51 protein-coding genes, 1 tRNA gene and 3 pseudogenes (1 of these 55 running past the window's edge) are annotated in these 56,051 nt (G+C 73.4%); 17 read left to right on the top strand and 38 right to left on the bottom strand.

All coding sequences use genetic code 11. The features are described 5' to 3' along the window. Positions 1-871: 871 nt before the first annotated feature. Positions 872-955, bottom strand: a tRNA-Tyr gene (locus AB0C17_RS17995). A 147-nt stretch (positions 956-1,102) separates the two neighbouring features. Between AB0C17_RS17995 and AB0C17_RS18000 the strand changes: the two genes are divergently transcribed. Further along, a complete protein-coding gene (locus AB0C17_RS18000) occupies positions 1,103-1,597 on the top strand; it encodes a YajQ family cyclic di-GMP-binding protein (RefSeq protein ID WP_013473720.1) in 495 nt (164 codons plus the stop codon). 398 nt (positions 1,598-1,995) lie between these two features. On the opposite strand, the gene AB0C17_RS18005 is transcribed toward AB0C17_RS18000, so the two are convergent. The 8 genes from AB0C17_RS18005 to AB0C17_RS18040 form a co-directional block, all read right to left on the bottom strand. Next, the gene (locus AB0C17_RS18005; protein WP_357383506.1) at positions 1,996-3,255 is read right to left on the bottom strand and encodes an MFS transporter; all 1,260 of its coding nucleotides are present in this window, start codon (positions 3,253-3,255) and stop codon (positions 1,996-1,998) included. A gap of 138 nt (positions 3,256-3,393) precedes the next feature. Further along, positions 3,394-4,272, bottom strand: coding sequence for a zinc metalloprotease HtpX (gene htpX, locus AB0C17_RS18010; RefSeq protein WP_357383503.1), 879 nt, complete (start codon positions 4,270-4,272; stop codon positions 3,394-3,396). A gap of 149 nt (positions 4,273-4,421) precedes the next feature. Further along, positions 4,422-5,888: a proton-conducting transporter membrane subunit gene (locus tag AB0C17_RS18015; RefSeq protein WP_357383501.1), complete on the bottom strand. Its 1,467-nt coding sequence runs from the start codon at positions 5,886-5,888 to the stop codon at positions 4,422-4,424. Beyond that, entirely contained in the window at positions 5,885-7,390 is a 1,506-nt protein-coding gene (locus AB0C17_RS18020) for an NADH-quinone oxidoreductase subunit M (protein ID WP_357474154.1), read from the bottom strand. Before AB0C17_RS18020 ends, AB0C17_RS18015 begins: the two co-directional genes overlap by 4 nt. Continuing rightward, positions 7,387-9,312, bottom strand: a complete 1,926-nt coding sequence (locus AB0C17_RS18025; RefSeq protein WP_357383497.1) for an NADH-quinone oxidoreductase subunit L — start codon at positions 9,310-9,312, stop codon at positions 7,387-7,389. Before AB0C17_RS18025 ends, AB0C17_RS18020 begins: the two co-directional genes overlap by 4 nt. Further along, positions 9,309-9,689 (bottom strand): NADH-quinone oxidoreductase subunit NuoK, encoded by a 381-nt coding sequence (gene nuoK, locus AB0C17_RS18030; RefSeq protein ID WP_357383495.1) that lies wholly within the window; start codon positions 9,687-9,689, stop codon positions 9,309-9,311. The genes AB0C17_RS18025 and nuoK overlap by 4 nt, the downstream gene beginning before the upstream one ends. Then, the gene (locus tag AB0C17_RS18035; protein ID WP_357383493.1) at positions 9,686-10,210 is read right to left on the bottom strand and encodes an NADH-quinone oxidoreductase subunit J; all 525 of its coding nucleotides are present in this window, start codon (positions 10,208-10,210) and stop codon (positions 9,686-9,688) included. Before AB0C17_RS18035 ends, nuoK begins: the two co-directional genes overlap by 4 nt. Beyond that, positions 10,207-10,797, bottom strand: coding sequence for an NADH-quinone oxidoreductase subunit I (locus tag AB0C17_RS18040; protein ID WP_357474150.1), 591 nt, complete (start codon positions 10,795-10,797; stop codon positions 10,207-10,209). The genes AB0C17_RS18035 and AB0C17_RS18040 overlap by 4 nt, the downstream gene beginning before the upstream one ends. Before the next feature lie 218 nt (positions 10,798-11,015). Here AB0C17_RS18040 and AB0C17_RS18045 point away from each other — a divergent pair. Next, positions 11,016-11,183 (top strand): annotated as a pseudogene (locus AB0C17_RS18045) (Uma2 family endonuclease); the annotation flags it as partial. 270 nt (positions 11,184-11,453) lie between these two features. Here the strand turns inward: AB0C17_RS18045 and AB0C17_RS18050 are convergent. Then, on the bottom strand, positions 11,454-11,876 hold the full coding sequence (locus tag AB0C17_RS18050) for an ester cyclase (RefSeq protein WP_357383489.1): 423 nt from the start codon (positions 11,874-11,876) through the stop codon (positions 11,454-11,456). 94 nt (positions 11,877-11,970) lie between these two features. On the opposite strand from AB0C17_RS18050, the gene AB0C17_RS18055 reads away from it, so the two are divergent. Then, a complete protein-coding gene (locus AB0C17_RS18055) occupies positions 11,971-13,014 on the top strand; it encodes a glutathione S-transferase C-terminal domain-containing protein (RefSeq protein WP_357383487.1) in 1,044 nt (347 codons plus the stop codon). A 149-nt stretch (positions 13,015-13,163) separates the two neighbouring features. On the opposite strand, the gene nuoH is transcribed toward AB0C17_RS18055, so the two are convergent. Beyond that, positions 13,164-14,126: an NADH-quinone oxidoreductase subunit NuoH gene (gene nuoH / locus AB0C17_RS18060; RefSeq protein ID WP_013288672.1), complete on the bottom strand. Its 963-nt coding sequence runs from the start codon at positions 14,124-14,126 to the stop codon at positions 13,164-13,166. 314 nt (positions 14,127-14,440) lie between these two features. After that, positions 14,441-15,007: pseudogene (locus tag AB0C17_RS18065) on the bottom strand (NADH-quinone oxidoreductase subunit C); the annotation flags it as partial. 101 nt (positions 15,008-15,108) lie between these two features. Between AB0C17_RS18065 and AB0C17_RS18070 the strand changes: the two are divergent. Further along, positions 15,109-16,155 (top strand): glucose 1-dehydrogenase, encoded by a 1,047-nt coding sequence (locus AB0C17_RS18070; RefSeq protein ID WP_357383485.1) that lies wholly within the window; start codon positions 15,109-15,111, stop codon positions 16,153-16,155. Between the two features lie 31 nt (positions 16,156-16,186). Here the strand turns inward: AB0C17_RS18070 and AB0C17_RS18075 are convergent, their stop codons facing one another. Next, positions 16,187-17,503 carry a DUF2252 domain-containing protein gene (locus AB0C17_RS18075; RefSeq protein WP_357383483.1) on the bottom strand — a complete coding sequence of 439 codons (1,317 nt, stop codon included), beginning with the start codon at positions 17,501-17,503 and terminating at the stop codon, positions 16,187-16,189. 35 nt (positions 17,504-17,538) lie between these two features. Next, complete coding sequence (locus AB0C17_RS18080; RefSeq protein ID WP_357383481.1) at positions 17,539-18,099, bottom strand: NADH-quinone oxidoreductase subunit B family protein; 561 nt, start codon at positions 18,097-18,099, stop codon at positions 17,539-17,541. Positions 18,100-18,234: 135 nt separating this feature from the next. Here AB0C17_RS18080 and AB0C17_RS18085 point away from each other — a divergent pair, with 135 nt between their 5' ends. The 3 genes from AB0C17_RS18085 to AB0C17_RS18095 all read left to right on the top strand — a co-directional run bounded on the left by AB0C17_RS18085 (position 18,235) and on the right by AB0C17_RS18095 (position 21,014). Next, on the top strand, positions 18,235-18,792 hold the full coding sequence (locus AB0C17_RS18085; RefSeq protein ID WP_357383479.1) for a SigE family RNA polymerase sigma factor: 558 nt from the start codon (positions 18,235-18,237) through the stop codon (positions 18,790-18,792). Next, on the top strand, positions 18,785-19,972 hold the full coding sequence (locus AB0C17_RS18090) for a hypothetical protein (protein WP_357474146.1): 1,188 nt from the start codon (positions 18,785-18,787) through the stop codon (positions 19,970-19,972). The genes AB0C17_RS18085 and AB0C17_RS18090 overlap by 8 nt, the downstream gene beginning before the upstream one ends. 100 nt (positions 19,973-20,072) lie before the next feature. Then, positions 20,073-21,014 (top strand): hypothetical protein, encoded by a 942-nt coding sequence (locus tag AB0C17_RS18095; RefSeq protein ID WP_357383475.1) that lies wholly within the window; start codon positions 20,073-20,075, stop codon positions 21,012-21,014. 48 nt (positions 21,015-21,062) lie between these two features. On the opposite strand, the gene AB0C17_RS18100 is transcribed toward AB0C17_RS18095, so the two are convergent. The 3 genes from AB0C17_RS18100 to AB0C17_RS18110 are packed head-to-tail and all read right to left on the bottom strand — an operon-like array spanning position 21,063 to position 24,288. Next, entirely contained in the window at positions 21,063-22,541 is a 1,479-nt protein-coding gene (locus AB0C17_RS18100) for an aminotransferase class V-fold PLP-dependent enzyme (protein WP_357383473.1), read from the bottom strand. Positions 22,542-22,573: 32 nt separating this feature from the next. Then, entirely contained in the window at positions 22,574-23,941 is a 1,368-nt protein-coding gene (locus tag AB0C17_RS18105) for an MFS transporter (protein ID WP_357383471.1), read from the bottom strand. A 32-nt stretch (positions 23,942-23,973) separates the two neighbouring features. Beyond that, the gene (locus AB0C17_RS18110; protein WP_260039899.1) at positions 23,974-24,288 is read right to left on the bottom strand and encodes an MGMT family protein; all 315 of its coding nucleotides are present in this window, start codon (positions 24,286-24,288) and stop codon (positions 23,974-23,976) included. 13 nt (positions 24,289-24,301) lie between these two features. Here AB0C17_RS18110 and proB point away from each other — a divergent pair, with 13 nt between their 5' ends. Together proB and AB0C17_RS18120 are read left to right on the top strand one after the other, a co-directional pair. After that, on the top strand, positions 24,302-25,459 hold the full coding sequence (gene proB / locus AB0C17_RS18115) for a glutamate 5-kinase (protein ID WP_357383468.1): 1,158 nt from the start codon (positions 24,302-24,304) through the stop codon (positions 25,457-25,459). Between the two features lie 74 nt (positions 25,460-25,533). Further along, positions 25,534-26,775 (top strand): glutamate-5-semialdehyde dehydrogenase, encoded by a 1,242-nt coding sequence (locus AB0C17_RS18120; RefSeq protein WP_357479486.1) that lies wholly within the window; start codon positions 25,534-25,536, stop codon positions 26,773-26,775. Between the two features lie 445 nt (positions 26,776-27,220). Here AB0C17_RS18120 and AB0C17_RS18125 read toward each other — a convergent pair. The 6 genes and pseudogenes from AB0C17_RS18125 to AB0C17_RS18150 all read right to left on the bottom strand — a co-directional run. Further along, positions 27,221-28,051 (bottom strand): annotated as a pseudogene (locus AB0C17_RS18125) (hypothetical protein); the annotation flags it as partial. Positions 28,052-28,207: 156 nt separating this feature from the next. Further along, positions 28,208-29,455 (bottom strand): adenylyltransferase/sulfurtransferase MoeZ, encoded by a 1,248-nt coding sequence (moeZ, locus tag AB0C17_RS18130; RefSeq protein WP_357470009.1) that lies wholly within the window; start codon positions 29,453-29,455, stop codon positions 28,208-28,210. 41 nt (positions 29,456-29,496) lie between these two features. Continuing rightward, positions 29,497-30,321: a DUF3152 domain-containing protein gene (locus AB0C17_RS18135; protein ID WP_357479489.1), complete on the bottom strand. Its 825-nt coding sequence runs from the start codon at positions 30,319-30,321 to the stop codon at positions 29,497-29,499. A 78-nt stretch (positions 30,322-30,399) separates the two neighbouring features. Then, the gene (locus tag AB0C17_RS18140) at positions 30,400-31,236 is read right to left on the bottom strand and encodes a DUF3152 domain-containing protein (protein WP_357383460.1); all 837 of its coding nucleotides are present in this window, start codon (positions 31,234-31,236) and stop codon (positions 30,400-30,402) included. A gap of 5 nt (positions 31,237-31,241) precedes the next feature. Further along, positions 31,242-32,240, bottom strand: coding sequence for an alpha/beta hydrolase (locus AB0C17_RS18145; RefSeq protein ID WP_357479491.1), 999 nt, complete (start codon positions 32,238-32,240; stop codon positions 31,242-31,244). A 62-nt stretch (positions 32,241-32,302) separates the two neighbouring features. Continuing rightward, positions 32,303-35,182, bottom strand: a complete 2,880-nt coding sequence (locus AB0C17_RS18150; protein ID WP_357479493.1) for a hypothetical protein — start codon at positions 35,180-35,182, stop codon at positions 32,303-32,305. A 149-nt stretch (positions 35,183-35,331) separates the two neighbouring features. Between AB0C17_RS18150 and AB0C17_RS18155 the strand changes: the two genes are divergently transcribed. Together AB0C17_RS18155 and AB0C17_RS18160 are read left to right on the top strand one after the other, a co-directional pair. After that, on the top strand, positions 35,332-35,970 hold the full coding sequence (locus AB0C17_RS18155) for a TetR/AcrR family transcriptional regulator (protein WP_357383454.1): 639 nt from the start codon (positions 35,332-35,334) through the stop codon (positions 35,968-35,970). A gap of 65 nt (positions 35,971-36,035) precedes the next feature. Then, positions 36,036-36,263 carry a DUF3107 domain-containing protein gene (locus AB0C17_RS18160; protein WP_013288692.1) on the top strand — a complete coding sequence of 76 codons (228 nt, stop codon included), beginning with the start codon at positions 36,036-36,038 and terminating at the stop codon, positions 36,261-36,263. A gap of 45 nt (positions 36,264-36,308) precedes the next feature. Here AB0C17_RS18160 and AB0C17_RS18165 read toward each other — a convergent pair whose 3' ends face one another. Continuing rightward, positions 36,309-36,455, bottom strand: a complete 147-nt coding sequence (locus AB0C17_RS18165; RefSeq protein ID WP_357383452.1) for a hypothetical protein — start codon at positions 36,453-36,455, stop codon at positions 36,309-36,311. Between the two features lie 351 nt (positions 36,456-36,806). On the opposite strand from AB0C17_RS18165, the gene AB0C17_RS18170 reads away from it, so the two are divergent. Beyond that, the gene (locus AB0C17_RS18170) at positions 36,807-38,477 is read left to right on the top strand and encodes a DEAD/DEAH box helicase (protein WP_357479496.1); all 1,671 of its coding nucleotides are present in this window, start codon (positions 36,807-36,809) and stop codon (positions 38,475-38,477) included. Between the two features lie 173 nt (positions 38,478-38,650). Then, the gene (locus tag AB0C17_RS18175; protein ID WP_357383448.1) at positions 38,651-39,799 is read left to right on the top strand and encodes an SAM-dependent methyltransferase; all 1,149 of its coding nucleotides are present in this window, start codon (positions 38,651-38,653) and stop codon (positions 39,797-39,799) included. 8 nt (positions 39,800-39,807) lie between these two features. On the opposite strand, the gene AB0C17_RS18180 is transcribed toward AB0C17_RS18175, so the two are convergent. After that, complete coding sequence (locus AB0C17_RS18180; RefSeq protein ID WP_357383446.1) at positions 39,808-40,239, bottom strand: hypothetical protein; 432 nt, start codon at positions 40,237-40,239, stop codon at positions 39,808-39,810. Between the two features lie 192 nt (positions 40,240-40,431). Here AB0C17_RS18180 and AB0C17_RS18185 point away from each other — a divergent pair, with 192 nt between their 5' ends. Beyond that, complete coding sequence (locus AB0C17_RS18185; protein WP_026268433.1) at positions 40,432-40,851, top strand: helix-turn-helix transcriptional regulator; 420 nt, start codon at positions 40,432-40,434, stop codon at positions 40,849-40,851. A gap of 24 nt (positions 40,852-40,875) precedes the next feature. Here AB0C17_RS18185 and AB0C17_RS18190 read toward each other — a convergent pair whose 3' ends face one another. The 4 genes from AB0C17_RS18190 to AB0C17_RS18205 form a co-directional block, all read right to left on the bottom strand. Next, entirely contained in the window at positions 40,876-41,898 is a 1,023-nt protein-coding gene (locus AB0C17_RS18190) for a hypothetical protein (protein ID WP_357383443.1), read from the bottom strand. Then, positions 41,891-42,121: a heavy-metal-associated domain-containing protein gene (locus AB0C17_RS18195; RefSeq protein WP_302905479.1), complete on the bottom strand. Its 231-nt coding sequence runs from the start codon at positions 42,119-42,121 to the stop codon at positions 41,891-41,893. The genes AB0C17_RS18190 and AB0C17_RS18195 overlap by 8 nt, the downstream gene beginning before the upstream one ends. A 146-nt stretch (positions 42,122-42,267) precedes the next feature. Continuing rightward, positions 42,268-44,385: a DEAD/DEAH box helicase gene (locus tag AB0C17_RS18200; protein ID WP_357383441.1), complete on the bottom strand. Its 2,118-nt coding sequence runs from the start codon at positions 44,383-44,385 to the stop codon at positions 42,268-42,270. Then, positions 44,382-46,205 carry a BTAD domain-containing putative transcriptional regulator gene (locus AB0C17_RS18205; protein ID WP_357469998.1) on the bottom strand — a complete coding sequence of 608 codons (1,824 nt, stop codon included), beginning with the start codon at positions 46,203-46,205 and terminating at the stop codon, positions 44,382-44,384. The genes AB0C17_RS18200 and AB0C17_RS18205 overlap by 4 nt, the downstream gene beginning before the upstream one ends. A gap of 165 nt (positions 46,206-46,370) precedes the next feature. Between AB0C17_RS18205 and AB0C17_RS18210 the strand changes: the two genes are divergently transcribed. After that, complete coding sequence (locus AB0C17_RS18210) at positions 46,371-47,171, top strand: hypothetical protein (RefSeq protein ID WP_357383437.1); 801 nt, start codon at positions 46,371-46,373, stop codon at positions 47,169-47,171. Between the two features lie 221 nt (positions 47,172-47,392). Here AB0C17_RS18210 and AB0C17_RS18215 read toward each other — a convergent pair whose 3' ends face one another. The 7 genes from AB0C17_RS18215 to AB0C17_RS18245 all read right to left on the bottom strand — a co-directional run bounded on the left by AB0C17_RS18215 (position 47,393) and on the right by AB0C17_RS18245 (position 52,829). After that, a complete protein-coding gene (locus AB0C17_RS18215) occupies positions 47,393-48,502 on the bottom strand; it encodes a branched-chain amino acid ABC transporter permease (protein WP_357383435.1) in 1,110 nt (369 codons plus the stop codon). After that, entirely contained in the window at positions 48,499-49,389 is an 891-nt protein-coding gene (locus tag AB0C17_RS18220) for a branched-chain amino acid ABC transporter permease (RefSeq protein WP_357383433.1), read from the bottom strand. Before AB0C17_RS18220 ends, AB0C17_RS18215 begins: the two co-directional genes overlap by 4 nt. Continuing rightward, positions 49,386-50,120, bottom strand: a complete 735-nt coding sequence (locus tag AB0C17_RS18225) for an ABC transporter ATP-binding protein (protein ID WP_357479501.1) — start codon at positions 50,118-50,120, stop codon at positions 49,386-49,388. The genes AB0C17_RS18220 and AB0C17_RS18225 overlap by 4 nt, the downstream gene beginning before the upstream one ends. Then, positions 50,120-50,863, bottom strand: coding sequence for an ABC transporter ATP-binding protein (locus AB0C17_RS18230; RefSeq protein ID WP_357479504.1), 744 nt, complete (start codon positions 50,861-50,863; stop codon positions 50,120-50,122). The genes AB0C17_RS18225 and AB0C17_RS18230 overlap by 1 nt, the downstream gene beginning before the upstream one ends. A 3-nt stretch (positions 50,864-50,866) precedes the next feature. Then, positions 50,867-52,069, bottom strand: a complete 1,203-nt coding sequence (locus tag AB0C17_RS18235; protein WP_357383427.1) for a substrate-binding domain-containing protein — start codon at positions 52,067-52,069, stop codon at positions 50,867-50,869. Positions 52,070-52,284: 215 nt separating this feature from the next. Beyond that, positions 52,285-52,530, bottom strand: a complete 246-nt coding sequence (locus AB0C17_RS18240) for a hypothetical protein (RefSeq protein ID WP_047894639.1) — start codon at positions 52,528-52,530, stop codon at positions 52,285-52,287. Further along, entirely contained in the window at positions 52,527-52,829 is a 303-nt protein-coding gene (locus tag AB0C17_RS18245) for a DivIVA domain-containing protein (RefSeq protein ID WP_357479507.1), read from the bottom strand. The genes AB0C17_RS18240 and AB0C17_RS18245 overlap by 4 nt, the downstream gene beginning before the upstream one ends. A 283-nt stretch (positions 52,830-53,112) precedes the next feature. Between AB0C17_RS18245 and AB0C17_RS18250 the strand changes: the two genes are divergently transcribed. Together AB0C17_RS18250 and tcmP are read left to right on the top strand one after the other, a co-directional pair. Next, on the top strand, positions 53,113-53,343 hold the full coding sequence (locus AB0C17_RS18250; protein WP_357383424.1) for a winged helix-turn-helix domain-containing protein: 231 nt from the start codon (positions 53,113-53,115) through the stop codon (positions 53,341-53,343). A 224-nt stretch (positions 53,344-53,567) separates the two neighbouring features. Then, complete coding sequence (tcmP, locus tag AB0C17_RS18255; protein WP_357383422.1) at positions 53,568-54,743, top strand: three-Cys-motif partner protein TcmP; 1,176 nt, start codon at positions 53,568-53,570, stop codon at positions 54,741-54,743. Between the two features lie 24 nt (positions 54,744-54,767). On the opposite strand, the gene AB0C17_RS18260 is transcribed toward tcmP, so the two are convergent. Continuing rightward, positions 54,768-55,523: a phage Gp37/Gp68 family protein gene (locus tag AB0C17_RS18260; protein ID WP_357383420.1), complete on the bottom strand. Its 756-nt coding sequence runs from the start codon at positions 55,521-55,523 to the stop codon at positions 54,768-54,770. A gap of 238 nt (positions 55,524-55,761) precedes the next feature. Then, positions 55,762-56,051, bottom strand: partial view of a glycerophosphodiester phosphodiesterase gene (locus AB0C17_RS18265; protein ID WP_357479510.1) — the 3' end only. The gene runs 847 nt beyond the window's last position; 290 of the gene's 1,137 nt are visible here — the last part of the coding sequence; its start codon lies off the right edge, out of view; the stop codon is at positions 55,762-55,764.

The raw sequence follows: 56,051 nt of genomic DNA on the forward strand, positions 1-56,051 counted from the left end.
ACACCCGCGAAACCGAACCAGCCGAACCACCTATCGCCATCCCGGCACCAGCCGGCAGCCGGTAACCACTGCTCCATCGAAGCGGGGGGAACTCATCGAGAGGCGCGTCGAGCACCTGACTCATGGGCCTACGTGCCCAAGGTAGACATCCATTGGGTCCTCGTCCGGCCCAGGCTCGGCTGATAGCTGCACAACGGCCATGGCGATCACACCACCCGATGGGTCTACTGGGCCTTCGAGGGACGAACATATGCCGAAGAGCGCTGGCATCGCTGTAATCTAGCTGACGCTTCGTTGTGTGCCTAGTAGCCGACTGTTATCGGCCATCTGACTGTTTCAGGGGTTTCAGGGGCAGCCAACTGCCGAGTTCGCCTGTATTGGATCAAGGCGCCGCGCTCCGCGCAGCGCGGGCGGTGAGCCGGCCGGCGGCAAGCCGCCCCGGCTGCCTTCGGCGCCGGGGCGGAGAGCCACCGACTGCCGCCGGACCGCCGCCCCAAGTCTGTTGATGCGGCCAGCGGCACGATCACGGCCAGGCAGTACGGAAGCCGAACCGGTCGGCCTCGTCGACGATCAGGGCTTCCGGCTGCCGCGCCAGTCCAACCCCGGGACTGACTTGCCACCGGTCCCTCTCCCACAGCCAGCGACACCTCACCGCGAACCCCTCAGCCGCTCACCACACGCACGAACTCCGCCAGGCCAGGCCCAGCCACCAACCCAGCGTTCGCAGCCTCAGAACAGCCCTCAGCAAGATCGACCTGCCCACCATCTGCCCACAACCAGTCGTAGACGGCTGGACTCAGCCGGACGCCCCCAGACGAACGAGAACGGCCCCCGATCAGCATCTCTGCTGTTCAGGGGCCGCATCTGCACCTGGTGGCGGGTAGAGGATTCGAACCTCTGAAGCTTTCGCGACGGATTTACAGTCCGCTCCCATTGGCCGCTCGGGCAACCCGCCAGGGCACACCACCGCGTCGCAACGCGGCAGCGGAAGCAAGGATAGCGGTTGCCCCCGGCACCACCGCAACCGGGTACCGTCAGGAGGTCCCACGCTGGTCAGTGCGGGACGGACCAGGACAGACCGCCGGACAGCAGGAGCATGAGCATGGCAGCGAACCCGTCGTTCGACATCGTGAGCAAGGTCGACCGGCAGGAGGTCGACAACGCCGTCCGCCAGTCGGAGAAGGAGCTCTCGACGCGGTTCGACTTCCGCGGCACCGGCGCCGAGATCTCCTGGTCGGGTGAGGAGGCGATCAGCCTCCAGGCGGAGACCGAGGAACGGGTCCGGGCCGCGCTGGACGTCTTCAAGGAGAAGCTGGTCAAGCGGAACATCTCCCTGAAGTCGCTCGACGCGGGCGAGCCCCGGCAGTCGGGCAAGATCTTCAAGATCGACGCCAAGGTGGTGCAGGGCATCGACTCGGACAAGGCCAAGGCGATCAGCAAGAAGATCCGCGACGAGGGCCCGAAGGGCGTGCAGGCGCAGATCCAGGGCGACCAGCTCCGCGTCACCGGCAAGAAGAAGGACGACCTCCAGGCCGTCATCGCGCTGCTCAAGGGCGAGGACTTCGGGCTGGCGCTCCAGTTCACCAACTACCGGTAAGCACGACCACCGCCGGTCGATCGAGTGGTGGCAGGTGACCGCATCGGTTCCCTGCCACACGTACGGTCCGGACCGGTGCGGGATGTGAGGGCCGGGAGCGGCAGTCGTCGCTTCCGGCCCTTTCTGCCTTCAGGCGACTTCCTTGGGGTACGGGCCGGGTGTGCGGTCGGGTGGGAGCCATGGCTCTCGCAATGTTCCTCCCCTATCGACCGGTGCTCCGCCAACCGGTACTTCGCCGGCTTCTGCCGGGGCTCGCGGCCTCCGCTCTCGGTGACGTGGCTGGCAGTACCGCTGGGCACGATGCTCGGCGGCCAGGCGGGCCCGCACGACCAGCCCGTCCGGGCGGGCGCGCCGGGTGATCGGGTACGGCCCCGGAGCGCTCTGCGACGGGTGAGCGGTCAGGCGACGAGCGTCTGCTCGGCGCGTACCGCTGTGGCCTCGGCCCGGGCGATCGGGCCGCCGGGCAGCGCGGCGACCGCGGCCCCGACGGCGACCGCCACCCCGGCGAAGACGAACGCCCAGGAGACGCCGCCGGCGTGGTCGATGATGAGACCCGCGATCGAGCCGCCGGCGGCGCTCGCCGCGATCGACATGGTGACCACCCAGGTGTACGCCTCGTTCAGCATGCCCGCCGGGGTGATCCGCCCGACGAGCGTGTTCTCCAGGGTGAGCGCGGGGGCGATGGCCGCGCCGCCGAGCACCAGCGCGACGCCGAGCGCGGCCGGGCCGGGCATCACCGCGAAGACGGCGAAGCTGGCCGCGACGGTGCCGAGCAGCCAGGCGAACTGGCGGGTCATGTTGGCGGCGGGCTTGCGTACGCCGAACCAGAAACCACCGATGGCGCTGCCGACGCCCCAGACGGCGAGCAGCACGCCGGCCAGGCTCTCCGGGTCGTCGGCGCCGGAGTTCCCGGCGAAGGCCGGGACGATGACGCCGGAGGCGCCGAACGCGATGCCGAGGCTGGCCACGCAGAGCAGCAGCGCGGGGAAGCCGCCGAGGCGCAGCGGGCCGAGGCCCCGGGCGTGGTGCTCGCGCGGGTGCGGGCGCCAGCCGCGCATGACCCGGCCGAGCGCGACGGCGCCGGTGCCGACCAGGGTGACCACGGCGGCGCCGACGAGCGCGGCGGAGGCGTCGGCGAACAGCACGAAGCCCGCCACCAGCAGCGGGCCGATCACGAAGACGACCTCGAAGAGGGTGGTCTCGGCGGCGAGCGCGGTGTTGCGCAGCTGCGCCCGGCCGGTGGCGGGTGCGGTGAGGTCGTTCCAGGCGCCCCGGATCGCGGCGGTGAGCGGCGGGTACGTGGCTCCGGCGAGGCCCGCTGCCAGGTAGATCAGCGCGAGGTTGCCGCTGTCGGAGCGGGTGGCGGTGAGCAGCCAGATCAGCGCGAACGGGTGGGCCAGCGCGGTGGCCAGCAGGACGGGGGTGGGTCCGACCCGGTCGGCGATCCGGCCGGCGACCGGGCTGAGCGCGGCGCCGGAGAGCGCGTAGATGCCCCCGGCGACGGCGGCCAGGGAGTACCGGCCGGTGACCTGCTCGACGACGAGCAGCAGCGCCAGCGGGGTCATGCCGATCCCGAGCCGCCCGATGATGCCGAGGACCAGCAGCATCGGAGCGCCGGGGATCCGCCAGACGCCCTGGTACTGGCGCAGTGCGGCCACTGTCAGACCTCCAGGAGGGTAATGAGTGGGAGACGTTTCGACCCTAACGGCGCGGCATGACCGGGGGAAACGCATTGTGCCCGGACACACCACCGCGCCCGCGTCGGGGACGCGGGCGCGGTGTGGGCGTACGGCGGGTCAGCGCTGGAACTGCACCGGCCCGGAGTTGCGGGCCATCTGCTCCAGGCGGGCCACCCGCTGCTCCATCGGCGGGTGGGTGGCGAACATCGCGGCGATGCCGCCGCCCCGCTTGAACGGGTTGTCGATCATCAGGTGGGCGGTGCTGGCGAGCTGGCCCTGCGGCGCCAGCGGACGCGCCTGCGTACCCATGTGGATCTTGCGGAGGGCGCTGGCCAGTGCGAGCGGGTCGCGGCTCAGCTCGGCGCCGGACTTGTCGGCCTGGAACTCGCGGCTCCGGCTGATCGCGAGCTGGATCACCGTGGCGGCGATCGGGCCGAGGATCAGCGTGAGGAGCAGCACTGCCGGGTTCGGGCCGTCCTCGTCGTCGGACGAGCCCAGCGGGATGAACCAGGCGAGGTTCGCCAGCATGGTGATGATGCCGGCCAGGCCGGCCGCCACGCTGGAGATCAGGATGTCCCGGTTGTAGACGTGCGACAGCTCGTGGCCGATCACGCCACGCAGCTCCCGGTAGTCCAGGACCTCCACGATGCCCTGCGTGACGCAGACCGCCGCGTTCTCCGGGTTACGGCCCGTGGCGAACGCGTTGGGCTGCGAGGTCGGGCTCACGTAGAGCCGGGGCATCGGCTTGCCGGCGAGCGTGGAGAGCTCCCGCACCATCTGGTACAGCTCGGGGAACTGTGCCTCGCTGACCGGTTGCGCCTTCATCGAGCGCAGTGCGAGCTTGTCGGAGTAGAAGTAGGTGACGCCGTTCATCAGCAACGAGACGACGACGGCGATGACGAGACCGCCGCTACCGCCGAACCAGTAGCCGATCGCGAGGATCAGCGAGGTCAACAGGCCGAGCAGCGCTGCGGTCTTGAGACGGTTGTGATGCACGATCTCTCCTTCGGTGCACGGGCCCTTGCGGGAGGCCCGCTGACCGGTTCAACACACCGGTACCCGTCAACCATCCGGCTCATGGCTGAAAGTTGGCTGGATGTTGCTGTGCGCAGGCTGAGGCGGTCGCCCATCCGGGCAGGAACCGGTCAGCGCGCCGCGACGTCCAGCACCAGCTGCGGTGCGAAACCGATCACCACCGCCGCCACGGTGGCCACGCCGAGCGCCAGCGCCACGGTCCGGGCGGGCCGGACCGCCGCCGCGTCGGTAGGCGTCGCGTAGAGCGAGGCGGTGACCCGCAGGTAGTAGGCCAGGCCGATCACCGCGTTCAGCGCCACCACGAGCGCCAGCCATCCCGCGTGCCCGGCCAGCAGCGCGCGTACCACTGTCACCTTGGCGAACAGCCCGGCCAGGCCCGGCGGCAGCCCGGCCAGCCCGATCAGCGCCAGCGCGAACGCGCCGCCCACCCACGGATGCCGCCGCGCCGCGCCACGCAGGTCGGCCAGCGTGCCGCCGTCGCCGTCCGCCGGGCGCAACGCCACCACAGCGGCGAACGCGGCCAGCTCCAGCAGCACGAAGAAGATCGCGTACGCGACGGCTGCCGCGTACGCGCCCGCCGGCGCGTCGCCGGTGCGGCCCGCGGCCAGCGCCAACGCGCCCAGCGGGGCGAGGATGTACCCCGCCTGGGCCACCGACGACCAGGCGAGCAACCGCACGGTACGCCTCTGACGCAGCGCCACCAGGTTGCCGACTGTCATGGTCAGCACCGCCAGCGCCGCCAGCACCGGGCCGGTCATGTCGCCGGGCAGGGCCCGCTGCACCACAGCCAGCAGCGCCACCACGCCACCGAGCTTCGAGGCGGTCGACAGGTACGCGGCCACCGGCAGCGGCGCGCCGTCGTACGTGGCCGGGGCCCAGGCGTGGAACGGCACGGCGGCGACCTTGAACGCCAGCCCGGCCACCACGAGCGCCGCCGCGACGCCGGTCAGCGGCAGACCGGTCAGGTCGTCGCGGGCGGCCAGTGTGGCGCCGAGCCGGTCCAGGTGCAGCGTGCCGGCGACCGCGTAGAGCAGTGCCGCGCCGAGCAGCGTCACAGTGGTGGCGACCACGCTCACCACGAAGAACGTCACCGCCGCCTCGGCACCGGCGAGGCTGCCCCGGCGCAGGCCGACGAGCACGTACAGCGGCAGCGTCAGCGTCTCCAGCGCCACGATCAGCGTGATCAAATCACCCGCCGCGCCGAGCACCACGCCCCCGGTCATCGCGCAGGCGAGCAGGAAGCAGTACTCGCCGACCGGGGTACGCCCGGCGCGCAGCAGCGGGCCGGACAGCGCCAGCACGCCGAGCGTGAGCAGGGCGATCACCGCCCCGACCAGCGCGGCCCGGCCACCCCACACCCAGGAGCAGTCCGCGCCCACGCAGAACGTGCGCCGCTCACCGGCCGCCCCGACCAGTGCCGCGCCGGCCGCGGTGCCGGCCGCGCCGAGCGCCGCCACCGCCACCGTGACGGCGGGCCGGGCCACCAGCAGGTCGAACAGGAGCACCAGCACGGCCGTGCCGGCGGCCAGGTACGCAGGCAGCATCGCCAGGTTGTCGACAGGCTGCACCAGGCTCATGGGACGACCCCCAGCAGCGCCTCCACCGGGCCGGAGGCGTACGACAGGACCAGCGCCGGGGCCAGGCCGACCGCGAGCGCGAGCAGCACCAGCGGCGCCCAGGCGGTCAGTTCCGCTCCGGCCAACCCGGGTGCGAGCCCCGCCACCGCCGGACTGGGCCGCCCGTGGGTGACCCGGCGCAGCAGCCGCAGGAAGTACGCGGCGGTGAGCGCCCCGCCCAGCGCGGCCAGCACTGCAAGCGTCAGCCAGAGCGGGCCGCCCCGCCGCACGGCGGCCACCACGGCGAACGCCTCACCCCAGAACCCGGCCAGGCCGGGCAGCCCCAGCGAGGCGACGGCCGCGAAGCCGAGCAGCCCGGCCAGCCGGGGCGCGGTCTCCCGCAGCCCGGACAGGTCGGCCAGCGAGCCGGTGTGCGCGCGGTCCTTGACCGCACCGGCCAGGAAGAACAGCAGGGCGGTGATGACGCCGTGGGCGATGTTGCCGATCAGCGCGGCCTGGAGCCCGGTGGCGGTGAGCGTGGCGACCCCGAGCAGCACGAAGCCCATGTGCCCGACGCTCGAATAGGCGATGAGCCGCTTCAGGTCGTCCTGCGCGAGGCAGACCAGGCCACCGATCAGGATCGCGGCGACGGCGAGGACGCCGAGCACCGGCGCGGCCCAGCGGGCGCCCTCCGGGGCCACTCCCACGGCGACCCGGATCAGCCCGTACGTGCCCATCTTGAGCAGCACCCCGGCGAGGATCACGCTGCCGACGGTGGGCGCCTGGGTGTGCGCGTCGGGCAGCCACGAGTGCAGCGGCCAGAGCGGGCTCTTCACCGCGAACGCCAGCGCCAGCAGCGTGAACGCCGCGAGCTGGGTGCCCCGGGACAGCCCGCCGCCGCCGGTCAGCGTGACCAGGTCGGCGGTGCCCGCGGCGGCCACCACCACGTAGACGCCGACCAGCAGCAGCACCGAGCCGAACAGCGTGTAGAGGGCGAACTTGCGGGCCGCCCGACGCCGGTCCGCGCCGCCCCAGCCGGCGATCACCGCGTACATCGGCAGCAGGACGACCTCGAAGAACAGGAAGAACAGCACCAGGTCGAGCGCGAGGAACGTGCCGAGGATGCCGACCTCGACCACCAGCAGCAACGCCACCAGCGCCCGCCCGCTGCCGCTGCCGGTCGGCACCCGCCACAGCGTGTACGCGCAGCACAGCAGCGTGAGCAGCGCGGTCAGCACCACGAGCGGCCAGGAGATGCCGTCCACGCCGAGGTGGAAGCGCAGGTCGAGCCCGGGCACCCACGGCAGGTCGACCTGATGCCACGGCTGCACCGCCGGGCGGGGCCCGTACCCGAACCAGCCGTGCTCGCCGCCGACCAGCGGCAACGTCGCCAGTAGCGTCAACGCGGCCGCGGCGGTGCCGACCACCCGGCCGGCCCGGTCGCCCGGCACGACCGCTGTGGCCAGCGCGCCGAGCGCCGGGACCGCGACCACGGCGACCAGCAGGACCTGCCCGAACGTCATGACGTGACTCCGATCAGGGCGGCCGCCAGGCCGATCAGCAGGGCGCCCGCGAGCACCCCGGCCGCCGCGCGCGGCAGCGCCGCCCGGTGCAGCGCGGCCAGGCCGCCGCCTGCCTCGGCCGCCGCCCGGCCGCTGCCCTCGACCAGCCCGTCCACGCCCAGTTCGTCACCGGTACGCACGGCCCGCGCGAGCGCGCCCGCCGGGCGTACGACGAGAGTGTGCTGGACGTCGTCGAGCCGGAACGCCCGGGCGAACACCGGCCGCAGCGGACCCAGGAAGCGGGCCGGGTCGGCGGCCGGGTCGCGGCGCCAGCCCGCCCAGGCGACGCCCGCACCGGCGAGCAGCAGCAGGAACGGCAGGATCAGGTTCGGCGCGAGGTGGACCAGCTCGACCGCCTCGCCGGTGTCGTCGCCCGGCACCCGCAGCCGGTCGGCGAACCACGGCGCGAACGCGGCCAGGCCCAGCAGCGCGGCCGGGACCGTGAGCAGCAGCACCGGCCAGCGCAGCAGCGCGGGCGGGTCGTGCGGGCGCAGCAGCGGCGTGCGGGTCGCACCGAGGAACGTGCGCAGCAGCAGGCGGCTCGCGTACCAGGCGGTCACCGCGACGCCGACCAGCCCGGCCAGCCAGACCAGCCAGCCCACCCAGGCCGCCGTCGGCCCCACGCCGTCGAGCGCGGCCGCCTCGGCGGCTGCCAGCACGCCGTCCTTGCTCCAGAAACCCGAGAGCGGGGGTACGCCGGCGAGTGCGCCCAGGCCGACCACCATGCACCAGAACGTCACGGGCATGGCGGTACGCAGGCCGCCCATGCGGGACATCAGCGTGGTGCCGACGGCGTGGATCACCGCACCGGCGGCGAGGAACAGCAGCGCCTTGAACGCGGCGTGGGTGAGCAGGTGGAACAGCGCGGCAGCGGGTGCGCCGACCGCCAGCGCGCCGGTCATGTAGCCGATCTGCGAGACCGTCGACCAGGCGAGCACCCGCTTGATGTCGTCCTGCGCGGTGGCGGCGAACGCGCCGAGCAGCATGGTGATCGCGGCCATCACACCCAGCACGGCGAGCGCGGCCGGTGCGCGCTCGAACAGCGGGAACAGGCGGGCCACCGCGTACACCCCGGCGGCGACCATTGTGGCGGCGTGGATCAGCGCGGACACCGGCGTCGGACCGGCCATGGCGTCGGGCAGCCAGGTGTGCAGCGGGAACTGGGCGCTCTTGCCCGCCACCCCGGCGAGCAGCAGCAGGCAGGCGGCGGTGAGCGTGCCGGTGCCGTAGTCGTGGGCCAGCACGTCGGCGATCCGGAAACTGCCCGCGCCCACGCCGAGCAGCGCGATGCCGAGCAGGAAGCCGACGTCACCCACGCGGGTGACCAGGAACGCCTTCACCGCCGCGCCTGGTGCCTCGGGCAGCCGCCGGTCGTGGGCGATGAGCAGGTACGAGCAGATGCCCATCACCTCCCAGCCGACCAGCAGCATGATCAGGTCGCCGGACACCACCACGGTGAGCATGGCGGCGGTGAAGAGGCTCAGCTGGGCCGCGTACGGCGGGTAGCGGTGGTCGACGTCCACGTCGTCGTGCGGGCCCCGGCGCAGGTAGCCGATCGAGTAGACCTGCACGGCCAGCGCCACAGTGGCGACGGCTGTGGCGACGAGCACCGCGACACCGTCCAGCCGCAGGCCCAGCGTGACCCGCAGGCCGCCCAGGTCGACCCAGGTGGTGGACGCCTCGACCGGGGCGTCCACGCGGACCAGCAGCGCCAGCGCGGCCAGCAGTGACACCGCCGCACCGGCCACGCCGAGCGCGACAGCCGCCCGTCGGGCCCCCGCCCGGTCCGGGCGCGGGGCGGGCGGCAGCAGCAGGCCGAGCAGCCCGGCGACCAGCGGCGCGGCGGGCAGCAGCGCGGCGAGCCACAGCGTCGGTGTGCTCACCGGACCGCTCCTTCCGCGCCCGGCGCTGCCGTCGCCGGCTGCCCGACGGGGGTCACCGCGACGCCCGGTTCCGGCTCGGCCAGCGGCACGTCGTCGACAGTGACGCTGGCGCGCAGCCGGTAGAGCTGGAGCACGATGGCCAGCCCGACACCGATCTCGGCGGCGGCGAGCACGATCACGAACAGCGCGAACACCTGCCCGGAGTGCGGCAGCACGGCCTTGACCGTGGTGTCGGCGGTGACCAGCACCAGGTTCACCGCGTTCAGCATCAGCTCCACAGCCATCAGCACCAGGACGGCGTTGCGGCGGCGCAACACGCCGTACACGCCGAGGCCGAACAGCAGCGCGGCGGTGACGTACGGGATGACCGGCCTCACGGACGCCCGCCCTCGTCGGCGGACCGGCGGCCGATGTCGGGGCGGGAGAGCACGATCGCGCCGACCAGCGCGGCCAGCAGCAGCACCGACAGCACCTCGAACGGCAGCACCCAGGAGCGGAACACCTGCTCGCCGATGCGCTCGGCGGTGCCGGCGGCGGGCAGGTCCACCCGGGACCAGCGGAACGCGTCGATCAGCAGCACGGCCAGGCCCAGACCGCTGCCCGCGCCGACGAGCGCGGCGGCCCAGCCCGGCCGGTCCAGGTCGTCCGACGGGCCGATCGGCGCGCGGGTCAGCATCACCGCGAACAGCAGCAACACCACCACCGCGCCGACGTAGATGAGCACCTGCACCCAGGCCACCAGCTCGGCGGTCAGCACCAGGTAGTCACCGGCGAGCGCGCCCAGGCAGACCACCAGCCACAGCCCGGCCCGGACCAGGTGGCGGGTGGTGACCACCAGCGCACCCGCGCCCACCGCCACCGCGCCCAGCGCGAGCAGCAGCACGTCCGCACCGGTCATGAGGCGGCGCCTCCGCCCGGATCGGCGGCGGCGTCGGGGCGTACCCGAGTGGGAGCCGGACGGGCCGACGGACCCGCCGCCTTCCGGGCGGCGGTGGTCTCCTCCTTGGAGGGGTCGCCGAGCGGGTCGTGGGCCGGCGGCGGCGGCACGGTGGCCATCCACTCGCCCAGGTGGTCCTTGTCGTGCAGCAGGTCCTTGATGTCGTACTCGGCGTACTCGAACTCGGGCGACCAGTAGAGCGCGTCGAACGGGCAGACCTCGACGCAGATGCCGCAGTACATGCAGAGCGAGAAGTCGATGTCGAACTTGTCGAGCACGTTGCGCTGGCGGGGGCGGGCGGCACCGGGCACCGCCACCTCCTCCTTGTGCGAGTCGATGTAGATGCACCAGTCCGGGCACTCGCGCGCGCAGAGCATGCAGACGGTGCAGTTCTCCTCCAGCAGCGCGATCACGCCACGGGAGCGCGGCGGCAGCTCAGGCTCGACGTCCGGGTACTGCTGGGTGGTCGAGCGGCGCGTCATCGTCTTCAACGTGACCGCCAGGCCCTTCACCAACCCGGCACCGGGCACTCCACCGTGCTCGCTCATGCCGCCCATCCTGCCCTGTGGCCCGGGCGAGCGCGACCACCACCCGGCTCTTGGCGGCGGTATCGTGAGCGCGGGGAGAACGACGCACCGGGAAGGGCTGGTCGGTGACCACTGACCTGGAGAGTTTCCGGCCGCCCCCGGGCGGGTGGACGACCGATCATCTGGACCTGCTGCCGGAGGACGGGCACCGCCGCGAACTGCTCGACGGAGTGCTGCTCATGTCGCTGCGCGGCCGGACCCACCAGAGCATCGCGGCCCTGCTCATGGTCGCGCTCGACGAGGACTGCCCCGACGGGTACGACGTGACCCAGGGTGTGGAGGTGCGTATCAACCGCACCCGCTCCTTCATCCCGGACGTGCTGGTCACCACCGCAACCGCCGCCGCGCGCGAGCCGTCCCGGTACGAGCCGCACGAGGTGGTGCTCGCCGTGGAGATCGTCTCGCCAGCACCCGGTCCATCGACCGCGTCCTCAAGCCGGCGCTCTACGCCCAGGCCGGGATTCCGTTCCACTGGCGGATCGAGATCGAGGACGAGGACATCGTCGTCTACACCTACAAGATCGATCCGGTGCACGAGGTCTACACGGAGACCGGGCGGTGGACGAAGTTCGTCGACACCGGCGAGCCGTTCCCGGTGAACCTGCCGATCAGCCGGATCACGCCTCGCCGGGTGTGAGCGGCGGCAGCATCTCCACGCCGAGCTGCTGGAGCACCTGGAACAGCTCGTTGACGCTCCACACGTCCAGGATCCGGCCGTCGTCGTCGAAGCGCAGGAACGTCGCGCCCGAATAACTGACCACGCGGCCGGTCGGCGGCACCGGGCCGAACTGCCCGGCCTGGGTGCCGGCGGCCCGCCAGCGCACCGCCACCCGCGCACCTGTCGCCACCACTTCGACGATCTTGTAACGCAGGTCGGGGAACGACGCACGCCGGTCCCGGTGCCACGCGAGCACCGCCGCCGGGCCGGCGCCGCCCAGCCCCGGGCAGTCCGCGGCCACCAGCTCGTACGCGCTCTCCTCGCGCCCGGCGTTCCACACGTCGGCGACGAAACGCCGGGCCGCCGCCTCCACATCGGTCACGGCCGGCAGCCTATGCCCCTCTGTGACGCACTCGCCCTGCCGGGAGCCGCCGGAGCGGCGATGATGGGAGCGAAAAGCGAACTCGGAGGTGGGTGTGGGCAGCGACGACGAGGTCCTGGACCGGACCGGCGGCAAGTACGTGGAGCCGGGTGGCGAGTTCACCCGCGACCAGCGCTACATCGCCACCCGGATCACCGCCGACGGGCGGAACGACTGGCCGGTGGAGCCGGGCCGCTACCGGCTGGCGGTCAGCCGGGCCTGCCCCTGGGCCAACCGGCTGATCATCGTCCGCCGCCTGCTCGGGCTGGAGGACGCCATCTCGATGGCGGTGGCCGGGCCGACACACGACAAGCGGAGCTGGACGTTCGACCTGGACCCGGACGGCAAGGACCCGGTGCTGGGCATCTCGCGGCTGGCCGAGGCGTACTTCGCCCGCTTCCCCGGCTACGAGCGCGGCATCACCGTACCGGCGCTGGTCGACGTGCCCACCGGGCAGGTGGTGACGAACGACTACGCGCAGATGAGCCTGGACCTGACGACCGAGTGGATGGCGTACCACCGGCCGGGCGCGCCGGACCTCTACCCGGAACCGCTGCGCGGCGAGATCGACGAGGTGAACGAGGTCGTCTTCGCCGACGTCAACAACGGCGTCTACCGGTGCGGCTTCGCCGGCAGCCAGGAGGCGTACGACAAGGCGTACCACAGGCTGTTCGACCGGCTGGACTGGCTGAGCGAGCGGCTGGCCGGGCAGCGCTACCTGGTCGGCGACACGATCACCGAGGCGGACGTACGGCTGTTCACCACGCTCGTCCGCTTCGACCCGGTCTACCACGGGCACTTCAAGTGCAACAGGCAGAAGCTCAGCGAGATGCCGGTGCTGTGGGCGTACGCGCGGGACCTGTTCACCACGCCCGGGTTCGGTGACACGATCGACTTCGTGCACATCAAGCGGCACTACTACGAGGTCCACCGGGACATCAACCCGACCGGGATCGTGCCGCTCGGCCCCGACCTGAGCAACTGGCTCACCCCGCACGGCCGGGAGGAGCTGGGCGGCCGCCCCTTCGGCGACGGCACCCCACCCCCGCCCCCACCCCCCTCCGAGCGCGTAGACCCGTCCCACACCCCGTTGCGCTGACCCGCGCCCTCACCCCGCCCCGCCCCGCCCCGCCTCGTCGATCTTGCACTTTGGGCCCTGAAGCTGAGGGCTTTGCCCCTTTCGCCGGGGCATAAAGTGCAAGATCGCCGGGGAGGTGGGGAGGGCGGGAGGGAGGTGGGGAGGGCGGGTTAGAGGGCCAGGCGGACTGCGGCGGTCAGGACGAGCTGGGCCAGGGCCAGGGGGACCAGGACCAGCCAGCAGAGGCGCTGGAGCTGGTCCTCACGCAGCCTCGGGTAACTCACCCGCAGCCAGATGATCACGAAGGCGACGGCGAAGACCTTCAGCAGCGTCCACAGCCAGCCGAGCTGCGCGTCGGCGAACGGACCCTGCCAGCCACCGAGGAACAACACAGTGGTCAGCGCCGCGATCACCACGATGCCGACGTACTCGGCGAGCAGGAAGAACGCGAACCGCAGGCCGGTGTACTCGGTCATGTAGCCGAACACCAGCTCGGAGTCGGCCACCGGCATGTCGAACGGCGGGCGGCGGATCTCCGCCAGCCCGGCCACGAAGAAGATCACCATGGCCGGCGCCTGCCACAGCAGCCACCACGGCTGCCACGCCTCCACGATGCCGGGCAGGCTGAGCGTGCCCGCCGCCATCGCCACCGAGGCGGCGGCCAGCACCAGCGGCAGCTCGTACCCGAGCAGCTGGGCCGCGCCGCGCAACCCGCCGAGCAGGCTGTACTTGTTCGCCGACGCCCAGGCGGACATGAGCACGGCCAGCACGCCGACGCCCACCACGGCGAGCACGAAGAACAGGCCGATGTCCAGCGGCTGGGCGACCAGGTCACCCGGCCCGAGCGGGATGACCAGCAGCACCAGCAGGTACGGCACCAGCGCCACCGCGGGCGCCAGCCGGAACACCGGCCGGTCCGCGTCGCGCGGGGTGACGTCCTCCTTCTGCACGAACTTGATGCCGTCGGCCACGAGTTGGGCCCAGCCGTGGAAGCCGCCCGCGTACATCGGGCCCAGCCGGCCCTGCATGTGCGCCATCACCTTGTGCTCGGCCTGGCCCACGATCAGCGGCAGGGTGAGGAACGCGACAAGCACTCCGGCCACCCGCAGGACCAGTTCCAGCCAGTCCGGCATCAGCTCTCCCCCGTCGCGCCGGGTTCCGGCTCCTGGCGGGGCGGCCCGGTCGGCCGCTCCCCCGGCAGCGGCCGCCCGAGCGGACCCGCCTCACCGGCCGCCGGAGCAGCAGCGGACCCCGCCCCGGCCTCCCCGGAAACAGGCCCCTCCGGAGCATTCCCGGCAGTCGGCCGCGCCGGACGCTCAGCGGCAGCAGGCCGCGCCGGGCGCTCACCCGGGGCGGGCCGCGCCGGGCGTTCCCGGGCCGGGCGGGCCGGCGTACCCCCGCGGGGGCCCTCACCGGCACCAGCCGCACCCGCCGGCGTGGGCGTCGTGCCCCACTCCCCCGGCGCGGGCACGCCCGGCGGGCGGACCGGCCGGCGTCCGCCGCCCGCCTCCGACTCGCCCGGCTCCTTCGCGCCAGGCCACGGCTTGGCGACCCGGGAGGCGAGGACGAACTCCTTGCGCAGCGGGTGCCCCTCGAACTCCGGCGGCAGCAGCAGCGGTCGCAGCTCGCCGTGGCCGGCGAAGTCGATGCCGAACATCTCGTGCGTCTCGCGCTCGTGCCAGGCGGCGCCGGGGAACAGGCCGACCACCGACGCGACGACAGGCGTGTCGCGGGGCACCCGGGTGCGCAGCAGCAGCCCGTGCCGGTGCCGGACCGACCAGAGGTGCAGCACCACGTCGAAGCCGTCGGCCAGCTCGTCCACCGCCGACAGCCAGTCCAGGAAGTCGAGATCCAGCTCGGCGTCGTCGCGTGCCGCACGCACCGCGTCCGCCCAGCTCGCCGGGGGTACGTCGACGGTGGCGCGGGCGTACCCCTGACCGCCGGACACGGACGCGGTGGCCTCGACGGGCGCGAGCAGCGCGACCACTCGCGAGCCGACCTCTTCCGGAGTCATGCGCTGATCCTATGGCCGACGGCTGCGGACCGGGTCGGGCCGCCCGGGCCGGATCGTCGCTTTGCCGGACGCGCGGCGGCAGCGCGCGGAAAGATGGGTCCGTGCGCGCTGTGACTGTGACCCCCGGTGTCCCGGATTCGCTGCGGCTCGCCGAGGACTGGCCCGAGCCGCCGCCGGAAGAAGGCGCGATCCTGGTCGAGGCGCTGGCGGTGGGTGTGTGCGGCACCGATCACGAGATCGTGGCCGGCGAGTACGGCGAGGCGCCGCCGGGCCAGGATCGGCTGGTGCTGGGGCACGAGTCGCTGGGTCGCGTGCTGGACGACCCGACCGGCACGTTGCAGCCCGGCGACCTGGTCGCGGGCGTGGTCCGCCACCCCGACCCGGTGCCCTGCGCGAACTGCGCGGTGGACGAGTGGGACATGTGCCGCAACGGGCGGTACACCGAGCACGGCATCAAGGCGCTGCCCGGCTTCGCCCGGGAACGCTGGCGGTTGCAGCCCAAGTTCGCGGTCGGCCTGGACCCGGCGCTCGCCTCGGTGGGCGTGCTGCTGGAACCGGCGAGCGTGGTGGCGAAGGCGTGGGACCACATCGAGCGGATCGGCCGCCGTGCCGAGTGGAAACCGCAGACCGTGCTGGTCACCGGCGCCGGCCCGATCGGGCTGCTGGCCGCGCTGCTCGGCAGCCAGCGTGGGCTGTCGGTGCACGTGCTGGACCGCAACACCACCGGGCCGAAGCCGGAGCTGGTCCGGGCGCTCGGGGCGACGTACCACACGGCGCCGGTGCCCGAGCTGGACGTGAAGCCCGACGTGGTGATCGAGTGCACCGGCGCTCCCACGGTGGTGCTGGACGCCATGTGCAAGGCCGCGCCCACCGGCATCGTCTGCCTCACCGGTGTGTCGAGCGGCGGCCGGACCGTCAACTTCGACGCCGGGGCGCTCAACCGGGAGCTGGTGCTGGAGAACAACGTGGTGTTCGGCTCGGTGAACGCCGGGCGGCGGCACTGGGAGATGGCCGCCGAGGCGCTCGCCCAGGCCGAACAGTCGTGGCTGACCTCGCTGATCACCCGCCGGGTGCCGCTGTCGAGCTACCGCCAGGCGTACGCCTCGGTCGGTGAGGACATCAAGACGGTGCTGGACTTCACGCAGTGAGCCGGGGCGCCGGATCCGGTGCCCCGGCCCTTCAGATGCCGGGTAGCCGGCCGTTGCGGAACAGGTCCACGAAGAGCTGGTGGTCCTCGCGGGCCCGGATCCCGTACCGGTGCCCGAAGTCGACCAGGTAGTTGACGAACCTCTCCGGCTCGGCGTCGACCACGGCGACGATCGCCTCCTCGGTGGAGTAGTCGACCAGGTCGTGGCTGGACTCGTCGTCGGCGACCGAGTGCATGCGGGCCACCGCCCGGCCCAGGTCGGCGAGCACGCCGGACAGTTCCTCCGGCTCGTTCACGTCGGCCCAGTCCAGGTCGGCCGCGTACGGGGAGACCTCGGCGACGAGCTGCCCGACACCGTCCAGCTCGGTGAAGCCCAGCCACGGGTCGGCGTGCGCCTGCAACGCGCGCTGCGACTCGGCGGTGCGGTGCCCCTGGTGCCGGAAGTACGACCGGACCCGCTCGTCGTCGACGTACCGCGCCACGGCCGGCACCTGCGCCTGCTTCATGTAGATGACGACGTCGTTCTCCAGCGCCTGGGTGTGCCCCTCCAGCAGCACGTTGTACGACGGCAGCCCGGCCGACCCGATGCCGACGCCCTTGCGCAGCACCACGTCCTTGATGCCGGTGGCCACCGGACGCATCCGGGTGGCCGACTGCGGCAGCGTGTGCAGGTAGTCGGCGAACGCCGCGCAGACCTTCTCCCGGGTGGCGTCGTCGATCTCGTACACACCGTCGCCGAGGGAGAACCGGCGCTCGTAGTTGTCGACAGTGGTCTGCCCGGCGAGCAGGTCCACCCGGGTGTTCAGCCGTGCCTGCTGGAGCACCCGCCGCAGCACGCCGTCGGCGTTGTCGAGCGTGATCGAGCCGATCGCGTCGTCCCCGCCCGCGGCGATGGCCCGCAGCTCGGCCAGGTACGACCGCGCGAAGCCCGCCACCAGCTCGCCGATCACCCGGTCGGAGAGCGCCTTGGCGTAGCCGAGCAGCGCCACGCTGGCGGCGAGACGCTTCAGGTCCCAGGTGAACGGCCCGACGTACGCCTCGTCGAAGTCGTTGACGTTGAACACGAGCTGCCCGGAGGCGTTCATGTAGGTGCCGAAGTTCTCGGCGTGCAGGTCGCCGTGGATCCACACCCGGCTGGTCCGCTCGTCGAGGAACCTGTCGCTGCCGAAGTCGCCGCGCTGGTCGGCGTAGAACAGCGCGGCGCTGCCCCGGTAGAAGGCGAACGGTGACGCCGCCATCTTGCGGAACTTGCGGCGGAACGCCGCCGGGTCGATCGCCATGGACGCGCCGAACTCCTCGGTCAGCACGTCGATGATGAATGCGGAGCGCTCCTCCGCGAGGTCGGTCATGGCCGCAGGCTAGCCCCGCGCCGCCACCCGGCGGTTCAGCCGGCCGGCGGGCGTACCGGGGGTGCGGTCAGCGACTCGACCGGCCGCGCCACCGCGTCCGCCGGGGAGGTGAGCGCGTCGGGGCGGGCCACGCCGCCGATGCCGGACTGCTCGGCGGCGATCTTCTCCTGAAGGCGGAGGATGCCGTGCAGCAGCGCCTCCGGGCGCGGCGGGCAGCCGGGCACGTACACGTCGACCGGGATGAGCTGGTCGACGCCCTTCGTCACCGAGTAGGAGTCCCAGTACGGGCCGCCGCAGTTGGAGCAGGCGCCGAACGAGATCACGTACTTCGGCTCGGGCATCTGGTCGTAGAGCCGCTTGACCGCCGGGGCCATCTTGTCGGTGACGGTGCCGCTGACCACCATGAGGTCGGCCTGCCGGGGCCCGTGGGCGAACGGGATCACGCCGAGCCGCATGAAGTCGTGCCGGCCCATGCTGGTCGCGATGAACTCGATGGCGCAGCAGGCAAGGCCGAAGTTGAAGACCCAGAGCGAGTAGCGGCGGCCCCAGTTCAGCACGAACCGGATCGGCTCGCCGAGCACGGCCGGCACCTGCATCTCTGGCCTCCGTTCCGCTGTCCCCGAACCGACAGTCAACCACAGCGCCGGACCGGCAACTTCCGCAACCGGTACGGGCGTCAGGGCGTGTGACCGACGTGACCGCGTCGGCGGTACGCACACGGGGAGGACCAGGTGACGGTGACGAGGGAGCCGATGCTCGACGAGCCACCCGAGGGGACAGCGAGGCGCGTCGAGAGGCGCGAGGCGGTCGACTTCGACGGGCTCTACCACGCACACTTCCGGTCCCTGACGCTTCAGCTCACCGCCTACTGCGGTGACCTGTCCCAGGCGCAGGACATGGTGCAGGAGGCGTTCTGCCGGGCGTTCGCCCGCTGGTCCCGGGTGTCCCGCTACGACGATCCGGTGGCCTGGGTCCGCCGGGTGGCCTGGAACCTGGCCACCAGCCGCTGGCGGCGGCTGCGGACGGCCCAGGCGTGGCTGCACCGCCAGCGGGAGGAGTACGTGCCGGGGCCGGGGCCGGATCGGGTCGCGCTGACCGCCGCGCTGGCCGAACTGCCGCCGCATCAGCGCCGCGCCGTGGTGCTGCACTACCTGGCCGATCTCAGCGTCGCGCAGATCGCGGCGCAGGAGGACGTGCCGGAGGGCACCGTCAAGTCCTGGCTGTACCGGGGGCGGGCCGCGCTGGCGGCGAAGCTCACCACCACGAGCGAGGTGAACCACAGTGACTGAGCCCGACGACATCCTGATCGGCGGCGAGTTCGCCGAGTTCCGCACGGCGTACACGCCTGTGGTGCACCCGGCCGGGACTGCCGCGGTCCGGCGCACGGTCCGGCACCGCCGCCGGCGGACAGCGGTGGTCACCGCGGCGGCCGTGGTGCTCGCCGTGGTGATCCCGGTGGGCGCGAACGCCGCCCTGAACCGGAGGCCCGGACCGCCCCCGGTGCCCGCGCAGACAGTCACCCCGACTCCGTCCGAGAGCACGTCGCCGCCACCGTCGACACCGCCGAGCACCACCGCCCCGACGCGGAGCGCGCCGGACGGACGGATCAGCCGGGCCCAGCTCCTGGCGGCCCGGATCGACCTCGTGTCGTGGGCTGGCGCACCGAAGACGTGCGTCAGCGACAACGTCCGGCTCCGGTCCGGGCCGCAGGACGACTCGGTCCCGACGCTGCTGGCCGGACCGGAGTACGGCGACCTCGACGACGACGGCGCCACCGAGACGGTCGTCCTCGTCGCCTGCCGCATCGGCGAGGCGTCGGCCAAGCAGGTGCTCGCCCTCGACCGGGACCGGGACGGCCGGATCGTCACCATGGGCCGGGTCGTCGGCACCCGTGAGGGCATGGGTGACATCACCGATTTCTCGGTGCGGGACGGCGGGGAGGTCCGGGCGCACGTCGCCGACATCCAGCCCTGTTGCAGCACGCCGGAGTGGGCGCCGCAACGGCAGTGGCGGACGTACTCCTGGAGCGGCGAGCGGTTCCGGCAGGTCGCCGGACCCACCGGGTTCGGCACCGACCCCCGCCTGACCGACCTCGTGCTGACCGCCCGGGACGTGGTGGCCGGGCCGCCGGACAAGGCGGGGATCCGCAAGGTCACCGTCACCGTGACGGTGGAGAACCGGGGGCCGGTGGACGTACCCCGGCTCGGCTTCTCCGGCTGGTACGACCTCGTCCGGCCGAACGGTTCCGACCTGGACCGGTGCCGGGGCGTGCGGTCGGACGGGTCCGACGCCTGCGTGCTGGACCCGCTGCCGGCCGGTGAGCGCAGGAGCTACACCTTCACGTTCGGCCATCCGGTGCCCGCCAGCGGCCCGCCGACGCTGCGGGTCGTCCACTACGACTCGCAGGAGCGGTACTGGAGCGACCTGAACTGGAAGAACAACGAGGTCGAGCTGACCTCAGTCGGCTGACCGACAGATCGCAACCGACCGTCGGATCCCGACGTGTCACAGGCATCGGACGGGCGGAGATGCCGCCGTCCGGCAACGGGGAATCACGGGAGGAACAGCAATGACCACACGTACGGCACGGACCGCCACCGCACTGCTCGGTGGGGCCGCCGCACTGATCGCCCTGGCCGCGCCGGCCACCGCCGCGCCGAGCGCCGCCACCGGCCGCGTCGGCGTCACGGCGCAGCGGCTCGTCCTCGACCCGACCGACAGGGGGTACGTCGGGACGCTCACCGCGACGGTGACCAACCGGCGGTCGACCGCGACGTCGGTGAGCCTGGTCGTCACCGAGCCGGCGGGGGCGTCGTTCACCTCCATCGAGCCCGGCGGTGGTTGCCTCTACAACCGCCTGGTGGAGAACCGGCTGGTGATCACCTGCGGCGGCGACCAGATCGAGGCGGGCAAGAGCCTCACCTTCCGGCTCGGGTTCCACGTCTGGACCACCGCCCGCAGCTACCCGATGGTGGCGAACGGCGGGCGGATCGAGGTCGTCCCGGACGGTGCCGCCGCGGCTTCCGACGCCACCGGCTTCACCACCCTCTTCCGCTCCACCGGCGGCAGCCTGCGGAAGCCGCGCCCGTACGTGCAGGCCGTCGACACCGACCTCGGCATCCGGGGCAGCGCGGTGACGCTGGCCCCGCAGCCGGACGGCACCCTGCTCGGCCGGATGCCGGTCACCGTGCGCTACGGCAACGACGCGCCGACCTTCGCTCTCAACGTCGAGGCCGCCCTGCCCGCGGGCGTGGAGGTGCACCACATCGAGCCGCAGGACTCGCCGAGCTTCCCGTACTGGTTCTCCGTGCCGGGCGGCCGGTTCATGCCGGGCGAGGAGCGCACCTTCGACGTCTTCCTCTGGGCACCCGTCGGCACGGCCACGGGTGAGCTGGGCACCGGCCGCCTCACCGTGACCGGGAGCTACTTCTGGGGGGCCGACGACCCGCAGGACGTGGACCCGTCTGACAACACCACGTCGTTCACGGTGACCGGGGCCGCCGCGAGCTGACAGTCGCCCGCCCGGCCGGCGCCCACGCGCCGGCCGGGCGTCGCCGTGTCACCAGGCCGGGCGCTGGAGCAACCCGACGAACTCGGCGAGCAGCCGTTCCCGCAGCCGCGCCGGGGCGGCGTCGAGCAGCGTGTTGACCACCGCCATCCGGTCCGGCACACCGGCGCCGCCGGCCAGGCCGAGCCCGCCGGCCAGCCCGGCCACCATGTCCGGGGTGAGCGCCTCCGGCGTGAGGCTGCCTGCGAGCGCCAGCAGTTCCGGCGGCAGCACGACCGGCCCGGCGGCGCGGGCCGCCGCGACCGCCTCGGCCAGCGCCGGGCCGAACTCGGCCACCCGGGGCGCCACCGCCGCGGTGACAGTGAGGTGGACACTTGCCGGCAGATCGGCGTACGTGAGCTGGGGCTGGGTGTGCCAGCCACGCGCGGTCAGCTCGTCGACCAGCACGAACAGGTCGAGCCCCGGATCGTCGCTGGTGAAGCAGACCACTGTGGTCTCCGGCTCGGCCATCAGCCGCAGGCCGCCGGTGGCCCGGACCGCGTCGGCGAGCCCGGCGACCGCGTCCCGGGTCGCGGCGGCCAGCCGCAGGTAGCCGTCCTCGCCGAGGTGGCGCAACGTGGCGTACGCGGCGGCGATCGGCCCACCGGACCGGGTGGAGGCGATCACCGGGTTGACCATCGTGTATCCGGGCCAGTCCGCGTACGCGAAGAACTGCGCCGCGCGCAGCGCCGGATCGCGGTGCAGCAGCACCGAGACGCCCTTGGGCGCGTACGCGTACTTGTGCAGGTCCACCGAGATCGAGGTGACCCCCGGCACGGCGAAGTCGAACGGCGGCACCGGCGCGCCGAGCCGGCGCAGCCAGGGCAGTGCCCAGCCGCCGAAGCAGGCGTCGACGTGGCAGCGCACCCCGGCGGCCCGCGCGACGGCGGCGATCTCGGCGACCGGGTCGACGACCCCGTGCGCGTACGACGGCGCGGACGCCACCACGAGCACGGTCTCCGGACGGATCGCGGCGGCCATCGCTGCCACGTCCGGCCGCAACGTCACCGGGTCGACGGGCACGGTGTCCAGCGCGACCCGCAGGTAGTGCGCCGCCTTGGCGAACGCGGCGTGCGCGCCGGCCGGTGCCACGATCCGCTGCTCGGCCAGGTCGGGACGGGCGTCTCGGGCCGCCTTGACGGCGAGCAGCAGCGACTCGGTGCCGCCGCTGGTGACGCTGCCGACCACGTCCGGCGCGTCGGTGCCGGGGCCGCCGCCGAGCAGCCGGGCGGCGGCGCCGACCAGCGCGTTCTCCATCGCCAGCAGCGACGGGAACGCCGTCGGGTCGAGGCCGTTGACGTGCGCGCTCTGCGCGTACGCGGCCTGCGCCAGCTCGTCCAGCCCGGCCACGCCGGGGTCGTAGACGTACGCGAACAGCCGCCCGCCGTGCGTCGGCCGGTCGGCGGCGCGCAGCGCGCGGATCTCGCCTAGTACGTCCGTCGCGGGCATCCCCCGCGCGGGCAGAGCGCTCACACCTACCGTGTCGGTCATCGGGTGGTTCCTCTCGTGGGACGGGCCGGCGCTCACGCCCGCGCGGCCGGCGCGGCGTCGTCGACCACGGGTGCGGCGGTGGCCAGCTGCGCCGGGGTCAGTGTGTAGCCGCGCAGCAGCACCAGCGGGATCGCCACGAGCAGGGCGGGCAGCACGGTGAAGCCGAGCAGCACACCCAGCCGTGCCGAGTCGGACTGGACGGCGGCGGTGCCGGTGGACGAGGAGACGTAGCCGGAGAGCTGGAGCACCAGCCCGTAGATGCCCGGCCCCAGCGCCAGCCCGAACGTCTCCCCGGCGGTCCACAGCCCGGTGAACACCCCGGCCTGCCGCCGCCCGGTGCGCGCGGTGTCGTACGCGATGCAGTCCGGCAGCATGGCCAGCGCGAACACCTGCTGGCCCGCGTACCCGACGCCGATCACCGCGACCACCGCGTAGGCCGCGGCGGCGGGCAGAGCGGGCGCGGCGACCAGGGCCAGCGCTCCCGCCGCGAAGATCAGCGACGCGGCGACCAGCGACGTCCGCTTGCCCAGCCGCGCGCCCGCCCGCGACCACAGCGGCATGACCAGCAGCGCGGGCGCGACGAAGCAGGCGAACAGCAGCGTCGGGCCGCTGTCCGGCTCGCGCAGCACCTGGTCGGCGAAGTACTTCACCCCGGCCAGCACGGTTGCCACCCCGGCGGACTGGATCACGAAGCAGATCAGCAGCACCCGGAACGGCCGGTTGCCGGTGGCGACAGCGAGCTGCGCGCGCAGGCTCGGCTCGCTCTCCCCCACCGTCCCGGTCGGCGCCGACCGGGTGCCGAGGAAGACGCCGATCGTGCCGGCGACGATCAGCGCGGCGACGAACAGGCCCATCCACCGGTGGCCCGGCACGCCGTCGCCGCCCGCGCTCACCACCGCCGGGGCCACCGCGCCGGAGACCAGGATGGCCAGCGCCAGCACCGCGATCCGCCAGGTCATCAGCCGGGTACGCTCCGCCGGGTCGGCGGTCAGCTCGGCCGGCATGGCCACGTACGGCACCTGGAAGAACGCGAACGCGGTGGCGGTGGCCAGGAACGCCAGGGCCACGTACGCGGCGGCGGCCGGACCGTCGGCGAACGGCGCGGCGAAGATCGAGGCGAACAGCACCGCTAGCGCGAGCCCGCCACCGAGCAGGTACGGCCGGCGCGCGCCCCAGCGGGAGCGGGTCCGGTCGGAGATCCGCCCGGCGACCGGGTTGACCAGCACGTCCCACGCCTTCGGCAGCAGCACCAGCAGGGCGGCCAGTCCGGCGGCGACGCCGAGCGTGTCGGTGAGGTACGGCAGCAGGAGCAGCCCGGGCACGGTGCCGAACGCGCCGGTGACCAGGGAACCCAGTGCGTACCCGAGGTGCACCCGGCGGGGCAGGCCCGAAGCTGTCATGGCGCCGAATGCTACTCACGTTATGGCCCGCGTCACATCCCCTCGTCCGGCGACCAGGACGCCGCCGCCAGGTCCACCCGGTCCCCGCGCAGCGGGCACCCCTCGGCGAGCAGCCGTTCCCGCGCCTTGCGCTCGTGACCCGGCGGCAGCCGGCCGGCCGAGTTCACCACCCGGTGCCACGGCACGCCGCCACCGTGCCGCGCCATGATCGAGCCGACCAGCCGTGGCGACGCCCGCCCCGAGCGGTCGGCCAGCGCGTCGGCCACCGCCCCGTACGACATCACCCGCCCCGGCGGAATCCGCTCGACAAGCGCCAGCACCGCCTCGACGTACTCGTCAGGTGTCACGAGCTGCCACGATATGGGAACGCGCCGCGGCGCGGCAGACCGCAGCGCGCAGAATGGTCGGGTGCGCGAAGCAGTCACCTCGGCCCGGCGGATCGTGGTCAAGATCGGTTCGTCCTCGCTGACCACCGCGACGGGCGGCCTCGACGACGCCCGGGTCGACGCGCTCGTCGACACGCTCGGCGGGCTCGCCGCCGCCGGACGCGAGGTGGTGCTGGTCTCCTCCGGCGCGATCGCCGCCGGGCTCGCCCCGCTGCGGCTGCCCCGGCGCCCGCGCGACCTGGCCACCCAGCAGGCCGCCGCCAGCGTCGGCCAGGGCCTGCTCATCGGCCGGTACGCCGCCGCGTTCGCCCGGCACGGCCGCACCGTCGGGCAGGTGCTGCTCACCGTGGACGACGTGACCCGGCGGGCGCACTACCGCAACGCGTACCGGACGCTGCGCAAGCTCCTCGACCTGCACGCCGTGCCGATCGTCAACGAGAACGACACGGTGGCCACCGAGGAGATCCGGTTCGGCGACAACGACCGCCTGGCCGCGCTCGTCGCCGCGCTCGTGGACGCCGACCTGCTGGTGCTGCTCTCCGACGTCGACGCGCTCTGGACCGGCGACCCGGCCCGCCCGGGCAGCACCCGCATCACCGAGGTACACGGCGAGGGCGACCTGGCGGGCGTGGACGTCGGCGGGGCCGGCCGCGCCGGGGTGGGCACCGGCGGCATGGTGACGAAGGTCGAGGCGGCCCGCATCGCGACCGGCTTCGGCATCCCGGTGGTGCTGACCGCCGCGCCGCTGGCCGCGCCGGCGCTCGCCGGGGAGCCGGTCGGCACGTACTTCCACCCGAGCAGCCGCCGCCCCGCCGCCCGTCTGTTCTGGCTGGCGCACGCCACCGCCCCCCGGGGCCGGCTGCACCTCGACCCGGGCGCGGTGCAGGCGGTGGTCGGCCGCCGCAAGTCGCTGCTGCCCGCCGGCATCACCGCCGTCGACGGCGCGTTCACCGCCGGTGACCCGGTGGACCTGGTCGACACCGCCGGGGCGCCGGTGGCCCGGGGCCTGGTCAACTACGACGCGGTGGAGCTTCCCGGCCTGCTCGGCCGGTCCACCTCCGAACTCGCCGCGGCGCTCGGCCCGGCGTACGAACGTGAGGTCGTCCACCGCGACGACCTGGTCCTGCTGTAAGCAAGGGGCCCTTCTTAACAGACGTCTGTTAAGAAGGGGCCCCTCCTTGAACCCCGTCCGAAGGAGTACGCACGATGAGCGTCGTCGAGCAGGCCCGGCGAGCCCGGGACGCGGCGGAAGCCCTGGCCACGGCCACCCGTACCGTCAAGGACGCCGCGCTGCACGCGATGGCCGACGCGCTCGTGGCGCGTACCCCGGAGATCCTGACCGCGAACGCGGCGGACCTGGCGGCCGGGCGCGACGCCGGGCTGTCCGCGGCCGTGCTGGACCGGCTCGCGCTCGACGAGGGCCGGGTCGCCGCCATCGCCGACGCGCTGCGCCAGATGGCCGCGCTGCCCGACCCGGTGGGCGAGGTGGTACGCGGCTCGACGCTGCCCAACGGCCTGGAGCTGCGCCAGATCCGGGTGCCGTTCGGGGTGGTCGGCATCGTCTACGAGGGCCGGCCCAACGTGACTGTCGACGCGGCCGGGATCTGCCTGAAGTCCGGCAACGCGGCGCTGCTGCGCGGCTCCTCGTCGGCCGCGCACTCCAACGCGGCGCTGGTCGCGGTGCTGCGTGACGCGGTCGCCGGCGCCGGGCTGCCGGCGGACGCGGTGCAGCTGCTCGACTCCAGCACCCGTGAGTCGGTCAAGGAGCTGATGCGCGCCCGGGGCCTGGTCGACGTGCTGATCCCGCGCGGCGGCGCGTCGCTGATCCGCGCCGTGGTCGAGGAGTCGACGGTGCCGGTAATCGAGACCGGCGTGGGCAACTGCCACGTGTACGTGGACGCCGCCGCCGACCTCGGCAAGGCCCTGGCGGTCACGCTGAACGCCAAGACGCAGCGCCTGTCCACCTGCAACACGGCCGAGTCGCTGCTGGTGCACCGCGACGTCGCGGACGCGTTCCTGCCGGCCGTGCTGGCCGCGTTCGCCGAGGCCGGGGTGACCGTGCACGGCACGCCCGAGGTCGCAGCCCACTCCGACGCAGTGGTCGCGGCCACCGAGGAGGACTTCGGCACCGAGTACCTCTCCGCCGACATCTCGGTCGCCGTCGTCGACTCGCTCGACGCCGCGGTCGCGCACATCCGCCGGTACGGCACCGGCCACACCGAGGCGATCGTCACCGACTCGCAGCGGGCGGCCCGGGGGTTCGTGGCCAGGGTGGACGCCGCAGCGGTCATGGTCAACGCGTCCACCCGCTTCACCGACGGCGGCGAGTTCGGCTTCGGCGCGGAGATCGGCATCTCCACGCAGAAGCTGCACGCGCGCGGCCCGATGGGCCTGCCGGAGCTGACCAGCACCAAGTACGTGGTCACCGGGGACGGTCACGTGCGCTGACCGGTCCGGCCGGCTATGTGAGCTGGAGTGGGTCCCCGTCCGCCGAGGTGGCCGGGGCACCCGGTGTCGTGGGCGGCACGACGAGCGGGGGCATCCCCGGGGACACCGGCGCCGACGACGAGCCGTCCTCCACCGCCAGGTCGGGCAGGACCGTCCAGGCCGACCACGGCGCGGGCCCGGCGTCCGGACCGGGCGACGGATCAGGGCCGGGACCGAGGGACCACTCGGGGCCGGATCCCGGCGGCGCGTGCGGCGGCGGCGATTCGCCGGGTGGCGGCGGGACGGCAGGAGGCGGTGGGGCGGCGGGCGGTGGAGGCGCGGCGGAGGGTGGTGGCGCGGCCACGGCCGGCCGGCGCGGAATCGGCACGGCGGGTGGCGGGGGCAGCTCGGCGGTCTGCGGCACCACGAACGGCGCTCCGGACACCGGGGCCTCCGGCGTGTGCGGGCGGCACGCGCGGATCGCCCGCAGCGTGGTGTGCACGTCGAACTGGTGGCCGTCGTCGCTGTCCCAGCCGCCGTCGCTGCGCTGGGTCTCGGCGAGCCGCCGGCGCGCGGAGACCAGCAGCCACTGCTCCTCGCCCACGTCGACCCGGCGCAGTGTGGCGGCCAGCCAGGCCACGTCGGCCGGGGACATCCGGGGGATCCGGTCGGCCAGCACCGCCTGGATGCGCGCCGACTCGTAGTACATCCGCTGGCGGTGCAGCACCGCGGCGGCGAGCCAGCCGGCGGGCAGGAAGGACGGCCAGCTTCCGTCCGGCGCGAGCTGCGCGGCCAGCGCCTGCGCCGCCGCCTGCACCACACCGGCGTACGCGCCGCCGACCCGGTGGTCGAGTGGCCCGGCGGCGCGGGCGTCCAGCCCGGCCACGGTCAGCCAGAACCCCGCGTTCGCGGTCTGGTAGAGCCGGGCCTCGGGATCGCCGGGCGTGGCCCACTCGGGGGCGAGCCCGGCCAGCGAGGGGTCCTCGTCCCAGCCGCCGTCGGGCAGTTGCCGGGCGGCCAGCCAGTCCAACGCGTGCCGGGCGGCCGGGCGGCCCAGCGCGCCGAGGTCGTCCAGCTCGGCCAGGCGGTAGCAGGTCGCGTCGATCGAGGCGACCTCGCCGTCGAGGACGGCGGGCCAGCCGCCGCCGGGCGCCTGCCCGGTCTCGGCGGCGTCGAGCACGCCGGGCGGCACCGGAGCGCCGGTGCGCAGCCGGGAGAGACGGGCGCGGTCCACCGCGTCACCGTGAGCGACGACGAATCCGATCGCCGCGTCCAAGTCCACCACGGCACCGACGGTACTGGCGCGGCCGAAGTTACGCCTCGGTAGCTCGGTCAGGACCGCCCCGGCCCACCGGTCGCCGTGGGGGTTGCGTGACCCGCGTATGCCCACGCCAAGGGCCCCGGAGAACACGACGGGCCCGCCCGGCGCACCGGGCGGGCCCATCGACGCGACTCAGTACGCGGGCAGCGACGGGTCGACCTGCTTGACCCAGGAGAGCACGCCGCCCTGGAGGTGCACCGCGTCGGCGAAGCCGGCCGCCTTCAGCGCGGCCAGTGCCTCGGCGGAGCGGACGCCGGACTTGCAGTGCAGCACGATCTGCCGGTCCTGCGGGAACTTCGCCAGCGCCTCGCCGGAGAGGATCTCGCCCTTGGGGATGAGCGTCGCGCCGGGGATCCGGACGATCTCGTACTCGGCGGGCTCGCGCACGTCGACCAGGAAGATGTCCTTGCCGGAGTCCTGCCAGTCCTTCAGCTCCAGCGCGGTGATGGTCGAGTCGACCACCGCCTCCTGCGCCTCGTCGGAGACCGCGCCGCAGAAGTCCTCGTAGTCCTCCATCAGGTCGGTGAGGGTCGGGTTCTCGCCGCAGAGCACGCAGTTCGGGTCCTTGCGAACCTTGATCTTGCGGTAGCTCATCTCCAGGGCGTCGTAGACCATCAGCCGGCCGACGAGCGGCTCACCGATGCCCGCGAGCAGCTTGATCGCCTCGTTGACCTGGATCGACCCGATCGACGCGCAGAGCACGCCGAGCACGCCGCCCTCGGCGCAGGAGGGGACCATGCCGGGCGGCGGGGGCTCCGGGTAGAGGCAGCGGTAGCAGGGACCGTGCTCGGCCCAGAACACCGACGCCTGGCCGTCGAAGCGGTAGATCGAACCCCAGACGTACGGCTTGCCGAGCAGCACGGCCGCGTCGTTGACCATGTAGCGGGTGGCGAAGTTGTCGGTGCCGTCGACGATCAGGTCGTACCGGGAGAAGATGTCCCGGACGTTCTCCCGGTCCAGCGCGGTGTTGTGGATCTCCACGTTGACCAGCGGGTTGATCTCGCGGATCGACGCCGCGGCGGACTCGGCCTTGGACCGGCCCACGTCGGAGACGCCGTGGATGACCTGGCGCTGGAGGTTCGACTCGTCGACGGTGTCGAAGTCGATGATGCCGAGCGTGCCGACACCGGCCGCGGCCAGGTAGAGCAGGGCCGGCGAGCCGAGGCCACCGGCGCCCACACAGAGCACCCGGGCGTTCTTCAGCCGCTTCTGCCCCTCGACCCCGACGTCCGGGATGATCAGGTGGCGTGAGTAGCGGCGGATCTCGTCTACGGTCAGCTCGGCGGCGGGTTCGACGAGCGGGGGCAACGACACGGTGGACTCCCCGGGATCGGCGGTGTGACCGCGCCATTGTTGCTCGCCGGGACGGGGATCGGCCATGATGAGGGACACTGCGCCCGAACTGCGGGACCGGGAATAACTCAGACGCCGTCGGTGGGCTCGCCGGAGTAGCGGATCCCGCCGACGTACGGCCAGGCGTTCGGCACGCAGCCGTCCAGCCCGTACGTCTGCTGCTGCATGACCGGCGCGGGCGCCCCCGGCGCGGGGCAGGCCTCGTGCAGCTCGCCGAACTCGTGCCCGACCTCGTGGTTGATCACGTACGTGCGGTAGACCTCGATCGGGGCGCCGTAGTCGGGCACCGCCGTCATCCAGCGGGCCAGATTGAGCACGACCCGGCCGGGCAGCCGGCAGGAGGTGTACCGGTCGGTGCGCAGGCCGCCCTCGGCACACATCCGCTCCGAGGTGACCGGGGTGGCGAGGTAGACGGTGAAGTCGGCCGCCGCCGCCTCGGGCACCCGCTGCACCCGCAGCTCCCCGGAGGCGATCCAGCTCCGCGGGTCGCCCAGCACCGCGTCCACTGTCGCGGCGAAGCCGTCGGCGTCCTGCCCCGTACCCTGCTCCACCTCGACCCGGTAGCGGCGCAGCGGGCCGTCGTGTCCGCGTACCGGAGATCGGCCCTGGGCCACCGCGAACGTGCCGGGGCCGGCGGTGGGGTAGCCGGTCGGCGCCGGGGCCGGGAGGTCCGGCTCGGCGCCGCGCGCCAACGACGGTTCGGCGGCGAGCGGCAGCTGCGTGCGCCCGGCCGGAGGGGCGCTCAGCCGGGCGATGCCCAACGCGCCGCTGACGGCCGCGAGCAGCATCGCCAGCAGCAGCACCGAGCGGCGACGGCGACGGCGCATCCGGCGCAGGGTGGGACGCTCGGGCGGCGGCGCGGCAGGTCTGTCGTAGGGGTACGACGAGGTCATGACCTCAGCGTGCCATGCAATTCGGGCATTTAGCTGCTTTTGCCGCCTATGCCGCGAATGTTCCTCACGATCGGACGATCACAGGCTCGGCCCGGTGTACCGCTTCCCGGCCACGTAGGGCCACGGATTCGGCCGGCAACCCTTGAGGAACAGCGTCTGCTGCTGCATCACCGGTGCCACCCGGCCCGCGCCGGGGCACCCCTCGTGCCGGTGCCCCAGCTGGTGACCCACCTCGTGGTTGACCACGTAGAGCCGGTAGGTGTCCAGCGGCATCCCGGCGGCGACCAGGTGCGGCGCCGAGGTCCGCCACCGGTCCAGGTTGATCACCACCCTGCCCGGCACCCGGCACGACGTGTACGGCACCCCGCCCACCCGGATGTCGATCCCGCCCGCCCCGCACAGCCGCCGGGCCGTCTCCCGGGTCGCCAGGTAGATCGTGAAGTCGTGCCCGCTGTCCGGGCCGACCCGCTGCAACCGCAGCCTGCCACCGGCCCAGCCACCCGGACCGGCAAGCGCCCGCTGCACCGCCTCGCCGAAGTCGCGGACCTCCTCGCCGGAGCCGTTCTCCGCAGCCACCCGGTAACGGTGCAGCGGCCCCGAGCGGCCGAGCACGCCGCTGGTCCGGTCGTCGTACGCGAAGCTGCCCCGCCCCTTCGCCGGCCCCGGGCCGGACAGCGTCAGCACCGGCGCGGCCGGGGAACTGGGCACCACCGAGGGCGACGGCGGGACGCTCGGCGTCGACGGCGCCACAGTCGGGACCGGAGGCTGGGCGACGAACCCGTCGGTGCCCCGGGTGCCCGCACCCGCCGACGGCAGTTGCACGGCCACGCCGACGCCGACCGCGGCGGCGGTGACGAAGGCGCAGACCACGAGCGCGGAACGCCAGTGCGGGAAGGAGGAACGGGAGCGGGGCATCCGGCTCAGCCTGCCATGTCACGCCCCGTTCCGCTCTCCCCCGTGCCGGTGACGCGCGACGGCGTCGCCTCGGCGAGCAACCCCAGCACCGCCCGCGCCACGGTCCGGGGCACCTCCAGCTGCGCCACGTGCCCGACGCCGTCGAGCATCAGCAGCCGGCTGTCCGGGATCACCCGGGCCGCCTGCGGCGCCACCCGCACGTCGACCAGCCGGTCCTGCCGCCCGCCCACCACCAGCGTGGGCGCCCGCACCGCCGCCGCCTGCCGCCAGAGCGCGCCCTCACCCGGCAGGTACGACCGCAGGAAGCTACCGACCAGGCCCCGGAACGTGCGCACGTACGCGGCAGCGTAGTGGGCCGCCTCGTACCGGACCCGGATCTCGTCGATCGCCTCCTGCCGGCGCTGCTCGCTGATCCGGGTCAGGTCGGCCACGCACGCCTCCATCACCTGCTGCGCCGTCACCTCCGGGCTGAACTGGGCCAGCCGCCAGGCGGCCAGTCGTTCGCCCCGGGGGATCGCCAGCAACGGCAGCATCCGCCCCTGCAACGAGCGCCGGAAGTCCAGGAACGGCAGGGCGGGCGAGATCAGGGTGAGCGTGCGGACCAGATCCGGGCGCAGCGCCGCCACCCGGACCGAGATCGCGCCGCCCAGCGAGTTGCCGAACAGGTGCACCGGCCCCCTGTCGCTGTGCTCGATCCAGCTGATCACCCGCTCGGCGAAGGACGGGATGGTGTAGCGCGGCCCGGGCTCGCTGCGCCCGAACCCGGGCAGGTCGATCGCCTGGCCGTCCAGCCGGTCCGCGAGCAGGCCGGCCAGGTCGGTCCAGTTCTGCGCCGACCCGCCGAGCCCGTGCACGTACAGGGCGGGCTCCGCGCCGGGCCCGGTGGCCGGGGTGTCGCGGACGTGCACGAGAGTGCCGTCGAGGCGTACGTGCCGGCCGGGCCAGGGCGGCGGGACGTGGTGTGCGGGAAGGCTCTGCTCCGGCCACAGTGCGGCGCGCTTCATGTCTCCAGTCTTCCCCGCCCGCGGCGTACCGCACACCGCACTGTCGTACCGCACACCGGCGCTCAGGACAGCAGCGCCTCCAGCCGCCGGTTCACCGCCGCGAGCGTGGCCCGCACGACCGCCTGCCGGGGATCCCCGGCCACCAGCGCCGAGCCGGCCAGCTGTTCCACCCAGCCGTCGCAGACCAGCAGCACCACGACAGTCGCCACCTCGCAGTTGCCGAACGGCACCACGGCGGCGTGCTCCACGAAGCAGCGGCCCCGCTCACCGGCCGGGACGCTCCCACCGAGCAGTTCGTCCACCGCGGCGGCGGCGGCCACCGCGCAGAGCCGCAGCACGTACCCGTCGACAGCCGGCCCGGTCGCGTGGCCCTCGGCCGTCCGGTCGCCCGCGACCAGGCGCACCTCGGTGGTGGCGTCCAGGCCGAACGTGCTCACCAGGACGTGCTCGATCACCACCCGGGGGCCCGGCAGGCCGCCGGTGTCCAGCGGCCGCGACGGCGCGGTCTCCGTCGTGGTCATCTGACCACCGGAGTACGACGTACCGAGCGTGACCGGGCTGCCGGTGGACATGCCGGTCGGCGCGGCGGCGAGCGACGTCTCGTCCACCGTGGCCCGGCCCCGGTGGGTGGCCTGACGGCGGCGGCGCGGCGGCTCGTCCCCGTCGGCCGACGCCTCGGCCGGACGCACGAGCCGGTCCGCGCCGAACCGCGCGTCGCCGGAGCGGTTCGCGGCCGGACGGACCACGCCGGTACGCGCCGGCGTCTCGTCGCCGCCCGGCTCGTCACCGTTGGGAGCCTGGGCACGGGGCTCGGGCTGCGCGGCACGGGCCTCGCCCGGCGTGGCCTGCGCCCCGGGAGCCCGGGTCTCGCCCGCGCGCGTCTCACCGGAGCGGTCCAGCCGGGCCGACCGGCGGCGCAACTGGGCCGGTGGCGGCACGGCCGGCGCACCGGGCAGGTTCTGCGGGGCGGCGGCCAGGCCCATCCGTTCCTGGAGCAGCCGGGCCACCAGGCGGCTCACCTCGGCCGGGTCCGCGCCGTCGGACAGGTCCAGCCGGAGGCTGTGCGCGCCGGCCGGGGTACGGCGCAGCGCGGCGTCGCGTACGCCCGCCACCTCCCGGACCGCGTCGAGGATCGCGTTGACGTCGAAGCCCTCCGGCCGCTCCCGCAGTGGCGCGGGTTCGTCGTCACGGCGCAGGTGGGTGGCGATGCGGGCGAGTTCGGGGGTCTCGGCGGACGGTTCCACTGCCGGTGGCTCCGGCACGACTGGCACGTCCGGTTCCGAGGGGACGCGCTGCGGCAGCACGGGGGACGGTTCCTCCGGTCGGGGCTCGGCGACCGCGTCGGCGGCCGGCACCGGTTCCGGTGCGGACCGGCGGGCCGCGTAGGGAGGGGCGCTCGTCGGGTGGGGCGCGGGGGTCTGGTCGGGGCGCGGCGTGCCGCTCGTGGCGGGAACGCCGGAGACCTGCGGGGCGGTGGCCGCCGGTTCGGCGGCGGGCGCCGGGGCGTATCCACCGGCGGGCGCGGGCGGCGCACCGGTTACCGGCGGCGCACCGGGCGCGGGCGGGACACTCGCCGGCCCGGGACCGGGGGGCGTGATCAGCGGCGGGACCGGCACCGGCGGCGCGGCCCACGAGGGTCGCTCGTAGCCGCGCGGCGGCTCGGCGTCGCCCCGCGGCAGCCGGAACGGCCGGGTCGCCTCGACTGTCGGCTCCGGCCCGGCCGGCGGCTCGTACCCGCGCGCCGGCTCGGGCCCGGCACCCGGCTCGTACTGCCGGGGCCCCTCGGACTCGGCGGACTGCTGGTACGACCGCGCCGCCTCGGGACCGGCGGACTGCTGGTACGACCGCGCCGCCTCGGACGCGGGGACCGGCTCGGCGCGCGGCGGCTCGTATCCCCGTACCGGCTCGGGCCGGGGTGGCTCGTAGGCGGCGGGCGGCTCGACGCGGGCCGGCTCGTACGGCCGCACCGGCTCGGGCGCCCACTCGGCCGCGCGGTCGTCGCGGACGGTGCGGTGGGCGGCGCTGTCGTCCGCCCACTCCCGCCGCTCGGCGGCGGGCTCCTCGGTGCGGCGGGCCGGTGGCTCCTCGGACCGGTCAGCCGGCGGCTCGTCGGTGCGGGCCCACGGCGGAGCCCAGCCGTCACCCCAGCTCGGGCGGTTCCAGGACGGCCCCGACCAGTCCGGTTCGGCGGCCCGCGGGTCGTCCGGCATCTGAGGATCGGCGGCGGCCCGCGGCTCGGCGGCGGCCGCCCGGCTCTCGGGCGGGTGGACCTCGCCCGGTGCGTGCTCCGGCCGGCTCGCCGCCGGCGCCGGAGTGACCGGCCGGTCGGCCCAGCCCCGGGACAGTGACGGGGTGGATTCGGTGTTCGGCGCGTGGAAACCCGGCGGCACCTCGAAACCGGAGGCGGCGGCACCGACCGGCGGGACCTGGAGGGCCGGGGGCGCGGAGGCCGGCCCGCTGTCGGCCCAGCGCGGCGCCCGGGTGGCCGGGTCGTCGGCGGCGTGCCGGGAGCCGGTGACGTCGCCCGGGTCGGTCTGCTGTTCGATCGTGGGCGCCGGGCGCGGGGCCGGGACGGCCAGCCGTTCGCCGTCGGCGGGCCGGGGCGGCTCGTCCGCGGGCGGGGCACTGACCGGCGCCTGGCGGGTCACTGGCGACTCCTCACCGGCGTGGTGCACGCCGTTGACGTGGCGGCCGTTGGCGCGGGCCGGTTCCGGCGCGGAGTGGCCGGGCAGCGGGGCCGGCAGGTCGCCGTGCCGGGGCGAGGAGGCGGCCCAGCCGCCGAGGTCGCCGTAGGGCCAGCCGCCGGGCGCCGGAGCGCCGCGGGACCAGCCGTTCGGCGGGGGCGCCCAACCGCCGCCGGCACGGGCCGGGTCGTCCTGCTGGCCCGTCCCGTCGCCGTGCTCTCCCGGGGTGGCGGCTCCGGGTTGCCCTGTTTCACTCACCGCGCGCTCCTTGGTCGCCCCCGCTGAGGCTACCGTGTGGTGACAGTGGCGATAAGTTACAGCGGCGGGCCAATTCCGCGACGGGTTCACGAACCCGGACCGGTTCGGGTGATACGTGCCGGCTCGTACGCAGATACTCGGAGGATCCGATGACCGCAGTGGGGAACGGTGCACAGACCGCCGGTCGGCCCACCCGCCTGCCCCGCTCGGCGCGACGTAAGCAGCTGCTCGCCGCCGCCCAGGAGGTGTTCGTCGCGCAGGGCTACCACGCCGCCGCGATGGACGACATCGCCGAGCGGGCCGGTGTCTCCAAGCCGGTGCTCTACCAGCACTTCCCCGGGAAGATGGAGCTCTACCTCGCGCTGCTGGACACGCACTGCGACGCGATAGTCGCAAACGTGCAGGCGGCGATGAGCGGCACCAACGACAACAAGGAGCGGGTCGGCGCGGCGGTGCGCGCGTACTTCGACTTCGTCGACCACGAGAGCGAGGCGTTCCGGCTGGTCTTCGAGTCGGACCTGCGCAACGACCCGGCGGTGCGGCAGCGGGTGGAGCGGGTCGAGCAGGGCTGCATCGCGGCCATCACCGACACGATCATCTCGGACACCGGAGTCAGCCGCTCACGCGCCGAACTGCTCGCCTCGGGCCTGGTCGGTGCCGCCGAGACGGCCGCCCAGTTCTGGCTGGCCGGCGGCCGGCAGGTGCCCAAGGCGGAGGCCGAGGCGCTGGTCGCAGCCCTGTCCTGGCGCGGCATCGCCAGCTTCCCGCTGCAAGGTGAGTCAGCCTGAACATCGGGCCGCCGGATCGGATAGCCTTCCCACGGTGGCTTTTTCGCCCCAGTTGAGGAGGCACAGTGGAGGTCAAGATCGGCGTGCAGTACGCGCCGCGGGAGCTGGTCCTGGAAAGCGCGCAGTCGCCGGCCGAGATCGAGCAGATCGTGACCGACGCCTTCGCCAAGAGTGAGGGCACCCTCTCCCTGACCGACGAGAAGGGCCGGCGCGTGATCGTGCCGGTCGGCAAGGTCGCCTACGTCGAGATCGCCGAGGCCTCGCCTCGCGCGGTCGGGTTCACCGTTCGCTGATTCCCGCGGCACCGGCCGCCGTGGCGGGCCTCCCGCCACGGCGGCTCAGTTGTTCGACCACACCGCTGTCGTCCGCGCGGCGTGCGCCCCGGTCAACCGGCGCAGCAGCCCCGGCGCATCGAGTGCGCCCCGGTGGGCGGCGGGCATCCGCCCCGCCTGGGAGAGCGCCTCACCGAGCAGCCGTCGGGCCACATCGACAGCCTGCCGACAGCCCGGGATCAGCCTCGATCGCGGCCGCGCCCCTCTCGCTGAGCGCGGCGCGGCGCAGGCCGTGCGCGTCGTATCTGTGACTCAAGTCACAACAGCGCGCCCCGCGCGCAGGGCCACCACCTGGGAATCGGGACGACCCAGTGACCGTTCAGGTAGGATGAGACAGTTGCCGTGGGCACCGATTCGGTCACTTTGCTGATCAACGCCGGTCCCCGACGCGCGTGCGGCCCGGTCCGGCTCGGCGAACTCGCCCCTGACCGCGTGGCCCGCGCCACACCGATCGCGCCCTGAGGACCTGAGGGGCGCACCACGAGAGGGCACCCCCAAATCCATATGAGCGAGCAGATTTCCGGCCAGCCACTGGCCCCCACCGCTCCGGTCCCCCCGGAGGCACCCACGTTCGCCGCGCTCGGCGCGCGGCAGGAGACAGTCGAGGCGCTGGCCGCCGCCGGCATCACCCGCGCCTTCGCCATCCAGGAGTACGCGCTGCCGATCGCGCTGCGCGGCGTCGACCTGATCGGTCAGGCGCCGACCGGCACCGGCAAGACGCTCGGCTTCGGCATCCCGCTGCTGGAGCGCGTGTTCGCCCCGTCCGAGGGCAGCGACGGCGTCCCGCAGGCGCTGGTCGTCGTACCCACCCGCGAGCTGGGCATCCAGGTCGCCAAGGACCTCGACGCCGCCGGCCGCACCCGGGGCGTCCGGGTGCTGCCGATCTACGGCGGCGTGGCGTACGAGCCGCAGATCGAGGCGCTCCGCAAGGGCGTCGAGATCCTGGTCGGCACCCCGGGCCGCCTGCTGGACCTGCAGAAGCAGAAGCACCTGCGCCTCGACCGGGTCCGCGCGCTCGTCCTCGACGAGGCCGACCGCATGCTCGACCTGGGCTTCCTGGACGACGTCGAGAAGATCCTGGCGATGCTGCCGGAAGACCGGCAGACCATGCTCTTCTCGGCCACCATGCCGGACCCGATCGTCGCGCTGTCCCGGCGCTTCCTGCGCCGCCCGGTGACCATCCACGCCGGGCACACCGCCGAGACCGGCCCGTCGCCGCAGACCAAGCAGCTCGCGTACCGCACGCACTCGCTGAACAAGGTCGAGATCGTGGCGCGCATCCTCCAGGCCGAGGGCCGCGGGCTGACCATGATCTTCACCCGTACCAAGCGGGCTGCCGACCGGGTCGCCGAGGATCTCGACTTCCGTGGCTTCGCCGTCGCCGCCGTGCACGGTGACCTCGGGCAGGGCGCGCGTGAGCGGGCGCTGCGGGCGTTCCGGGCCGGCAAGATCGACACCCTGGTCGCGACCGACGTCGCGGCCCGGGGCATCGACGTCACCGGCGTCACCCACGTGATCAACTACGACTGCCCCGAGGACCAGGACACCTACACCCACCGCATCGGCCGTACCGGCCGGGCCGGGGCCACCGGTGTCGCTGTGACGTTCGTCGACTGGGACGACATGCCCCGCTGGCGGATCGTCGACAAGACGCTCGGGCTGGACATGCCCGAGCCGCCGGAGACGTACCACACCTCCGCGCACCTCTACACCGACCTGGGCATCCCGACGGGGATCAGCGGCACCCTGCCGACCGCCGAGCGCACCCGCGCCGGCCTGTCCGCCGAGGTCGAGGAGGACCTGGGCGGCGGTGGCCGGGCGCGCCGGGGCGCGCGGCGCGGCGACAGCCGGGGCCGCGAGCGCGGCGAGGGGCAGGGCCGTGACCGCGGTCGTGGCCGGCGTGACGAGGGCGGTTCGTCCGCCGGGTCGTCCGCACCGCAGGCCGACGCCGGGGACGACGAGACCTCGCGTACGCCGCGTCGGCGCCGTCGCCGCCGGGCCGGCGAGACGGTGGCCGGTGAGCCGACCGCGGTGATCGGCACCGAGGGCGCGGCCGAGACCGCCGCTGCCGCACCGCAGCCCGCGGAGGGCGAGGCGGCGAGCAAGCCGCGTCGCCGCCGTCGCCGCCGCGGCGGCAGCACCGGCGTGCCCGCCGAGGCGACGAACGCCGACTGACCGACACCCACGGAAACGGCCTCCCGGACCCCGGTCCCGGAGGCCGTCCCCGTCCCGCCCCCACACTGCGACGATCATGAAGTTGACGGTGCGGCACGCCGTGCGCGCCGCCGCCAACGTCATGGTCGGCGGAGCGTCGGCGGGCAGGGCGGAAGCACGAGAGGTAGGTAGGGATGGCTGAGGCCTTGGACTCGGCGCTGGCTGAGGTGCGGGCGCTGCTGCTCGCGCCGGGGCTGACCCGCGCGGTCGCCGCCGGGCGCCGTCGTGGGCAGCGTCCCTCGGTGGTACGCGCGGAACTGCGGCCGGTCACGCTGAAGGCCGGCCCCCGGTTGCAGATCGCCGTCTCCGACGGCTCACGACCGCACACCCGCAACGTGGCACCTGGCACGGAGGCCGGCGCGGCGGTCGACGAACTGCTCGCCGAGCCGTTCGGCAACTGGCACGTCGAGACCGCCGACGCCACGCTCCAGCTCCGGGTCACCAAGTCCGGCGAGGCGCAGGTGCACCGCGCGGCGGCCAGCCGTCCGGCCGTCGAGCCGGGCGGGCACGACCGGGCCAAGGAGTGGCTGCTCGACCCGGGTGATCCCCTGTTCCGCGAGATCGGCGGCTCGGCGGCCAAGCGCCGCCAGGTCGACGCGTTCCTGCGTGCGCTCGCGGCCACGCTGCCCGACGACCTCACCGGCCCGCTGCGGGTGGTGGACCTGGGCTGCGGCAACGCGTACCTGACCTTCGCCGCCTACCGCTATCTGGTCGGGCGCGGCCTGGACGTGACCCTGGTCGGGGTGGACGTCCGCGAGGACCAGCGCCGCCGCAACACCGAGCTGGCCGAGCGCCTGGGCTGGTCCGACCGGGTCGGTTTCGTGGCCGGCACCATCGCCGAGGCGCCGGTCGACCCGGCGCCCGATCTGGTGCTGGCGCTGCACGCCTGCGACACCGCCACCGACGAGGCGCTGGCCCGGGCGGTGCGCTGGGAGGCCCGCTGGGTGCTCGCCGCGCCCTGCTGCCACCACGACCTGGCCGCGCAGTTGCGGGCCGGGCCGGCGCCCGCGCCGTACGAGCTGCTGACCCGGCAGGGCATCCTGCGGGAACGGTTCGCCGACGTGCTCACCGACGCGGTACGCGCCGCGCTGCTGCGCCTGCACGGCTACCGCGCCGAGGTGGTGGAGTTCGTCGACTCCCAGCACACGCCGCGCAACCTGCTGATCCGGGCGCGGCGGACGGCCGGCGCCCCGACCGACGGGCAGCGGGCCGAATATCGCGAACTGGTCGACCAGTGGGGCGTCACGCCCCGGCTGGAGACGCTGCTGGCCGAGGCGCGCTGACCGGGGGCCTACCGTCCCAGGTCGCCCCGGTTGCGGTCACCCCGGTCGAGCACCGACACCCGCTCACCGGAGCCGCGGCTCGGGGCCTGCTCGGCGTCGTGGGAGACGCTCGGGAACGGCACCACCTTCCCGCGCTGCTCGCCGTTCCCGGCGGCGGCGAAGGCGTTCCACGAGATGTCGACGAGCAGTCGCTTCAGTTCGGCGTGCCGGACGGCGGCGTTGCGCTGCAACGCCATCCGAGCGCCGAGCACCACCGAGACCAGCGTGGTGCAGATCGCGCCGGTCGCGGCGATCAGGTGTACGCCCGTCGCGTCGCCGCCGCGTACCGCCAGCACCAGTAGCCAGAGCCAGAAGCCGAGCGCGAACACCGCGGCCTTGGCCACGAAGAAGAGACTCACCGCGCCAGGGCGATGCGGCACGGAACGGTCCGGCTCGGCCATGCTGCTCCTCCATTTCGGTTCCCAGGGTTCCCCATTTTCTTACCCGAAGCAGATTACCCGAACCACACTTCCGCATTGATCGGTCCTGCCAGCGGGCCCTCCGGGCCGATCAGTCGGTTACTTCTCCCGCCGGGCGTACTACGCTCGATGGGCGAGCCGGGCCACCGGAGGAAGGGGACAGATCCACCAGGGATGGGTTCCGCAGACGTTTCACCGCAGATGGCCTTCGCGCGCTTCGTACGCCGGGCCATCGATGCCGCACGCGAGGAACGCGGCTGGACGGTGACCGACCTCGCCACCCACACCGGCGTGGGCCGTTCCACTGTGTTCCGCTGGCTGGCCGGAGACTGGCAGGACTATCCCGAGCTCGCCAAGGTGCGCGGCTTCTGCGCCGCCCTCGACCTGCCCGTGGCGGCGGCGTTCCGCGCGCTCGGGCTGCCCGACGCCGGGCCGGTGCCCCGCCGCCGTGGTGCCGAGGACGGCCCGGTGGAGGCCGACGTGCGGGTGATCCTGGACCGGCTCGCCGACCCGAACGTGCCCGCCGAGGAGAAGCACCACATCCGCGATCTGCTCCGCTACCTGGCCCGCCGCCCGGTCCGCCGGGCCGGCTGACCGACCGGGGCAGCGGCCCTCGGCTCAGGCCACTGTCAGCGTGAACTCGGCGGTCCGCACCACACCGCCGACCTGAAAGTCCAGGAACATCCGGTAGCTCCCCGGCCCCGGCGCGGTCAGCCAGAACGTCACGTCGTCGCCGTCGCGCACCGGCTCCGGGTGTACGTGCAGGTAGCCGAGATCGCCCTCGCGCAACGCCACAAGGTGCCCGTACGCACCGAGGTACGGCTCCAGCGACGCCGCCGCGCCGTCGGCGCCGGTGACCCGGAACCGCAGCGGCACCGCCTTCCCCACCTCCGGCGTGCCGGTGTGGGCGACGGTGAACCCGTCGACGGTGGCCGACGTGGCGGCTGCGGGCAGCGGCCGGGGCTGGTACGCGCCGGCCGCGGTCAGGTCGGCGCCGAGCACCACGGCGACCTGGCGGCCGTCGTCGGCGACCGTGGTGAAGTCGGCGTACATCCGCCAGGGACCCGCCTCCGGCGACGTGATCGGCACCGACCAGGTGCCGTCGGCGGCCATCGTCGGGTGCAGGTGCCGGTAGCCGCTGAGGTCACGCCGGACCATGATCACGTGCATCGGCTTGTCGTGCACGACGGCGAACCGGGTGACCGCCCGGCGCTGGTCGTCGCGGATCTGGAAGCGCAGCTCACCGGCGCGGCCCGCGACCAGCTCGGTCGACGGCACGAGCGTGTAGCCGGCCGAGGTGATCGACAGCCCCGTCGCGCCGTCGCCGCCGCCCTGGGTGACTGTGGCGCCGTCGTGCGTGTGCGCGCCGGTCCCGGGCGCGTGGGCGTGCGCACCGCCGTCGCCGGTGGCGACTCCCCCGGCCGTCGCGCCCGCGGACCGCACCGCCTCGGCCGGCGCGTTCATCCGCCCGAGGCCGAAACCGAGCAGTACGGCGAGCACCAGGCCGCCCACCACCATGGCCAGCCGCAGCGTCTCCCGGTCCACCGCGTCGCCGGGCCCTGTCGCGGGAGCGCCGGAACCGGCCTCGGCGTCGTCGGGGACGACGCCGGTGCCGGACGTGACCGACAACGACTCAGGCACCGCCGCCGACCAGCTCGTAACCCGCCTCGTCCACCGCGGCACGCACGGACTCGACGGACAGCGGCGCCGCGCTGGTGACGGTGGCGGTGCCGCTCGTCAGATCGATCCGGACCTCGTCGACACCGGGCAGCGCGGACAGCTCCTCGGTCACCGCCTTGACGCAGTGTTCGCAGGTCATCCCGGTCACGGTGTACGTCTGGACGACGGGTCGCTGCTCGGTCATGACCCCACGGTACCGCCGCCCGGACGCGGGCCGGACGACGGTCCGCCGACGGTGGTGACGCTCGCATTCCGCCCGGTCCGGGAACTTTCCGCCGCGAGCCGCGAACCGGCCGCGAACCCGCCGCGCCGCGAACCCGCCGCGACGGGTCAGCCGGCGACCGCGAGCGCCAGCGGCAGCACGTCCGGGGCGCCGGACCGGCGCAGCAGCCGCGCCGCCGTCGCCATCGTCCAGCCCGAGTCGACCAGGTCGTCCACCAGCAGCACCGGACCGTCCAGCCCCGGCAGCGCGCCGGCCAGGTCGTCCGGCAGGTGGAAGGCGCCGTGCAGCGCGCGTACCCGCTGGGCGCTGTTGCCGCGCGGCCCGCCACCGCCAGGCCCGGCCGGGACGACGTGGCCGAGCAGCGGAAGCCGGCCCACGGCGGCGATCCGCTCGGCCAGCGAGCCGACCAGCAGCGGTCGCGTCCGGGAGCCGACCGCGACCACGCCGGCGGGCCGCCGGGGCCACGGGTCGTCGCCGTGCGCCCACGCCTTCAGCACCTCGACCACGGCGGCCACCACGTCGTCGGGCACCGGGCCGTCCGGCGCCTCCGGCCCGACCAGCCCGCGCAGCCGCCCGCCCCACCCCAGGTCGGACAGGCGCCCCACGGCCCGGCCGGCCAGCGCCTGCTCCGCCGGGGGGATGCGGCCCTTCAGGGGTACGCCGACCGCCTCCAACCCGGTCGGCCAGAGCTTCTTCGGCGGGATCGGCACGCCGGGGCGCCCGAGGAACGTCTGCGCGGCGGTCAGCGCCGCCTCGGTGACCTCGGCGTCGAACAGCGGACCGGCGCAGTTGTCGCACCGCCCGCAGTCCTGCGCCCCGGTGTCGTCCAGCCCTTCCCGCAGGTAGCGCATCCGGCAGCGGGACGTCGAGGCGTACTCCCGCATGGCCCGCTGCTCGGCGGCGCGCGCGTCGGCGACGCGCCGCAACCGGGCCTCGTCGTAGACCCACGGCTCGCCGGTGGCGAGCCAGCCGCCGCGTACCCGGCGGACCGCGCCGTCCACGTCGAGCACCTTGAGCATCAGCTCCAGCCGGGTCCGGCGCAGGTCGACCACCGGTTCCAGGGCCTGGGTGGAGATCGGCCGCTCGGTGTCCAGCGCGGCGAGCACGGCGCGGACCTGTTCCTCGGGCGGGAAGGCGAGCGAGGCGAAGTACCGCCAGATCGCCGCGTCCTCCACGCCGGGCAGCAGCAGCACCTCGGCGTGCTCGACGGCCCGGCCCGCGCGGCCGACCTGCTGGTAGTAGGCGATCGGCGAGGGCGGAGCGCCCAGGTGCACGACGAAGCCGAGGTCGGGCTTGTCGAAGCCCATGCCGAGCGCGCTGGTGGCGACCAGCGCCTTGATCTTGTTGTCCAGCAGGTCCTGTTCGGCGGCCCGCCGGTCGGCGTCCTCGGCCTGCCCGGTGTAGGACGCGACCGACCAGCCCCGGCCGCGCAGGAACTCGGCCGTCTCGGTGGCCGCCGCCACGGTGAGCGTGTAGACGATCCCCGAGCCGGGCAGCCGGTCCAGGTGGTCGGCCAGCCAGGCCAGGCGGTGGGCCGGGCTCGGCAGATCGAGTACGCCGAGGCGCAGCGACTCCCGGTCCAGCGTGCCCCGCAGCACCAGCGCGTCGCCCAGTTGCTCGGCCACGTCCTGCGTGACCCGGGCGTTGGCGGTGGCGGTGGTGGCGAGCACCGGCGTGCGCTCGGGCAGGTTGGCCAGGAACGTGCGCAGCCGCCGGTAGTCGGGGCGGAAGTCGTGCCCCCAGTCGGAGACGCAGTGCGCCTCGTCCACCACGAGCAGCCCGGTGGTGGCGGCCAGCTTCGGCAGGACGCCGTCGCGGAAGTCCGGGTTGTTCAGGCGTTCCGGGCTGATCAGCAGCACGTCGACCGCCCCGGCGTGGATCTCGGCGGTGATCTGGTCCCACTCGTCCAGGTTCGCCGAGTTGATGGTGCGTGCCCGGATGCCGGCCCGGGCGGCGGACTCGACCTGGTTGCGCATCAGCGCCAGCAGCGGCGAGACGATCACCGTCGGCCCGTGCTGATTCCCCTCCCGCAGCAGCGCGGTGGCCACGAAGTAGACGGCCGACTTGCCCCAGCCGGTGCGCTGCACGCAGAGCACCCGCCGCCGGTCGACCACGAGCGCCTCGATGGCCCGCCACTGGTCCTCGCGCAGCCGGGCGTGGTCACCCGCCAGCCGCCGCAGCACCGCCTCGGCGCGTTCCCGGACGGCCATCCGATCCTGGCTCATCCGGCATTTCTACCAGGGGCGGCCGGCGTCACCGGCGGACCGGGCTGCGGCGCGGGCGGCAGGAAGACAAGCAGTTCGCGCAGCACGTCGGTCGCCGCCGCCGGCAGCAGGCACCGCGAGGCCAGCTCCTCCATCGACGTGTACGGGCCACGCAGCCTCCGGTCGACCACCACGTGCTGTGCCTGCGACCGGGTCAGTCCCGGCAGCCCGACGATCACCTGGTCCGGCACCGAGTTGACGTCCACCAGTCCGCCGTCGTCGTACGCGCGGGGCAGGTCGGGGCGCCCGATGCGCAGGTCGTCGCGGGCCGACGGGTACTGGTAGAGCAGGTAACGGGCGTACTCCCGGCGCAGCCGGTTGCGGTCCGCGTACGGCCGCCCCCGCCAGAGGCCGCGCAACCAGGCGAGCAGCCGGCCGTTGAGCAGCACCACGTGCGGGACGCCCGCCGCCCAGGCGGCCAGCCAGATCGCCATCAGGGTGATCTCGGGTGCGGTGACCTCCTCGGACTCGCTGCTGCCCAGGACCGTCACGAACGTCACGGCCACGGTCAGGTAGCAGACGGCGGCGACGACGCTGCCCCAGCTGCGCCGCCAGAAGCCGTACAGCAGCACCACCAGCCAGGTGAGCATGCCGAACGAGAGCAGGGCGGTGAGCGCACCGCCCACCGTCACGACGACGCTCAGCCACCCCGGCACACCGGACGGACGCCCGGTCGGCGGCACGGCGCCGAACAGCGGTGCGACGGGGGGCGAGACCCAGGCCGGCAGGCCGGCAGGCGGCTCGCCGGCCGGTGACTGCGGGAGCGGACCGCCCGGCTGCGCGGAGACGGTGAACTGGACCGGCACGGTGAGCCGGGCCGAGACCGGCGCCGCAGCGGTGGGCGGAAACGAATTCTCGGCCGGATCAGTGGGCAGCGGCCGGCCCGGCGCCTCGGCGGGGCTCGTGAGCGACGGTGGAGCCGGTGCGCCGGTGGGGGTACCGGCGGCGACCGGAAGCGGCTCCGGACGGCCCGTCCACCTCCCGTCCGGCCCGGCCCGCTCCGGACGCGCCAGGAGGCCCGGATCGGCGCGGAGGATCCGCCGGTGCAGATCCTGCAGCGGTTCGCCCGGTTCGATGCCGTACTCGTCGCGGAGCAGCCCGGCGTAGTCGCGGTAGGCGGCCAGCGCCTCGGCCTGCCGACCGCTGCGGTGCAGCGCCAGCATGAGCTGCTGGCGCAGTCGCTCCCGGACCGGGAACTCGGTGACCAACTCGACCAGGCGTCCGACCAGCTCGCCGTCCCGGCCGTCGGCCAGTTCCAGGTCGGTACGCGTCTCCAGCGCGACCGCCCGCATCTCCACCAGCCGGTGCCGGGCCGCGTCGAAGTACGGGCCGGCGAACCCGGTGAACGGCTCCCCCTGCCACAGGTCCAGCGCGGCGCTCACCTCGGCCAGCGCCTCCGCCGTACGGCCGCCCGCCTGCGCCGCCCGCGCACGCTGCACGCCCCGTTCGAAGCACACCACGTCCACCGCCTCGGGCGGCACGCGCAACAGGTAGCCCGCGTCGGTGAGGGTGAGCACCCGGCCCGGCGTACGCGGCGACCGGTCGGGTTCCAGCACCCGGCGCAGACCGGCCACGTACTTCTGCACCACGTTGAGGCCGTTCACCGGTGCCTCGTCCGGCCAGACCGCCTCGACGATCTGCCCGGTCGGGACGGGACGGCCGGCGGCGAGCAGCAGCACGGCCAGCACCGCCCGCTGCTTGGCCGGGCCCAGGTCGAGCGGACGGCCGGCGTACCAGGCCCGCTGCGGGCCGAGCAGTTCGAAGCGCAGCGCCTCTGACATGCGAGTTTCCGCCCCCGTACCGGCTGCCGTCGCCCACTGTGGCCGACGGCAGTCGGACGGCAGCATATCGGCAGCGGGGCCGCCGTGACGGCTGCCGATACTTACCCGGCAACAATCACCTGGGAAAGTGAGTCGAACACCATGACGCAGCGATTCGGATCCGTCGTGAAACTCCGGCGGATCGCGGCTCTCGCGACGGCCGTACTGGCCACCACCGTCCTGGCCGCCGGGTGCGGGACCGGCGACGCCACCGAGAGCGCCGGGCCGGCCCCGAGCCCGTCGGCCGACCCGAAGGCCACGCTGCTGGCCGCCGTGCCGGACGAGAACGACCCGGCCTTCCGGTTCACCACGATCGAGGGCGCGGACAAGTTCGACGGGGTGGTCGACCCGGCGGCGCGCGGCCTTGAGCTGTCCATGTCGGAGAAGAGCAAGGACCCGGAGTTCACCATGGGGATGACCTTCCGCGTGATCGAGGAGGACATCTGGATGCGGGTGAAGATCACCGGAATGGCCGGCCTGCAGGACATGATGAAGCTGCCGAAGCGCTGGATGCTCCTGGACCGCACCAAGCTCGACGACACCTCGGAGGTGCCGGTCTACCAGAACGCCGACCCGGCCAACATGGGCGGTGTCATCCGGACCGCGGAGACTGTCGAGGACCGGGGCGACGGGACGTACGCCGGGTTCGCCGACCTGACCGCGAGCGCGGACATCCGCGAGAGCTTCACCACCGTGGACGTGGACGCGCTCGGTGACGCGGCGAAGAAGGTGCCGTTCACGGCCGTGGTCGGGCCGGACGGGAACCTCACCTCGCTGACCCTTGAGGTGCCGGCCGCGGGCAAGAAGAAGGCGATGAAGCTGGTCGCCAAGTACTACGACTTCGGCAAGGCGCCGAAGATCAGCGCGCCGACGGGCGCGCAGGTGCAGAAGGCGCCGGCGTCGGCGTACGAGATGCTCAACGGCTGACCACGACGCACGCGCGGGGGCGGGGGCCACACGGGGGGCCGCCGCCCCTCGCGCGTGCCCCACCGCCCCCTCCCACTCCCTCCCCGCCTCCCCGCCTCCCGCCATCCCGCCATCCCCGTTGATCAAGGAGTCTGCGTCATCCTGGCCGTGGAATCAGGACACAAACTCCTTGATCAACGGGGCGGGAGCGGGGCGGGAGGGGCGGGTGGGCCGGGAGATGGTCAGCGGGGGCGGCGGAGGGCGGTCAGCAGGGGGGTTACGCGGGAGCGCAGGCTGGCCAGGCCGCCGGGGAAGAAGTAGACGGCCAGGATGAACACGGTGCCCAGGACGAACAGGGGCTGGCTCAGCGGGTGGCTGAGGAACGCGGGCAGGCTGTTCACCGCGTCGCTGCTGCCGAACGCGGTGAGCCGGTGGTCCAGGTACATGTAGAGGACACCGCCCAGCACCGGCCCCCACCGCGTGCCGGGGCCGCCGAGCACCACCATGACCAGCAGCGACAGCGTCAGCTCCGACGAGGTGATGTGCGGGCTGGCGCCGCCGACGATCAGCACGTAGACCACCCCGCCGGCCGACGCGAGACCACCGGCGAGCGTGAACGCGACGAGCTTGAACCGGTACGGGTCGAGCCCGAGCACCCCGATGCGCCGCTCGTCGTCGCGCAGCCCGGCCAGCACCCGCCCGGTCGGCGAGGCGCTGACCCGGTGCACCACGAGGACCACGATCGCCAGGTACGCCAGCGCCAGCCAGTACAGGTTCACCGTGTTGGTGACCCCCACCAGAGCAGCCGGCAGTCCGGAAACGTCCAGCGGCAGGCCCTCCTCGCCGCCGGTGAGGCCGCCGAAGTCGCGGGCCACCAGGATCGCCCCGACCTGCGCGAACGCCAGCGTCACCATGGCGAACGCGATGCCCACCGTCCGCAGGGCCACCGCACCGAGCAGCGCGGCCAGGGTGGTCCCGCCGATCACCGTGAGCACTGCCGCCTGCCACAGCGGCAGCCCGGCCTTGGTGACCAGGATGTCGGTGCCGTACACGCCGGCGGCGAAGTAGAGCGCGTGGCCGAAGGAGAGCATCCCGGTACGCCCGAACAGCAGGTCGTATCCGGCCGCCAGCCCGCCGAAGACAAGGCAGATGGCGAGCAGTTGCAGCGTGCCGGGCGAGTTCAGCGGCCCCTCGAAGATCCCGGGCAGGTGCAGCGTGGAGTACGGCAGGATCGCCGCCACCGCCAGCGCCACGAGCGGCAGGTACGGGCGCAGTCCGTGCCAGCGGGAACGCCCGGGGGTCAGTTCGTCGGGCACCTGCGCCCCAGGCGCGTCGACCACCGAGTTGGTCATGCGTGAGCCACCTTTCCGGCCAGGCCCTGCGGACGCAGCAGCAGCACCACGGCGAGCAGACCGACCACGCACAGGTCACCCAGGCCGGACGTGCCGTAGTAGTTGACGAACTGTTGCAGCAGCCCCACCGCGACCGCCGCGTACGCGGACCCGACCACCGAGCCCATCCCGCCGATCACCACCACGATGAAGGCGAAGATCAGCAGGGAGCCGCCCTGCCCCGGCGAGACGGTGCCGAAGTAGACGCCGCCGAGCGCGCCGGCCAGCGCGGCGGCGGCCCCGCCGATCGCGAAGACCAGCGTGAACGCCTTGCGCACGTCGATGCCGAGCGCGGTGACCATCTCCCGGTTCTCCACGCCGGCCCGGATGATCAGGCCGTACCGGGTCCAGCGCAGGAACGCCAGCAGCGCGCCGAGCACCACAGCGGCGGCGATGATCAGCAGCAACCCGGCGTTCGGCACCTGCGCGCCGAGCACCGATGTCACGCCCCGGCTCCAGTCCGGGCGCGGGAACGGTCGCGGGTCGGCGCCCCAGGTGGCCTGGAGCAGCGCCACCCCGGCGAGCGACAGGCCGACGGTGACGAGCACCTGCTCGATGGTGCGGGAGTAGAGCGGCCGGATCAGCACCAGCTCCACGAGCACCGCGACGAGCGAACCGGCCAGCACGCCGAAGACGACTGCGAGCACGAAACCGAACCCGTCCGGCCCGGCGCCGGGCAGGTTGCCCGCCGCCCACCACGTCGCGTACGCGCCGACGCCGAGGAACAGCCCGTGCGCGAAGTTGAGCACGTCGGCGAGGCCGAACACCAGGGACAGGCCGGAGGCCACGAGGAAGTAGAGCGCCGCCAGGCCCAACCCGGTCAGCGTCAGCAGGACCACTGTGTTCACGCGTGCACCTCCCCGGAGCCAGAACCCACACCGAGCAGCGACTTCGTCAGCGCGGTCTCCAACAGCAGTTCCTGGGCGTCGCCGGTCCAGGCGACCTTCCCGGCGGAGAGCACCACCGCGTCGGTCGCCAGCCGCCGCACCACCGCCAGGTTCTGCTCGACGAGCAGAACCGGAACGGACTCCGCCACCCGTTCCAGCACCTCGGCCACCTCGGTCACCACCTTCGGCGCCAGCCCCTTCGTCGGCTCGTCGACGAGCAGCAGCCGGTTGTCGTTGAGCAGCACCCGGCCGATCGCGAGCATCTGCTGCTGCCCGCCGGAGAGCGAGCCGGCCCGTTGCCGTCCGCGCCGCTCCAGCTCCGGGAAGAGCGAGAAGACCTTGTCGTACGCGGGCGTGACGCCCCGCCGTTCGGCGAGCCGCAGGTTCTCCGCGACGGTGAGCGCGGCGAAGACGCAGCGGTCCTCCGGCACGTAGCCGAGGCCGTCGCGGACCAGCCGGTGGGTGGGGCGGGCGAGCAGGCTGCGCGCACCCATCCGCACGGTCCCGCGTACCTCGCCGCCGCGCGGCGTCAGCCCGACGATCGCGCGCAGCGTGGTGGTCTTGCCGACGCCGTTGCGCCCGAGCAGCACCGTGACGCCGGTCGGCGCGACCTCGAACGACACCCCCTGGAGGATGTGCAGTCCGGCGATCCGCACGGACAGGTCCGCCACGGACAGGACAGGTTCCGCCATTAGAGGGCCTCCCCCAGGTACGCCTCCTGCACGGTGGCGTTCGCCATCACCGTGTCCGGGGTGTCGCATGCCAGCAGCGCGCCGTGGTGCATCACGGCGATCCGGTCGGCCAGCTCCAGGATCACGTCCATGTGGTGTTCCACCATGAGCACCGCCCGGCCGCTGTCGCCGGTCAACGACTTGATCACGCTGACCAGCTCGGGCACGTCCTCGGCGCTCACCCCGGCCATCGGCTCGTCCAGGAGCATCACCCGTGGTTCACCGGCGAGCAGCAGCGCGATCTCCAGCTTGCGCTTCTCGCCGTGGGCCAGGGTGCCGGCGAGCGCCGTACCCCTGTGGTGCAGGCCGACCCGGTCGAGCGCCGCGTCGGCGGCGGCGGCCACCTCCCGGTCGGCCGCCGCCCGCCGCCACAGCTTCATCGAGCCACCCCGGTGTGCCTGTACGGCGAGCCGGACGTTCTCCCGCACGCTGAGCGAGCCGAAGACCGAGGACGCCTGGAAGGTACGCCCCAGTCCGAGCCGGGCCCGCCGGTGCGGCGCGAGCGCGGTGATGTCCGCGCCGTCCAGCAGGACAGTGCCCTCGGTGGGCCGGCGCAGGCCGGTGATCAGGTTGAACAGGGAGGTCTTGCCGGCGCCGTTGGGCCCGATCACGCCGAGGAACTCCCCCGGCGCCAGATCGAGGTAGACGGAGTCGACGATGGCGACCTCACCGATCCGCCAGGTCAGACCGCGGGTGGCGAGCACGGGTCAGCCCTTCATCTGCGCGACCGGCGGCGCGCTCTCGTCACCGGTGAGCGACTTCTGCGCGGTCGCCGTGAAGGCGGTGCCGCTGCCGGAGAGCTTGGCCTGGTACATCGGCTGGAGCAGGGCGTGGTCCTCGGCGCGGATCTTCATGGTGCCCTTGACGCCCTCGAACTCCCAGCCCTCAAGCGCCTTGACCATCTTCTCCACGTCGTCGCCGCCCTCCTGCACGGCGCGGACGACCATCTGCGCGGCGGCGAACCCGTCCGGGTGGAACAGGTCGAGCGTGCCGCCCGGCACCTTCGCCTTCGCGGCCTTGGCGGCCTCGGTGTCGCTGGCCCCGTCGAAGTAGTGCGACAGGAACGAGATCTTGCTGCCGGCCGCGCCGAACGTCGGCCAGGAGGCGCGGATGTCCAGGCCGGTGACGACAGTGGTGGAGGCGAGGACGCCCTGCTGGTCGAGCGTCTGCCACATGGCGCCGGCGGTGGTGCCGGCCCAGGCGACGAAGAGCAGGTCCGGCTTGGCGGCCTTGATCTGGCTGGCGAACGGCGTGAACTCGGTGGCGCTGGCCGGTGCCCGGACGCTGCTCACGTTCGCGCCCGCACCGCCGATCACGGCCTTGACGGCGGCCTCGTTCGCGTCGCCGAACGCGCCGTCCTGCGCGAACACGACGACCTTCTTGCCGCCCGCGTCGCCGATGAACGACCGGGCGGTCACCACGTCCTGCCAGGACTGCCGGCCGGAACGGAACGTGTACTTGTTCGCGCCGGTCACCGCGTCGGTGGCGGCCGGGCCGGAGATGAACAGCACCTTGTTCTGCGCGGCGATCGGCGCGACCTGGAGCGCCACCCCGGACGAGGTGGACCCGGCGATGATCTTCGTACCCTTGCCGATCAGGTCCTTCGCGGCGGACACGGCCTTGGCCGGGTCGCCCGCGTCGTCGGCCTCGCTCACCTCGATGGTGCGGTCACCGACCTTGCCGGTGCCCTTGGTGGCGAAGTCGAGGCCGGCCTTGAAACCCTCGATGTACTGCTTGCCGTAGCTGGCGAGCGGCCCGGACTGGGAGTAGACCAGACCGACCTTGACCGGGGCGGCGTCGCCGCCGCCGGATGCGGTGTCCTGCGGGCTGCCACAGGCCGTGGCGGCCAGAGCGACCGCCACCGAGGTGGCGGCGGTAAGGAACACCCGTCGCGTGTGCCGGATCGTCATTGCGACTCCAGGTGAGGACAGGGGAATGTCAGTTGTCGGCTCACGCTAGAAGTGACGTCACCCACGGGCTATGTGGTCGGCGCACACAAGTCCCCGTGACGGGGTGGCCGCTCGTTACAACGCCGGACATCGCCACGTAACCGCACCGACCCCGGATGGCCGCACCCACCACGCGCAGCTCGCCGGGAATGTCGGCCCACGCCATCGCGCGCCGGTCACCGCCCGCCGCAGTCCCCGTCGTGGTCGGCCGCCCGTGCGCACCGCCGGCCACCGTCGCGCGGCCGGTCGCACCAGACCCAGTGGCGTACGGACTGCTCGTCCTCCCGCGACACGGTCGTCCCGGCGCGCTCCACGTCGGCCAGGAACCCGAGCGCCCGGCAGATGGCACGCGCGAACCCCCGCGCGCCGTCGAGGTCGGCCGCGAGAACCGGCAGGTGTACGACGAACCGCTCCCGGCTCACCGCTGCGCGCCCGGGGTGAACCGGGACTGCCAGCTCTTGAGCGCTGCCTTGATGCGGGTGTTCTCCTCGGCGTACCGCGACGCGTCGCGCCGGGCCAGCGCCAGGTCACCGGCCACCCGGTAGAGGAAGGCGTGCACCTCCGCCGGGTCGAGCCCGTGCCGCACGGTGCGGAACCTCCGCTCGCGGACCTGCCCGACGCTCAGCGGCCGGCACGAATCCGATCGGTACCAGCCCTGGTTCGGCGGCCCGCCCTTGCCACGTCGCCGGGTTGACTGGAACAGGTTGAGCACGTTACGCACGCCGATCCTCCTCACCGAGCCGTGGAGGCGGCCCGCCCGCAGACAGAGGACGCGGGCGGACCGCCGACCCCGAGACCGCAGCCCGTTCGGCGGTACGACCCCGGAGCCCAATCCGGGTCCGACTCCCGAGGTTTGCCGAACCAACCGGAGCCGGACGCGCCTCAACCTACACCAGTATCTGGTTATGCGCGAGCCTCCACTCTCGACGTGCTGGGCAACTTGTTGCAGTTACTTGTGCAGGTAGGGCAGGATCGGATTTGCCGAACCAACCGGAGTCCCCACCATGCCCACAGCAGAAGCACCGTTCCGCCGTATCGCCAACGACATCGCCGCGAAGATCAAGAGTGGCGAGCTGAAGCCGGGCGACCGACTGCCCTCGACACGTGAGTTGGCCGAGACCTACGGCGTCCACATGAACACGGCCTACCGTGCGATGTCATTGCTGCACGATCGCGAGCTGATCACCGGCCAGCCCGGCCGAGGCACCTACGTAGCCGAACCGTCAAACCGCTAGAACTCGCCCTGGATCTTGAGTCGCGCCATACAGGGCAGGACACCATGGTGTTGTCAGATCATGGACTTCGCCCGGCCCGTTGCGCATCCGACCAAGGGCGTCACTGCTGCTCACCGGCACACTCGGCGGCTTGAGCACCCTCCGGCAACCCAACGACGGCCAGCGTGAGCCATTACTCAAAGCTATCTTCACATCACTGAAAGCAAGTGGCGTGGGGAGGGCTCTTGTCCGCGAACGAGGAATTCTTCCGCTCCAAGAAGGCAGCGGCCGCGCTCAAGCACGGCATCCTCAAGCGCTATCCAGTGGTGTTCGCGTCCAAAACGGGCCAGGGCAACCCGATCGTCTTCCTGGACGGCTACGCCGGCAGGGGCGAGTACGACGGCGGGGAGCCGGGTTCACCGCTGCTCCTGTCCCGGTGCGCCGAGTTCGTTCAGGGCTTCCGCGACGTGCTGGCGTTCTTCGTCGAGCAGGAACCGGACAGCTACGCGAACCTGGAGCAGGTCCTTCGCGACAAGGGTGGCCCAGTCCAGCGTGAACTGCGCCAGGGCAGCCTCGACCAGCACCTCCCCGAGTTGTTGGCTCGGGCCAAGGGCGCCTCGCTCTTCGCCTTTCTCGATCCCTTCGGCCCAGCCCTCGATTTCGACCTGATCCGCACCCGACTGCTCGGTCGACCCAATTGGCCACCTACCGAGGTGTTGCTGCACTTCAGCGTCTCCACCGTGGCCCGGATGGGGCGTGCCGTCCACGTCGCCGGCCAGCGGCCGGGCGGCCTGTCGGGGAGCGAACAGAAGACCGCCGCGCGACTGGATCGGTTCCTCGGCGGGCCCTGGTGGCGCGGCTATTTCGCCCAGGTGTCAGACGCGCAAGATGACGAGCGCGCCACGGACGTCGCACTGCGGGTCGCGGACAGGTACGCCCGGAACCTCACCGAGGGATCGGACTACCAAGCGGTGCGGATGCCCGTGCGGCCACGGCCCGGCCTCGCGCCGAAGTACGTCCTCACTCTGTTCACCAGGCACGGCGAAGGTGCCTGGCACTTTGCCGACACCCTGGGCAAGGCGGGTGTCGAATGGGAAGAGGCGTGGGTGAGGGAACAGCTACGCCGAGGCGATCACCTGGCTGACACGTTGTTCGGCGACGGTCCTGTCTTCGATGCCGAGCAGTACAAGGCCGAGAACGCCCAGCGCTGGTCGGGGACGATCGAGCGGAACCTCGTGAAGATGCTGGACCGGCATGTGTCTTGCAAGATCATGGATCACGTGCCTGAGGTCTACGGTGAGGTGCTCGGACAGGCCTGGGCCCCTCACGTGCGGCAAGCCGTCAAGGCGCTGCATCGGCAAGGCCAGATCAGCTGCCCTGGCACGGGCGACTTCTGGAAGGAGGTCGTCTGGCGCCCATGACGGGATCGCCTGACCTCTGCACACCTAGGCCGACGCGAGCGCGCGGGGCAGCGGCATCTCGTCCCAGGTCCGGCCGTCCAGCAGCCGACCTCCGACCTTCGGGGTGCGCCCGCCCCATTGCTTGAAGAAGAAGGCGGTGCCGGCAGAGCTGCACTGATCCCGTAGGTCACGGACCCAGGCCGGATCCATCGAGCGGCAGCCCTGCCCGGACTCTCCTCCTGCGATCAGCCAGTCGATGTTGTCGAGATCTAGGTTGGACAGTGGACCGAGCAACGGCTCCGCCGAGATAAAGCGCACCGAAGCTGGCACCTCTCGCAGGTGGTCGACCCGGTCTCGGTGCGTGCCGTCCTCGACGCTCACGCCCATCCAGACATTCGCCGGCCAATCGAGGTGGTGGGCGACCTTCGCCAATCGCGCAGCTCGCTTGGTGAGCACCTGAAAGGTGTGCCGTGGCGTCTCGCGCATCACGGCGAACACCTGTTGGACATAGTCGAGGGGAACTCGGGCATGAAAGAGGTCTGACATGGAATTGACGAAAACGGTGCGCGGGTCACGCCAGCGGCGAGGAATGTCCAGGGCATCGGCGTGCAGGGCGACACCGAACCCGGGCCCGGAGGTACGCGGGTCGCCGTCGGTCTGGTATTTCGTCGAGCCCATGGCCTTGAGGCGCTTCGCGAGCGTCAACGCGTAGCAGTTGTCGCAGCCGGCGGAGATGCGGTCACAACCGGTGGTGGGGTTCCAGGTTGCTTCCGTCCACTCGATGGCGCTCTTGTCGGCCATGCGCCCTCCTCCGATCGCGAAGTGCCATCTTGTCGAACATCCGTACGTATGGGAAGGGTGACGCAGCTTTCCGACCGATCTCTCGCCTTCATTGTTCCCAACGATTCCCTGATGGCCCGGGTGGCGGGGCACCGGGCGTGCTCGCCGAGCGGAGGAGCAATGAGGGTGCCCAGATATGTCCGGACACCCTCACCCCTACGAGCCGCGGATTAGCGCCTCCCCGGCATGGACGCGCTGGTCAGCGGCCGACTCGGGCGGCCACCGCCGTGTCGGGGTGATCGCTGAACACGCCGTCCAGGCCCAGGTCGAAGAACAGCTCGTACTCGGACGTGATGTCGCCACGCGTGTTCGGGTCGGCGCCGATGCGGAAGTCCACGGGCAGGAACTGGTTCTCGGCCCGGAACGTCCACGCGTGCACCACCAGTTTCTGCCGGTGCGCGTCACGGATCACCGGGGTCGGCGCGAGCAGCCGTCCGGCCGAGTCGCGGGGCACGATCAGGTTCTTGTTCAGGCCGACGCCGTCGGCGT

Origin of the sequence: Micromonospora sp. NPDC048887, assembly GCF_040649715.1 — a bacterium.
In the GTDB taxonomy this organism is placed as follows: domain Bacteria; phylum Actinomycetota; class Actinomycetes; order Mycobacteriales; family Micromonosporaceae; genus Micromonospora.

Excerpts from the sequence above, each read along its gene's own strand:
- AB0C17_RS18035 (WP_357383493.1), bottom strand. The coding sequence starts at position 10,210 with ATGACCGGTGCGGACGTGCTGCTGCTCGCGCTGGGCGCGGTGGCGGTG.
- AB0C17_RS18140 (WP_357383460.1), bottom strand. The coding sequence starts at position 31,236 with ATGCCCCGCTCCCGTTCCTCCTTCCCGCACTGGCGTTCCGCGCTCGTG.
- AB0C17_RS18080 (WP_357383481.1), bottom strand. The coding sequence starts at position 18,099 with ATGCAGGTGCCGGCCGTGCTCGGCGAGCCGATCCGGTTCGTGCTGAAC.
- AB0C17_RS18175 (WP_357383448.1), top strand. The coding sequence starts at position 38,651 with ATGGCTGAGGCCTTGGACTCGGCGCTGGCTGAGGTGCGGGCGCTGCTG.
- AB0C17_RS18020 (WP_357474154.1), bottom strand. The coding sequence starts at position 7,390 with ATGACGTTCGGGCAGGTCCTGCTGGTCGCCGTGGTCGCGGTCCCGGCG.
- moeZ (WP_357470009.1), bottom strand. The coding sequence starts at position 29,455 with ATGGCCGATCCCCGTCCCGGCGAGCAACAATGGCGCGGTCACACCGCC.
- AB0C17_RS18235 (WP_357383427.1), bottom strand. The coding sequence starts at position 52,069 with ATGACGATCCGGCACACGCGACGGGTGTTCCTTACCGCCGCCACCTCG.
- AB0C17_RS18100 (WP_357383473.1), bottom strand. The coding sequence starts at position 22,541 with ATGACCGACACGGTAGGTGTGAGCGCTCTGCCCGCGCGGGGGATGCCC.
- AB0C17_RS18015 (WP_357383501.1), bottom strand. The coding sequence starts at position 5,888 with ATGAGCCTGGTGCAGCCTGTCGACAACCTGGCGATGCTGCCTGCGTAC.
- AB0C17_RS18195 (WP_302905479.1), bottom strand. The coding sequence starts at position 42,121 with ATGACCGAGCAGCGACCCGTCGTCCAGACGTACACCGTGACCGGGATG.
- AB0C17_RS18105 (WP_357383471.1), bottom strand. The coding sequence starts at position 23,941 with ATGACAGCTTCGGGCCTGCCCCGCCGGGTGCACCTCGGGTACGCACTG.
- AB0C17_RS18145 (WP_357479491.1), bottom strand. The coding sequence starts at position 32,240 with ATGAAGCGCGCCGCACTGTGGCCGGAGCAGAGCCTTCCCGCACACCAC.
- AB0C17_RS18120 (WP_357479486.1), top strand. The coding sequence starts at position 25,534 with ATGAGCGTCGTCGAGCAGGCCCGGCGAGCCCGGGACGCGGCGGAAGCC.
- AB0C17_RS18155 (WP_357383454.1), top strand. The coding sequence starts at position 35,332 with ATGACCGCAGTGGGGAACGGTGCACAGACCGCCGGTCGGCCCACCCGC.
- AB0C17_RS18185 (WP_026268433.1), top strand. The coding sequence starts at position 40,432 with ATGGGTTCCGCAGACGTTTCACCGCAGATGGCCTTCGCGCGCTTCGTA.
- AB0C17_RS18000 (WP_013473720.1), top strand. The coding sequence starts at position 1,103 with ATGGCAGCGAACCCGTCGTTCGACATCGTGAGCAAGGTCGACCGGCAG.
- AB0C17_RS18135 (WP_357479489.1), bottom strand. The coding sequence starts at position 30,321 with ATGACCTCGTCGTACCCCTACGACAGACCTGCCGCGCCGCCGCCCGAG.
- AB0C17_RS18260 (WP_357383420.1), bottom strand. The coding sequence starts at position 55,523 with ATGGCCGACAAGAGCGCCATCGAGTGGACGGAAGCAACCTGGAACCCC.
- proB (WP_357383468.1), top strand. The coding sequence starts at position 24,302 with ATGGGAACGCGCCGCGGCGCGGCAGACCGCAGCGCGCAGAATGGTCGG.
- AB0C17_RS18170 (WP_357479496.1), top strand. The coding sequence starts at position 36,807 with ATGAGCGAGCAGATTTCCGGCCAGCCACTGGCCCCCACCGCTCCGGTC.
- AB0C17_RS18200 (WP_357383441.1), bottom strand. The coding sequence starts at position 44,385 with ATGAGCCAGGATCGGATGGCCGTCCGGGAACGCGCCGAGGCGGTGCTG.
- AB0C17_RS18225 (WP_357479501.1), bottom strand. The coding sequence starts at position 50,120 with ATGGCGGAACCTGTCCTGTCCGTGGCGGACCTGTCCGTGCGGATCGCC.
- AB0C17_RS18215 (WP_357383435.1), bottom strand. The coding sequence starts at position 48,502 with ATGACCAACTCGGTGGTCGACGCGCCTGGGGCGCAGGTGCCCGACGAA.
- AB0C17_RS18205 (WP_357469998.1), bottom strand. The coding sequence starts at position 46,205 with ATGTCAGAGGCGCTGCGCTTCGAACTGCTCGGCCCGCAGCGGGCCTGG.
- AB0C17_RS18180 (WP_357383446.1), bottom strand. The coding sequence starts at position 40,239 with ATGGCCGAGCCGGACCGTTCCGTGCCGCATCGCCCTGGCGCGGTGAGT.
- AB0C17_RS18075 (WP_357383483.1), bottom strand. The coding sequence starts at position 17,503 with ATGACCGACCTCGCGGAGGAGCGCTCCGCATTCATCATCGACGTGCTG.
- AB0C17_RS18040 (WP_357474150.1), bottom strand. The coding sequence starts at position 10,797 with ATGAGCGAGCACGGTGGAGTGCCCGGTGCCGGGTTGGTGAAGGGCCTG.
- AB0C17_RS18095 (WP_357383475.1), top strand. The coding sequence starts at position 20,073 with ATGACCACACGTACGGCACGGACCGCCACCGCACTGCTCGGTGGGGCC.
- nuoH (WP_013288672.1), bottom strand. The coding sequence starts at position 14,126 with ATGCCGGACTGGCTGGAACTGGTCCTGCGGGTGGCCGGAGTGCTTGTC.
- AB0C17_RS18250 (WP_357383424.1), top strand. The coding sequence starts at position 53,113 with ATGCCCACAGCAGAAGCACCGTTCCGCCGTATCGCCAACGACATCGCC.